At 71.9% G+C, this 55,350-nt stretch carries 49 protein-coding genes; 25 read left to right on the forward strand and 24 right to left on the reverse strand.

Features of this window, described 5'->3' with window-relative positions:
- A partial coding sequence (locus tag AC0IW9_RS23875) for a hydantoinase/oxoprolinase family protein (RefSeq protein ID WP_471650870.1) occupies positions 1-1,875 on the reverse strand: 1,875 nt, incomplete at its 3' end.
- Between the two features lie 2 nt (positions 1,876-1,877).
- Positions 1,878-2,840 carry a Bug family tripartite tricarboxylate transporter substrate binding protein gene (locus AC0IW9_RS23880; RefSeq protein WP_471650813.1) on the reverse strand — a complete coding sequence of 321 codons (963 nt, stop codon included), beginning with the start codon at positions 2,838-2,840 and terminating at the stop codon, positions 1,878-1,880.
- A 280-nt stretch (positions 2,841-3,120) separates the two neighbouring features.
- Between AC0IW9_RS23880 and AC0IW9_RS23885 the strand changes: the two genes are divergently transcribed.
- From AC0IW9_RS23885 to AC0IW9_RS23905, 5 genes are read left to right on the forward strand one after another with little or no spacing between them, the layout of a single operon-like run.
- Positions 3,121-4,194 carry a TRAP transporter substrate-binding protein gene (locus AC0IW9_RS23885; protein WP_471650814.1) on the forward strand — a complete coding sequence of 358 codons (1,074 nt, stop codon included), beginning with the start codon at positions 3,121-3,123 and terminating at the stop codon, positions 4,192-4,194.
- A complete protein-coding gene (locus AC0IW9_RS23890; RefSeq protein ID WP_471650815.1) occupies positions 4,191-4,802 on the forward strand; it encodes a TRAP transporter small permease subunit in 612 nt (203 codons plus the stop codon). The genes AC0IW9_RS23885 and AC0IW9_RS23890 overlap by 4 nt, the downstream gene beginning before the upstream one ends.
- Positions 4,799-6,163, forward strand: coding sequence for a TRAP transporter large permease (locus AC0IW9_RS23895; protein ID WP_471650816.1), 1,365 nt, complete (start codon positions 4,799-4,801; stop codon positions 6,161-6,163). Before AC0IW9_RS23890 ends, AC0IW9_RS23895 begins: the two co-directional genes overlap by 4 nt.
- Entirely contained in the window at positions 6,160-8,214 is a 2,055-nt protein-coding gene (locus tag AC0IW9_RS23900) for a hydantoinase/oxoprolinase family protein (protein WP_471650817.1), read from the forward strand. The genes AC0IW9_RS23895 and AC0IW9_RS23900 overlap by 4 nt, the downstream gene beginning before the upstream one ends.
- Positions 8,211-9,839: a hydantoinase B/oxoprolinase family protein gene (locus AC0IW9_RS23905; RefSeq protein WP_471650818.1), complete on the forward strand. Its 1,629-nt coding sequence runs from the start codon at positions 8,211-8,213 to the stop codon at positions 9,837-9,839. The genes AC0IW9_RS23900 and AC0IW9_RS23905 overlap by 4 nt, the downstream gene beginning before the upstream one ends.
- On the opposite strand, the gene AC0IW9_RS23910 is transcribed toward AC0IW9_RS23905, so the two are convergent.
- Both AC0IW9_RS23910 and AC0IW9_RS23915 read right to left on the reverse strand, forming a co-directional pair.
- Positions 9,836-10,804, reverse strand: coding sequence for a Bug family tripartite tricarboxylate transporter substrate binding protein (locus AC0IW9_RS23910; protein WP_471650819.1), 969 nt, complete (start codon positions 10,802-10,804; stop codon positions 9,836-9,838). The two genes, AC0IW9_RS23905 and AC0IW9_RS23910, sit on opposite strands and share 4 nt — an antisense overlap.
- 82 nt (positions 10,805-10,886) lie before the next feature.
- On the reverse strand, positions 10,887-11,345 hold the full coding sequence (locus AC0IW9_RS23915) for a hypothetical protein (RefSeq protein WP_471650820.1): 459 nt from the start codon (positions 11,343-11,345) through the stop codon (positions 10,887-10,889).
- A 69-nt stretch (positions 11,346-11,414) separates the two neighbouring features.
- Here AC0IW9_RS23915 and AC0IW9_RS23920 point away from each other — a divergent pair, with 69 nt between their 5' ends.
- Genes AC0IW9_RS23920 through AC0IW9_RS23930 form a run of 3 tightly spaced genes read left to right on the forward strand, consistent with a single transcriptional unit; the run spans position 11,415 to position 13,709 of the window.
- A complete protein-coding gene (locus tag AC0IW9_RS23920) occupies positions 11,415-11,942 on the forward strand; it encodes a carboxymuconolactone decarboxylase family protein (protein ID WP_471650821.1) in 528 nt (175 codons plus the stop codon).
- Between the two features lie 43 nt (positions 11,943-11,985).
- A complete protein-coding gene (locus tag AC0IW9_RS23925; protein ID WP_471650822.1) occupies positions 11,986-12,945 on the forward strand; it encodes a 3-hydroxyacyl-CoA dehydrogenase family protein in 960 nt (319 codons plus the stop codon).
- On the forward strand, positions 12,942-13,709 hold the full coding sequence (locus tag AC0IW9_RS23930) for an SDR family NAD(P)-dependent oxidoreductase (RefSeq protein ID WP_471650823.1): 768 nt from the start codon (positions 12,942-12,944) through the stop codon (positions 13,707-13,709). Before AC0IW9_RS23925 ends, AC0IW9_RS23930 begins: the two co-directional genes overlap by 4 nt.
- Here the strand turns inward: AC0IW9_RS23930 and AC0IW9_RS23935 are convergent.
- The 4 genes from AC0IW9_RS23935 to AC0IW9_RS23950 form a co-directional block, all read right to left on the reverse strand.
- Positions 13,699-14,706 carry an NADPH:quinone reductase gene (locus AC0IW9_RS23935; protein ID WP_471650824.1) on the reverse strand — a complete coding sequence of 336 codons (1,008 nt, stop codon included), beginning with the start codon at positions 14,704-14,706 and terminating at the stop codon, positions 13,699-13,701. The genes AC0IW9_RS23930 and AC0IW9_RS23935 overlap by 11 nt on opposite strands.
- Positions 14,685-15,074: a RidA family protein gene (locus AC0IW9_RS23940; RefSeq protein WP_471650825.1), complete on the reverse strand. Its 390-nt coding sequence runs from the start codon at positions 15,072-15,074 to the stop codon at positions 14,685-14,687. The genes AC0IW9_RS23935 and AC0IW9_RS23940 overlap by 22 nt, the downstream gene beginning before the upstream one ends.
- Positions 15,074-16,774 carry an N-acyl-D-amino-acid deacylase family protein gene (locus AC0IW9_RS23945; protein WP_471650826.1) on the reverse strand — a complete coding sequence of 567 codons (1,701 nt, stop codon included), beginning with the start codon at positions 16,772-16,774 and terminating at the stop codon, positions 15,074-15,076. The genes AC0IW9_RS23940 and AC0IW9_RS23945 overlap by 1 nt, the downstream gene beginning before the upstream one ends.
- A gap of 89 nt (positions 16,775-16,863) precedes the next feature.
- Positions 16,864-19,161 carry a DUF3141 domain-containing protein gene (locus AC0IW9_RS23950; RefSeq protein ID WP_471650827.1) on the reverse strand — a complete coding sequence of 766 codons (2,298 nt, stop codon included), beginning with the start codon at positions 19,159-19,161 and terminating at the stop codon, positions 16,864-16,866.
- Between the two features lie 135 nt (positions 19,162-19,296).
- On the opposite strand from AC0IW9_RS23950, the gene AC0IW9_RS23955 reads away from it, so the two are divergent.
- The 5 genes from AC0IW9_RS23955 to AC0IW9_RS23975 all read left to right on the forward strand — a co-directional run bounded on the left by AC0IW9_RS23955 (position 19,297) and on the right by AC0IW9_RS23975 (position 23,265).
- Entirely contained in the window at positions 19,297-19,593 is a 297-nt protein-coding gene (locus tag AC0IW9_RS23955) for a ribbon-helix-helix domain-containing protein (RefSeq protein WP_471650828.1), read from the forward strand.
- 63 nt (positions 19,594-19,656) lie between these two features.
- A complete protein-coding gene (locus AC0IW9_RS23960; protein WP_471650829.1) occupies positions 19,657-20,631 on the forward strand; it encodes a tripartite tricarboxylate transporter substrate-binding protein in 975 nt (324 codons plus the stop codon).
- On the forward strand, positions 20,628-21,158 hold the full coding sequence (gene greB, locus AC0IW9_RS23965; RefSeq protein ID WP_471650830.1) for a transcription elongation factor GreB: 531 nt from the start codon (positions 20,628-20,630) through the stop codon (positions 21,156-21,158). Before AC0IW9_RS23960 ends, greB begins: the two co-directional genes overlap by 4 nt.
- Positions 21,159-21,216: 58 nt before the next feature.
- Positions 21,217-22,296, forward strand: coding sequence for a hypothetical protein (locus AC0IW9_RS23970; RefSeq protein WP_471650831.1), 1,080 nt, complete (start codon positions 21,217-21,219; stop codon positions 22,294-22,296).
- A gap of 69 nt (positions 22,297-22,365) precedes the next feature.
- Positions 22,366-23,265 (forward strand): alpha/beta fold hydrolase, encoded by a 900-nt coding sequence (locus tag AC0IW9_RS23975; RefSeq protein WP_471650832.1) that lies wholly within the window; start codon positions 22,366-22,368, stop codon positions 23,263-23,265.
- A gap of 106 nt (positions 23,266-23,371) precedes the next feature.
- On the opposite strand, the gene AC0IW9_RS23980 is transcribed toward AC0IW9_RS23975, so the two are convergent.
- The gene (locus tag AC0IW9_RS23980; protein WP_471650833.1) at positions 23,372-24,238 is read right to left on the reverse strand and encodes an NAD-dependent epimerase/dehydratase family protein; all 867 of its coding nucleotides are present in this window, start codon (positions 24,236-24,238) and stop codon (positions 23,372-23,374) included.
- A 1-nt stretch (position 24,239) separates the two neighbouring features.
- On the reverse strand, positions 24,240-25,055 hold the full coding sequence (locus tag AC0IW9_RS23985; protein WP_471650834.1) for an alpha/beta fold hydrolase: 816 nt from the start codon (positions 25,053-25,055) through the stop codon (positions 24,240-24,242).
- 92 nt (positions 25,056-25,147) lie between these two features.
- Between AC0IW9_RS23985 and AC0IW9_RS23990 the strand changes: the two genes are divergently transcribed.
- Positions 25,148-25,837, forward strand: a complete 690-nt coding sequence (locus AC0IW9_RS23990; RefSeq protein ID WP_471650835.1) for a DUF1194 domain-containing protein — start codon at positions 25,148-25,150, stop codon at positions 25,835-25,837.
- 57 nt (positions 25,838-25,894) lie between these two features.
- Here AC0IW9_RS23990 and AC0IW9_RS23995 read toward each other — a convergent pair whose 3' ends face one another.
- The 6 genes from AC0IW9_RS23995 to AC0IW9_RS24020 form a co-directional block, all read right to left on the reverse strand.
- A complete protein-coding gene (locus AC0IW9_RS23995) occupies positions 25,895-26,857 on the reverse strand; it encodes a Bug family tripartite tricarboxylate transporter substrate binding protein (RefSeq protein WP_471650836.1) in 963 nt (320 codons plus the stop codon).
- 27 nt (positions 26,858-26,884) lie between these two features.
- Positions 26,885-28,492 carry an acyl-CoA synthetase gene (locus tag AC0IW9_RS24000; RefSeq protein ID WP_471650837.1) on the reverse strand — a complete coding sequence of 536 codons (1,608 nt, stop codon included), beginning with the start codon at positions 28,490-28,492 and terminating at the stop codon, positions 26,885-26,887.
- Positions 28,485-29,696, reverse strand: coding sequence for an acyl-CoA dehydrogenase family protein (locus tag AC0IW9_RS24005; RefSeq protein WP_471650838.1), 1,212 nt, complete (start codon positions 29,694-29,696; stop codon positions 28,485-28,487). Before AC0IW9_RS24005 ends, AC0IW9_RS24000 begins: the two co-directional genes overlap by 8 nt.
- Positions 29,697-29,705: 9 nt before the next feature.
- Positions 29,706-30,476 (reverse strand): SDR family NAD(P)-dependent oxidoreductase, encoded by a 771-nt coding sequence (locus tag AC0IW9_RS24010; RefSeq protein WP_471650839.1) that lies wholly within the window; start codon positions 30,474-30,476, stop codon positions 29,706-29,708.
- Positions 30,477-30,673: 197 nt separating this feature from the next.
- Positions 30,674-31,516 (reverse strand): PhzF family phenazine biosynthesis protein, encoded by an 843-nt coding sequence (locus AC0IW9_RS24015; RefSeq protein ID WP_471650840.1) that lies wholly within the window; start codon positions 31,514-31,516, stop codon positions 30,674-30,676.
- Between the two features lie 94 nt (positions 31,517-31,610).
- Complete coding sequence (locus tag AC0IW9_RS24020) at positions 31,611-32,567, reverse strand: Bug family tripartite tricarboxylate transporter substrate binding protein (protein ID WP_471650841.1); 957 nt, start codon at positions 32,565-32,567, stop codon at positions 31,611-31,613.
- A 60-nt stretch (positions 32,568-32,627) separates the two neighbouring features.
- Between AC0IW9_RS24020 and AC0IW9_RS24025 the strand changes: the two genes are divergently transcribed.
- From AC0IW9_RS24025 to AC0IW9_RS24045, 5 genes are all read left to right on the forward strand, one after another.
- Positions 32,628-33,539, forward strand: a complete 912-nt coding sequence (locus tag AC0IW9_RS24025; protein WP_471650842.1) for an ABC transporter substrate-binding protein — start codon at positions 32,628-32,630, stop codon at positions 33,537-33,539.
- Positions 33,540-33,710: 171 nt separating this feature from the next.
- The gene (locus AC0IW9_RS24030) at positions 33,711-34,559 is read left to right on the forward strand and encodes a DUF2061 domain-containing protein (protein ID WP_471650843.1); all 849 of its coding nucleotides are present in this window, start codon (positions 33,711-33,713) and stop codon (positions 34,557-34,559) included.
- Complete coding sequence (locus tag AC0IW9_RS24035; RefSeq protein ID WP_471650844.1) at positions 34,556-35,665, forward strand: DUF2061 domain-containing protein; 1,110 nt, start codon at positions 34,556-34,558, stop codon at positions 35,663-35,665. The genes AC0IW9_RS24030 and AC0IW9_RS24035 overlap by 4 nt, the downstream gene beginning before the upstream one ends.
- The gene (locus AC0IW9_RS24040) at positions 35,662-36,900 is read left to right on the forward strand and encodes a hypothetical protein (protein ID WP_471650845.1); all 1,239 of its coding nucleotides are present in this window, start codon (positions 35,662-35,664) and stop codon (positions 36,898-36,900) included. The genes AC0IW9_RS24035 and AC0IW9_RS24040 overlap by 4 nt, the downstream gene beginning before the upstream one ends.
- A gap of 68 nt (positions 36,901-36,968) precedes the next feature.
- Complete coding sequence (locus AC0IW9_RS24045) at positions 36,969-37,709, forward strand: MlaA family lipoprotein (RefSeq protein ID WP_471650846.1); 741 nt, start codon at positions 36,969-36,971, stop codon at positions 37,707-37,709.
- 4 nt (positions 37,710-37,713) lie between these two features.
- Here the strand turns inward: AC0IW9_RS24045 and AC0IW9_RS24050 are convergent, their stop codons facing one another.
- The gene (locus AC0IW9_RS24050) at positions 37,714-39,330 is read right to left on the reverse strand and encodes an ABC transporter substrate-binding protein (RefSeq protein WP_471650847.1); all 1,617 of its coding nucleotides are present in this window, start codon (positions 39,328-39,330) and stop codon (positions 37,714-37,716) included.
- 86 nt (positions 39,331-39,416) lie between these two features.
- On the opposite strand from AC0IW9_RS24050, the gene AC0IW9_RS24055 reads away from it, so the two are divergent.
- Entirely contained in the window at positions 39,417-40,475 is a 1,059-nt protein-coding gene (locus AC0IW9_RS24055; RefSeq protein WP_471650848.1) for a Gfo/Idh/MocA family protein, read from the forward strand.
- Positions 40,476-40,570: 95 nt separating this feature from the next.
- Entirely contained in the window at positions 40,571-42,007 is a 1,437-nt protein-coding gene (locus tag AC0IW9_RS24060) for an NAD-dependent succinate-semialdehyde dehydrogenase (RefSeq protein ID WP_471650849.1), read from the forward strand.
- Between the two features lie 40 nt (positions 42,008-42,047).
- Here AC0IW9_RS24060 and AC0IW9_RS24065 read toward each other — a convergent pair whose 3' ends face one another.
- Positions 42,048-42,755 (reverse strand): substrate-binding domain-containing protein, encoded by a 708-nt coding sequence (locus AC0IW9_RS24065; RefSeq protein WP_471650850.1) that lies wholly within the window; start codon positions 42,753-42,755, stop codon positions 42,048-42,050.
- A 117-nt stretch (positions 42,756-42,872) separates the two neighbouring features.
- On the opposite strand from AC0IW9_RS24065, the gene AC0IW9_RS24070 reads away from it, so the two are divergent.
- The gene (locus tag AC0IW9_RS24070) at positions 42,873-43,508 is read left to right on the forward strand and encodes a histidine phosphatase family protein (protein WP_471650851.1); all 636 of its coding nucleotides are present in this window, start codon (positions 42,873-42,875) and stop codon (positions 43,506-43,508) included.
- A 12-nt stretch (positions 43,509-43,520) separates the two neighbouring features.
- Here the strand turns inward: AC0IW9_RS24070 and AC0IW9_RS24075 are convergent, their stop codons facing one another.
- Positions 43,521-44,501, reverse strand: a complete 981-nt coding sequence (locus AC0IW9_RS24075) for a Bug family tripartite tricarboxylate transporter substrate binding protein (protein WP_471650852.1) — start codon at positions 44,499-44,501, stop codon at positions 43,521-43,523.
- A gap of 23 nt (positions 44,502-44,524) precedes the next feature.
- Positions 44,525-45,607 (reverse strand): TauD/TfdA family dioxygenase, encoded by a 1,083-nt coding sequence (locus tag AC0IW9_RS24080; RefSeq protein WP_471650853.1) that lies wholly within the window; start codon positions 45,605-45,607, stop codon positions 44,525-44,527.
- 144 nt (positions 45,608-45,751) lie between these two features.
- Between AC0IW9_RS24080 and AC0IW9_RS24085 the strand changes: the two genes are divergently transcribed.
- The 3 genes from AC0IW9_RS24085 to AC0IW9_RS24095 all read left to right on the forward strand — a co-directional run bounded on the left by AC0IW9_RS24085 (position 45,752) and on the right by AC0IW9_RS24095 (position 50,374).
- Complete coding sequence (locus tag AC0IW9_RS24085) at positions 45,752-47,002, forward strand: MFS transporter (protein WP_471650854.1); 1,251 nt, start codon at positions 45,752-45,754, stop codon at positions 47,000-47,002.
- 325 nt (positions 47,003-47,327) lie between these two features.
- Positions 47,328-49,226, forward strand: coding sequence for a serine/threonine protein kinase (locus tag AC0IW9_RS24090; RefSeq protein WP_471650855.1), 1,899 nt, complete (start codon positions 47,328-47,330; stop codon positions 49,224-49,226).
- Between the two features lie 377 nt (positions 49,227-49,603).
- Positions 49,604-50,374: an MORN repeat-containing protein gene (locus tag AC0IW9_RS24095; RefSeq protein ID WP_471650856.1), complete on the forward strand. Its 771-nt coding sequence runs from the start codon at positions 49,604-49,606 to the stop codon at positions 50,372-50,374.
- A 10-nt stretch (positions 50,375-50,384) separates the two neighbouring features.
- Here AC0IW9_RS24095 and AC0IW9_RS24100 read toward each other — a convergent pair whose 3' ends face one another.
- From AC0IW9_RS24100 to AC0IW9_RS24115, 4 genes are all read right to left on the reverse strand, one after another.
- A complete protein-coding gene (locus tag AC0IW9_RS24100) occupies positions 50,385-51,794 on the reverse strand; it encodes a protein kinase domain-containing protein (protein ID WP_471650857.1) in 1,410 nt (469 codons plus the stop codon).
- Positions 51,795-51,796: 2 nt separating this feature from the next.
- The gene (locus tag AC0IW9_RS24105; protein WP_471650858.1) at positions 51,797-52,537 is read right to left on the reverse strand and encodes a metallophosphoesterase family protein; all 741 of its coding nucleotides are present in this window, start codon (positions 52,535-52,537) and stop codon (positions 51,797-51,799) included.
- A gap of 63 nt (positions 52,538-52,600) precedes the next feature.
- Entirely contained in the window at positions 52,601-53,938 is a 1,338-nt protein-coding gene (locus AC0IW9_RS24110; protein WP_471650859.1) for an LLM class flavin-dependent oxidoreductase, read from the reverse strand.
- The gene (locus AC0IW9_RS24115) at positions 53,935-55,311 is read right to left on the reverse strand and encodes an NtaA/DmoA family FMN-dependent monooxygenase (RefSeq protein ID WP_471650860.1); all 1,377 of its coding nucleotides are present in this window, start codon (positions 55,309-55,311) and stop codon (positions 53,935-53,937) included. Before AC0IW9_RS24115 ends, AC0IW9_RS24110 begins: the two co-directional genes overlap by 4 nt.
- Between the last annotated feature and the right edge of the window lie 39 nt (positions 55,312-55,350).

A 55,350-nucleotide genomic window follows, 5' to 3' on the forward strand; every position in this document is an offset into this window, starting at 1 on the left:
GCCCCGCCGCCCGCCGCCTGGCGCCCGCTGCTGGACCCGGCGACCGGCCGGCGGGGCGGGTTGCGGCAGCGGGCGGCTGGTGGCGAGCGCCAGGGTCCAGGTCAGCGCCTCCACCTCCAGCCGGGGGATGGTGCGGCCGAACAGCGCGGCATAGGCGGTGTCGAAGCCGGCGCGGAGGGAGGCGGGGTCGAAGCCCTCGGCCGGAAGCGGCACGGCGATCTCGTGGCCCTGGCCGCGGTAGCGCATGAAGGCGGTGCGGGTCTCGACCAGCGTCTCGGCCGGGGCGCCGAGGCGGACGACGCCCTCGGCCTCGGCCCGCATGGCGGCGAAAAGCGCCTCCAGCAGCGCCGGATCGAAGCCGTCGAGCCGCATGTGGCGGGTGCGGACGACCTCATAGGCGATGGGGGCGCGGAGGAAGCCGTAGGCCGAGCCGACGCCGGCGCCGACCGGCACCACGACGCGGGCCATGCCGAGCTTCCGCGCCAGCCGCGCCGCATGCAGCGGCGCCGCGCCGCCGAAGGCGATCAGCGTGCGCTCGGCGGTATCCTTGCCGTTCTCCACGGCGTGGACGCGGGCGGCGCTGGCCATGGTCTCGTCCACGATCTCGGCGACGCCGGCCGCGGCCCCCGCGGCATCGCTGCCGAGGGCGGCGGCGATGCCGGCGAGTGCCCCCTCGGCCCGGTCGATGTGGAGCGGGATGGAGCCGCCGGCGAAGCGCGCGGGGTCGAGCCGGCCGAGCGCCGCATCGGCGTCGGTGACGGTGGGCTCGGTGCCGCCATTGCCGTAGCAGGCCGGGCCGGGGACGCTGCCGGCGCTGTCCGGGCCGACCTGGATGCGGCCCAGCGCGTCGAGCCGGGCGATGGAGCCGCCGCCGGCGCCGATCTCGACCAGCTCGATCACCGGGATGCGGACCGGGATGCCGCTGCCCTGGACGAAGCGATAGGCGCGCGCCACCTCGAACTGGCGGGAGCGCTGGAGCTCGAGGTCGTCGAGCAGGGTGAGCTTGGCGGTGGTGCCGCCCATGTCGAAGGCGACGCCGCGGGTGATGCCGCATTCGGCCGCGACCGCCTGGGCCAGGATGGCGCCGCCGGCCGGGCCGCTCTCGACCAGCCGCACGGGGAAGCGCCGGGCGGTCTCGACCGTGGTGACGCCGCCGGAGGACATCATCAGCAGCAGCGGGGCGGCGATCCCGGCGTCCCGCAGCCCGCTCTCCAGCCGGCCGATGTAGCCGGCCATCAGCGGCTGGACATAGGCATTGGCGATGGTGGTGGAGGCGCGCTCGTATTCGCGGATCTCGGGCGCCACCTCGCAGGAGAGGGAGACGGCGACGCCGGGCAGCTCCTCGGCGAGGATTTCGCCGGCGCGGCGCTCATGGGCTTCGTGGGTGAAGCTGTGCAGGAAGCAGACGGCGACCGCCTCGATGTTCGCGGCGCGGAAGTCGGCGGCGATGCCGCGCAGCGCCGCCTCGTCCAGCGGCAGCAGCACCGCGCCGTCGGCGGCGACGCGCTCCGGCACGCCGCGGCGCCAGGGGCGGGGCACCAGCGGCTCCGGCCGTTCCATGTGGATGTCGTATTGCTCGAAGCGGTGCTCCCAGGCGATCTCGATGGAATCGCGGAAGCCCTGCGTCGTCACCAGCGCGGTGCGGGCGCCCTTGCGCTCGATCAGCGCATTGGTCGCCAGCGTGGTGCCGTGGACGACCAGGCCGAGGTCACGCGGGGCACGCCCGGCCAGCGCCAGGATGCGCGCGGTGCCATCCAGCACCGCGGCCTCCGGCGCGGCCGGGGTGGTGAGCAGCTTGGTGGACCAGCTTCGCCCATCCTCCTCCAGCACCAGGTCGGTGAAGGTGCCGCCGATATCGACCGCCAGTCTGAGCATGTTCAATCGCTATCCACCCGGATGTTGCCGGCCCGCACGACGCGGCCCCAGGTCTCGGTATCCCGCCGCAGGAAGTCGCGGTAGGCGGCGATGGACAGGGTCGCCGGATGCAGCCCCGCCGCATCGAAGCGCGCCATGGTCGCCGGCTCCGCCATCACCTTCTGCACCGTCGCCGAGAGCAGGTCGAGCACCGGCGCCGGCGTGCCGGGCGGGGCGGCGAGGCCATACCAGTTCTCGGCGGCATAGCCCGGCACCGCCTCGGCCGCCGCCGGCGTCGCCGGCAGCAGCGGCCAGCGCTCCGGTGCCGTCACCGCCATGGCCCGGGCCTGGCCGCCGTTGATCAGGCTCAGCGTCGCCGGATCGCCGAAATAGGCGTCGACCACCCCGGCGGCGAGGTCGTTCAGGGCCGGCCCGGTACCGCGATAGGGCACGTGCACCATGGCGAGGCCGGACATCTGCCGGAACAGCTCCCCCGCCAGGTGCTGGCTGGTGCCGATCCCGCCCGAGGCCCAGCGGATCTCCCCGCTGCGGCCGAGCGCCATGAACTCCGCCAGGGTGCGGGCCGGCAGCCGATTGGCCACGGCGATGATGAAGGGCATCCGCACGAGGCGGGTGATATGGCCGAGGCCCATGGCATCATAGGGCAGCGGGCGGAGGTGCGGCCCGGCGGTGGTGGTGCCGGCGCCGGTCAGGCTCAGCACATGGCCATCGGGCTGGGCATGCGACATGGCCTCCACCCCGAGGATGCCGCCGGCGCCACCACGATTTTCGACCACCACCGTCTGGCCCAGCGCCTGGCCGAGCGGTTCCGCCAGCAGCCGCGCCGTCAGGTCCACGCCGCCGCCGGGCGGGAAGGGCACGATCAGCCGGATCGGCCGGGTGGGATAGGCCTGGGCCCCTGCCTGTCCCGCGAGGAGGCCGAGCCCCGCCGCCGGCAATGCCCGCCGCCGCAATCCACCCCGCATCCGCCCATCCCGATCCCGTCCGCGCCGAGGCTAGCACGCGGCCGCCGGCCGCCAAGGCCCCCGGCCGCCAGAACCCTCGCGCCGCCGGAACCCTCGCGCCACCAGAACCCTCGCGCCGCCGGGCCCGCCTGCCCAAGGGCTGGGCGCGGCTGACCCGGGCTTGTGCAGCGGCTGCCCCGCGGCACCGATTGCCGCCGCGCGGGCAGTGGACGGCCCTGGCGCGCGTGCCATGCTGCCGGCCGGGATCACCGGCACCATCGATTGGGGGAGAGGCTTCCGCATGATGAGACAATTGCTGCTCGGCGCCGCGGCGGCGCTCGGCCTTACGTGCCCGGCCATGGCGCAGATGCCGGCGAGCCTGCCCGCCGGGCCCAAGGTGAGCATCGTCGCCGTCACCCAGCCGCTGCCGACCCAGCCGCAGATGACCCGCGTCGACGTGCCCTACCTGCTGGAGCAGGTGGCGGCACGCAGCGGCGGGCGGATCGAGGTGCAGCTCTCCTCGCATGCCGAGCGCAACCTCAGCGGCACCGAGCTGGTGCGGCTGGTGCGCTCCGGTCAGGCGGATATCGGCGCCAGCACGCTGAGCACGCTCTCGGGCGACGTGCCGATCCTCGACGGCGTCGACCTCGCCGGCCTCGCGCCCGACATCGGCACCGCGAAGCGCATCGCCGAGGCCATGATGCCGGTGGTGAACCGCGACCTCGAGCGCTTCGGCGCCCGGCTGATGATCATCTATCCCTTCCCGGCGCAGGTGGTGTACTGCCGCGCGCCCTTCGCCAGCTTCGCCGACCTGCGCGGCCGCAAGATCCGCACCTTCGGCAACTCGCTGGTCGATTTCTTCGGGGCCTTCGGTGCCCAGCCGGTCTCGATCGGCTTCCCCGAGGTCTATTCGGCGCTGGAGCGCGGCGTGGTCGATTGCGCCATCACCGGCACCGGCAGCGGCGTTGCGGCGCGCTGGCCGGAGGTGACGACGCATATCTCCAACCTGCCGGTCTCCTGGGCGCTGGCGGGGTACATGGTGAATGTCGCCTGGTGGAACCGCCTGGACCCGGCGGTGCGCAGCTTCATGGAGGGCACTTTCCGCGAGATGAGCGACAAGCAGTGGGAGCTCGGCGATGCGGCGACGCGCGACGGGCTCGACTGCGCCATCGGCAATGCCGCGGCCTGCAGGATCCATACGTTGTCCACCCGGCCGATGACCGAGGTGCCGGCGACCCCGGCCGACCGCGCGGCGCTGCGCGAGATCCTGGAGAAGACGGTGCTGCCCGGCTTCGTCCGCCGCTGCGGCGCGCGCTGCGGAGAGGTGTTCAACCAGGTGATCGCGCCGATCGCCGGCGTGCGCGCCGGCGGGTGAGCGGGGCATTGCAGGCGGCGCGGAGCCTCCGCCAGCGGGTTGCCGCGGTCGCCGCCGTCATGGCCACTCTCGCCGGCTGGAACTACGTCGCCTGCGCCCTTTTCATCACCGCCGACATCATCGGCCGCAGCGTCTTCGGGGTCTCCTCCACCGCCACGGTGGAGGTCACCGGCTACATGCTGGCCGGCGGCATCGCCTGGGCGCTGGCGCATACCCTGGCGCGGCGGGCGCATATCCGCGTCGATGTCTGGGTCAACCGGCTGCCGCTGCGGCTGCGGGCCTGGCTGCACCTGCTGGCGCTGCTGCTGCTCGGCGGCTTCGCTGCCTTCTGCGCCTGGGCCGCCTGGGGGCTGGTGGATGAGAGCCTGCTGTTCGACGCGCATGACAACAGCGCGCTGCGGGTGCCGCTGGTGCTGCCGCAGGGGCTCTGGGCCTTCGGCATCATCGCCTTCTGCGGGATGATCGCGGTGCTGCTGCTGGAAGGTGCGCTTTCCCTGCTGGCCGGGCGGCCGGAGGAGCTGGACCGGTTGCTCGGCTCCCGCACCCTGGAGGACGAGACGGCGGAGGCGCTGGAAGCGGTCGAGATGGCGCGGAGCCCCGCGGCATGATCGCGGTTGTCTTCCTGCTGCTGCTGCTGGCGGGGGCGGTCTTCGCCGCGGCCAATGGCGGCCAGGCGGTGCCGGTGGTCGAGATATTGGCGCTGACCGGCGCCTTCCTCGTCTTCTTCGGCGCCGGCGTCTATATCGCCGCGGTGCTCGGGCTGCTCGGCGTGCTGATCGGGCTGACCTTCTCCGACCGGCCCTGGTGGGCCTTCGCCGGGCAGACGCTCTGGGGGCCGTCGTCGAACTTCGTGCTCGTCGCGGTGCCGCTGTTCCTGCTGATGGGGGAGATCCTGCTGCGGGCGGGGCTGTCCGACCGGCTGTACCGGGCGCTGAACGTCTGGCTGAACCGGCTGCCGGGCGGCCTGCTGCATACCAACATCGTCTCCTGCGCGGTCTTCTCCGCCATCTCCGGGTCTTCGGTCGCCACCGCGGCGACGATGGGATCCGTCGCGCTGCCCTATTTCAACAACAGCGCCTATAGCCAGCGGATGGTGCTGGGCTCGCTCGCCGCCGGCGGGGCGCTGGGCAACCTGATCCCGCCGGGGATCACCTTCATCATCTACGGGCTGATCACCGAGACCTCGGTCGGCGCGCTGTACATCGCGGCGCTGCTGCCGAGCATCCTGGTGACCGGGCTCTTCATCCTGGTGATCATGGCGCATGGGCTGCGGCATCCGCTGCCGAAGCCGGAGCGGCTGCCGCTGGTCCTGAAGCTGAAGGCGCTGGTCGACCTGGTGCCGACCCTGCTGCTGATGCTGCTGGTCCTCGGCTCGATCTATGCCGGCTTCGCCACCCCGACCGAGGCGGCGGCGCTCGGCGTCGTTGGCGCCGCCTTCTTCGCCGCGGTCGAGGGCAAGCTCAGCTTCCGCCTGCTGAATGCCAGCGCGGAGGCCACGGCGCGCAACACCGCGCTGCTCGGCCTGATCATCTTCGGCGCCTACCTGCTGAACTACCTGCTGACGGCGATCAACGTGCCGCAGGCCCTGGCCGGCTTCATCGGCGGGCTGCCGCTGCCGCCCTGGGCCATCATGGCCTGCATCCTGGCGCTCTACCTCGCGCTCGGCACCTTCATGGAGGGCTTCTCCATGATCATCACCACCGTGCCGGTGGTCTTCCCCGTCGTCACGGCGCTCGGCTACGATCCCATCTGGTTCGGGGTGATGGTGACCATGCTGGTCGAGATCGCCCAGATCAGCCCGCCGGATGGCACGGTGATGTACGTGCTGCAGGGCATGCGGCCCAAGCCAGGGCCGATCACGGATGTCTTCGCCGGGGTGATGCCCTTCCTCGGCGCCTATCTTTTCGCGGTGGTACTGATGATGATCTGGCCGGATATCGCATTGTGGCTGCCGCGGGTGATGCAATGACGGAGAAGCCCATCCGCATCGCCGTCGACATCGGCGGCACCTTCACCGACCTGCAGATCATGGATGCCCGCGACGGCGCGGTGCGCGCCTGGAAGACGCCGACGACGCCGGAGGACCCCTCCATCGGGTTGCTGCGCGGCGTCGGGGAGGCGGCCGGGCGCTTCGGCTTCGCGCTCGATCAGGTCGGGCTGCTGCTGCATGGCACCACCATCGCCACCAATGCGGTGCTCGAACGTAAACTCGCCCGCGGCGTGCTGCTGACGACGGCGGGCTTCGAGGATGTGCTGGAGATCACCCGGCATGTGCGGCGGGAGCTATATGCCGTCGACCCCGATCCGTTTCCCTGCCTGGTGGAGCGTGACCGCCGCCTCGGCGTGGCGGAGCGGATGCGGGCGGATGGCAGCGTCGAGACGGCGCTCGATGAGGCGGCGATGCCGGCGCTGCTGGAGCGGCTGGATGCTCTGGGGGCGGAGGCCGTCGCCGTCTGCCTGCTGCACAGCTACGTCAACCCGGCGCATGAGCAGCGGCTGAAGGCCCTGCTGAAGGCGGCGCGGCCGGGGCTGCCGGTCTCGCTCTCCTCCGAGGTCAGCCCGGAGATCCGGGAATACGAGCGGTCCAGCACCACGGTGCTGAACGCGCTGCTGGTGCCGGTGGTGAAGGCTTATCTGGACCGCCTGGAAGCACGGCTCGGCGAGGGTGGGTTCCGGCCGCTGGTCTTCCTGGTGCAGTCCAACGGCGGCGTGTGCAGCCTGCGGACGGCGGCGGAGCAGCCGGCGCGGCTGCTGCTCTCGGGGCCATCCGGCGGCGCCCTGGCCGCGGGGCGGATCGCGCAGTTGCTGGACCGGCCCAACCTCGTCGCGGTCGACATGGGCGGGACCAGCTTCGATGTCTCGGTCGTGCAGGGCGGCCGCGTCTCGGTCATCACCCAGGGCGAGATCGACCGGCTGCCGGTGCGCCTGCCCATGGTGGAGATGCGGACCATCGGCGCCGGCGGTGGGTCGATCGCCAGCGTCGACCATGGCGGGCGGCTGATGGTCGGGCCGCGCAGCGCCGGGGCCCGGCCCGGGCCGGTCGCCTATGGGCGCGGCGGGGTGGAGCCGACGGTGACGGATGCCAACCTGGCGCTCGGCCGGCTGGACCCCGACTACTTCCTCGGCGGGGCGATGAAGCTCGACATGCCGGCGACGCGGGCGGCGATCGCGGGCAAGGTCGGCGGGCCGCTGGGCCTCGGCGTCGAGCAGGCGGCGCAGGGCATGCTGACCGTCACCAACGCCAATCTCGGCGCCGCGGTGCGGCTCTCGCTCTTCGAGAAGGGGCTCGATCCGCGCGAATTCTCCATGCTCTCCTTCGGCGGGGCCGGCGGGTTGCATGCGACCGACGTGGCCGCCGAGATGGGCATCGCCGAGGTGATCTTCCCGCGTGAGCCGGGGACGCTCTCGGCCTACGGCATCCTCTACAGCGACCTGGTGCAGGATATCGCGCGGTCCCGTGTCATGCCGGCGGTGCCGGCAAGCCTGGCGGAAGTCGGCACGCTGCTGGCCGAGCTGCGCGCGACGGCGGATGCGCGGCTGGCCGCCGATGGCGTGGCGGCGGGGGCGCGGCAGATCGAGGTCGCGGTCGACATGCGCTACCACGGCCAGGCCTTCGAGCTGCTGGTGCCCTGGGGCGACGTGGCCACGCCGGACGCCGAGACGCTGGAGACCCTGCTCGGCCGCTTCCACGCGATGCACCAGCAGCGCTTCAGCTATTCCGACCCGCGCGAGGCGGTGGAGATCGTCACCCTCCGCGTCATCGCCACCGGCCTGCTGCCGAAGCCCGATGCGGCGGAGCCGATGCCGGCGGCGCGGCCGGCGCTGAAGGGCACCCGCCGGGTCTTCGAGGAGGGCGCCTGGCGCGACATCCCGGTCTGGGACCGGGAGGCGCTGCCGCCGGAGGATATCATCACCGGCCCCGCCATCGTCGAGGAGCCCTTCGCCACCCATTACATCAGCCGCGGCTGGACCGCCCGGCTGGGCGCCGCCGGCGCGCTGATCGCGAGGACCACGCCATGAGTTTGGGACCCATCGAGATCGAGGTCATCCGCAACGCGCTGACCGCCGCCGCCGCCGAGATGGACGTCACCGTCTGGCGCACCAGCCGCAGCACCATCGTGCGGGAGCTGCTGGACTACTCGACCGCCGTCTTCGATGCCGAGGGCAACAACCTCGCGCAATCCGCCCGCATCCCGAGCCACCTCAACAGCATGTCCCACTTCCTGCGGGAGCTGCTGGACAAGTGGGTGGATGTCGACGACTGGGGCCCGGATGACGTCGTCATCTCCAACGACCCCTATTGCGGCGGCCAGCACCTGCCGGACATCACCGCCTTCAAGCCGGTCTTCCACGAGGGGCGGCGGATCGCCTTCGTCGGCACCCTCTGCCACCACATCGACGTCGGCGGGCTGGTGGCCGGCAGCTATGCCGCCAAGGCGATCGAGATCTTCCAGGAGGGGTTGCGCATCCCCCCGGTGAAGCTGATCGAGAAGGGCGTCCGCAACGAGGGCGTCTGGGCGATGATCCGGCAGAACATCCGCAAGCCCGACCTGCTGCTGGGCGACCTGCAGAGCCAGATCGCGTCACTGGAGGTGGGTGCGGCGGCGCTGCGCCGGCTGGCGACGCGCTACGGTGCCGATGGCATGATCGAGGCGGGCGCCCGCATCCTCGACATGAGCGAGGCGGCGATGCGCGCGGCGATCGGGCGGATGCCGGATGGCACCTATGAGTTCACCGATTGGCTGGATGACGACGGGATCGACCTCGACAAGCCGATCAAGCTGCATGTCGCGGTCACCATCGCCGGCGATAGCATCAGCGTCGACATGTCCGGCTGCTCGCCGCAGGTGCAGGGCCCGACCAATGCGACGCTCGCCAGCAGCAATGCGGCGGTGATGTTCGCGGTGATGTGCGCCTGCGACGAGCCCTTCGCCGCCAATGCCGGCTGTTACCGGCCGATCTCCACCTTCGCGCCGGAAGGCTCCGTGGTGAATGCCCGGCATCCGGCGCCGGTGGTGCACCGGATCGCGGTGACGCACCGGCTGCTGAACGCCATGTTCGGCGCGCTGCACCAGGCGGTGCCGGACCGCATCCCCGCCGCCTACTACGGCAACAGCTATGTCTGCACCTTCCAGACCGTGGCCGCCGATGCCAAGCGGGAGGTCCTGGTCGAGATCGAAATCGGCGGCACCGGGGCGCATCCGAGGAAGGACGGCGTCAATGCGCTGTCGTCGGGCATGCACAACAACAGCAATATCCCGATCGAGATGATCGAGGCCCAGGCGCCGCTGACCATCACCCGCTACGAACTGCTGGCGGGCTCCGGCGGCGAGGGGATGCGGCGCGGCGGCCTCGGCCTGGCGCGGGAATGGCGGATCGACAGCCCGCGCTGCTTCTTCACTGCCAACATGGACCGCTTCGTCCATGCGCCCTACGGGCTGGCGGGCGGCGGTCCTGCCGCGGTGGGGCGGCTGGTGCTGGTCCGTGACGGCGCCGAAAGCCCGATGCCGCCGAAGTCGGACAACGTGCCGCTGCAGCAGGGCGACCGCATCCGGCTGGAGACCTCGGGCGGCGGCGGCTTCGGCGACCCGGCACGGCGGACGCCGGAAGCCGCCGCGCGCGACCGGCGGCTGGGCTACGTCTAGTCGGCCTGACGCAGGCCGGAGGCGCGGATCAGCGCCGCGTACTTCACCGTCTCGGCCTGGACATAGGCGGTGAAGTCGCGCCGGCCGAGGTAGCGGATGGGGTGGGAGGCGCGGGTCATGCCCTCCACCACCGAGGGTGTCCGCAGGGTGCGGCTGCAGACGCCGTCCAGCCGGTCCAGCGTCGCCTCCGGCGTGCCGGCGGGGGCAAACAGCCCGGTCCAGAGCGGGAAGACCAGGTCGTGGCCCTGCTCCCGCAGGGTGGGCGCATCGGGCGTATCCGGGCTGCGGCGCTCGGCGAAGACGGCGATGGCGTGCATGCCGTATTGCTGCACGAGGTTGGCTTCCGCCGTCAGCATCTGCACCGTGCCCTGCTGCATCGCCAGGATGCTGTCGCCGGAGCCGCGGAAGGGGATGTGGTTCATCTCGATCCCAAGCGCGCGGGTCAGCGCCGTCATCGCCAGATGGCCGAGCCCGCCGACGCCGCCGGAGGCATAGGGCACCTGGCCGGGGTTCGCCCGGGCGCGCGCCGCAATATCGGCGATGCTGCGGATGCCGCTGTCCTTCGGCGTCATCAGCGTCGCCGGCGCCTCGGCGATCAGGCAGACCGGGGCGAGCTGGCTGGCTTGGTAGGGCGCATTGGCGCGGAAGCTCGGCTGGATGGCGACGGCGGCCATCGAGGTCAGCAGCAGCGCCGTGCCATCCGGCCTGGAGCGGATCACCTCCGCCGTGCCGATGGTGCCGGTCGCGCCGCCGACGTTGCGGATGAGGAGCTGGCCGCCCAGCTCCTCCGCCATCACCGGCTGGATCAGGCGGCCGATGATGTCGGTGCCGCCGCCGGCGGGCCAGGGGATGACGAGCTGGATCTGGGCCCTGGCCGCCGGCATGCAGGCCAGCAGCAGCCCGGCCGCAATGGCGAGCACCAGCGCTGGCGCGCGGGCGGCCAGCCGCGGCATTCTCCGCTTCATGACGTTTCCTCTCCCACGGCCCCGCGTGTTGCCGCGGGTACCATGGGGGAGGCTAGCGAATGGCCGCGCCCGGCCGCAACGATTACCCGACCAGGCGGCGGACGTAGCGGCGGGAGGTGCGGAACATCGGCCGTACCCGCTCGGTCCAGGGGGTGCTGCGGGCGGTGATCCATCCCGGGGTCTCGTTCACCTCCGGCCGCTCGAAGCGGTAGGCGGCCAGCAGGTTCGGCGCGCCGCCGTCGAGCCGGCGGTAGCGGGTGCCACCGATGCAGCCGGGGCAGGAGGTGAGCATCGGCAGGTGCTCCTTCTCGTACCATTCGTAGATCGCCGGCAGGTCGGCCTCGGCGATGTCGAGCTCGACGGTATAGAGGAAGGGCGCCGGGCGGCTGACGTCGCCGAGCGAGGCGATGAAGGCATAGGGGATGCCATCCGTCGCATCGGCCGGCGGCTTCTCGAGCCAGTGCCAGGTATCCCCGGCGTCCTCGATGTTCTGGTACTTCGCCCCGGCGCCACGCCCGGGCTGGATCAGCAGATCGGCCATTCTGTTTCCTCCGTTCTCGCGGCAGTATCGCCACCGCAGCGCAGACCACAAGCGCGGGAGAGAAATTCCATGGCCCGAATCCCCTATGCCGATCCGGCGGCGCCCGAGCATGCGGAGGCGGCGGCGCATATCGTCGCCAGCCGCAAGAAGCTCGGCCACCTGCACCGGATGCTGCTGCATAGCCCGCCGGTGGCGATGGGCTGGATCGAGATGTACGACGCGGTGCGCTGGAAGACCGCGCTCTCCGGCAAGCTGCGGGAGATGGCGATGTGCCAGGTCGCGGCGATCAACGGCGCCGACTACGAATGGGCCGCGCATGCGCCGATCGCCCTGCAGGAAGGCGCGACCCAGGCGCAGCTTGATGCGCTACCGGACTGGTCCGCCTCGGATGCCTTCGATGCGACGGAGCGCGCGGCGCTGGCGCTCTGCGATGCGATGACCAAGCATGTGCATGTGCCGGAGGAGGTCTTCGCCGCCGCCCGCGCGGTGCTGCCGGAGCGCGAGCTGGTCGAGCTGGTGGTGACCATCGCCGGCTACAATTGCGTCTCCCGCGTGCTGGAGGCGCTGGGGATCAACGGCGCCGACAAGCTGGCGTGAGCGCCCCCCGCCGATGCCCGGCAGCACAGAGGAAGGATAAGCCATGTCACGCGTAGCGGTTATCGGCGCCGGCACCATGGGCCATGCCCTGGCCCTGGTCTTCGCCCTCGGCGGCCATCAGGTGCGGCTGACCGACAGCAACGAGGCGACGCTCGGCCGCGCCCAGGGGCTGATGGAGAAGGCCCTCGCCACGCTGGTCGCGGGCGGCGAGGCGCCGGCCGACTGGACCTCGGCGCATCTCGCGCAATCCGTGACACGCCATGCCGCGCTGGCCGAGGCGGTGGACGGGGCGGAGCTGATCGTCGAGGCGATCATCGAGACGTCGGAGGCCAAGCGTGCGCTGTTTGAGCAGCTCGATGCCCTGGCCCCGCCGGATGCGGTGATCGCCAGCAACACCAGCCACCTCGACGTCTTCCCGCTGATCCCGGAAGCGCGACAGGCCAAGGCGCTGATCGCCCATTGGTACACGCCGCCCTACCTGGTCGACCTGGTCGATGTCATCCCCGGCCCGCACTGCGAGCCGGCCGCCTTCGAGGGGGTGATGGGCATGCTGCGGGCCATGGGCAAGCAGCCGCTGGGCCTGAAGAAATTCGTCCCCGGCTATGTCGCCAACCGCATCCAGGCGGCGATCGGGCTCGAGGTGCAGTCGCTGCTGGACCAGGGGGTGGCGACGGCGCCCGAGATCGATGCCGCCATCATCCACGGGCTGGCGCTGCGGCTGCCGATCCTCGGCGTCTTCGCCAAGGCGGATTTCACCGGGCTGGCGCTGTCGCAGTCCATCCTCTCGAACAAGAGCTACGCGCCGCCGCCGGTGCGCGGCCGCAGCGACGTGCTGGACAAGTTGGTGGCGGAAGGCCGCACCGGCGTGCTGGCCGGCGCCGGCTACTACGACTGGCCGCAGGAGCCCGCGGCGCTCTTCGAGGCGCGCGACCGCCGGCTGATCGCGCTGAAGCAGGCGATGCGGGAGATCGGCACCATGGCCGGGCTGGAGCGCGCGGAATGATCCGCTACGACCTCGGCGGCAAGACCGCCCTCGTCACCGGCGGCGCCTCCGGCATCGGCCTGGCGCTGGTGACGCAACTCGCGCGCAATGGCGCCAGGGTGGCGATCAACCACCTGGCCGACGACCCGCGCGGTCCGGAGCAGGTGGCGAAGCTCTGCGGCGAGGGCTTCGACGTCATCGGCGCCCCCGGCAACGTCGGCGATGCCGAGGATTGCGTGCGCATGGTGGAGCAGGCCGTCGCCGACCTCGGCCGGCTCGACTTCCTGGCCAACAACGCCGGCACGCCGGGCAGCCGCAGCGCCATCCCGAGCCAGGACCTCCACCGCATCACCGAGGAGCTGTGGGAGACGCTGCTGCAGGTGAACCTGATCGGCGTCTTCCGCTGCACCAAGGCGGCCGCCGGGGCGCTGAAGGCATCGGGCGGCGCGGTGGTGAATACCGCCTCCATTGCCGGGCTGAATTCGCCGGGGTCCTCGATGGCCTATGGCGCGACCAAGGCGGGGGTGATCAGCCTGACCAAGAACCTGGCCCGGGCGCTCTCGCCCGAGGTGCGGGTGAATGCGGTGGCGCCGGGGGCGGTGGACAGCGCCTGGATGATCGAATGGACCAACGAGCAGCGGGCGAGCAGCATCGACAAGGCGCTGCTGCGGCGGCGCTGCACGCCGGACGACCTGGCGGAGGTGATGCTCTTCCTGCTGGCGGGGGCGGCGATGGTGACGGGGCAGACGGTGACCGTCGACGGCGGGCTGACGCTCAGCGGCTAGGCAGCACTACCACGGTGCCGCGCTTGCTGCCGGATTCGACGGCCTCATGCGCGGCGGCGGTCTCGGCCAGGGGGAAGGTCGCGGCGATGCGGTGCAGCCGCGGGGCCTGCCGCAGCCAGCGGGTGATGTCCATCATCGCCTGCCGCCGCGCCGCAGGCGGGGCGCTGTTCAGCACCACGCCGCGGAGGTTGACGTTCTTCCGCATCAAGGTGCCGGAGACGGGGATGGAGGGGGAGGGGCCGCCGCGGCTGGCATAGCCGATGACGCTGCCGTTCAGCGCGACGACCTCGGACCAGAGCGCGACATTGCCGGCGACATCCACCTCGACGATGCGGTCGATGCCGCCGCTCGCGGCCAGGATGCGCGCGGCGCAATCCGGGGCGCGGTAGTCGAAGACCGCCTCGGCCCCGGCCGCCGCGGCATCCTCGGATTTCCAGCCGCCGCTGGCCGTCGCGCCGACCCAGGCCGCGCCGCCCCAGCGCGCTAGCTGCACCGCGTAATTGCCGACCGCGCCGCCGCCGCCGGAGACCAGCACCCGCAGCCCGGCCAGCGGCCCATCGGCGAAGAGGCAGCGATGCGCCGTCATCGCGGGGATGCCGAGGCAGGCGCCGACCTCGTCGGAGATGCCCTCCGGCAGGTCGGCGACATATTCGACCGGGACGCAGGTGGTCTCGGCCGCGGTGCCGAAGGGGCGGCCGCGCTGGGCGTTGTAGAGCCAGACGCGACGGCCGAGCAGCGCCGCATCGACACCCTCGCCCAGCGCCTCGACCACGCCGGCGCCGTCGCTGTTCGGGATGATCAGCGGCCATTCGTTGGCGTAGCTGGTGCCGGCGCGGCGATAGGTATCGGCGGGATTGACGCCGGAGGCGGCGAGGCGGACACGGACCTCGCCCGCCGCCGGCTCCGGCAGCGGGCGTTCGCCGAATTGCAGCACCTCGCGGGCGGGGCCGGTGCGGTCGTACCAGACGGCCCGCATCAGGCGAGCGCTACCACGCATTCGATCTCCAGCAGGAAATCGGGCACCGGCAGCGCCGCGACCACGCAGGTGGTCCGCGCCGGCAGATGCGCCGCGGGGAAGGCCGCGGCATAGAGCCGGTTCATCTCCCGCACGTCGCCCGCCCGCGTCAGCAGCACGTTGGTCTTCACCACCTGGGTGATATCGGCCCCCGCCTCCGCCAGGATGGCGTGGAGGGACTTGATCACCTCGGCGAATTGGGCGGCGAAGTCGCCGGCAGCCAGCGTCCCGTCCGGCGCGAAGGGGCCGATGCCCGAGACGTAGAGCGTCGCTCCATGCCGCACCGCGACCGAGAGCGGCGGGAAGGGGCGGCCATCCTTCGGCGGGGCGAAGCGCTGGATATCCGGCATCAGGCGCTGCAGCGCACGAGCTTGCCGGGCAGGGCGCCGGTCGCCTCGCCATGGCGGTAGGTGACCTGGCCGGCGACGATGGTCGCGTCGTAGCCGCGGGCCCGCTGCATCAGGCGGCGGCCGCCGGCCGGCAGGTCGTACAGCATCCCCGGCCGGTCCAGCGCCAGCGCCTCGTAGTCGATGACATTGATGTCGGCGCGCATCCCAGGCTTCAAGGTGCCGCGGTCCGGCAGGCCGGCGGCATGGGCGGTGTCGCTGGTCTGGCGACGGATCAGCTCCTCCACCGGCAGGCCGCGCTGCTTGCCCCAGTAGCTCAGCAGGAAGGTCGGGAAGCTGCCGTCGGAGATGAAGCCGACATGGGCGCCGCCATCGGAGAGGCCGACGATGGTGTTGCGGTGCCGCAGCAGCTCGGCCGAGGCATCCAGGGTGAAGTCGGCGTAGTTGGTCAGCGGGCAAAACAGGAAGCCCTGGCCGTCGTTGGCCAGCAGCATGTCGTAGGCGACCTCCTCCGGGCTGCGGCCCTCGCGTGCGGCGGCGGCGGCGACGCTGGTCTCGCGGTGCGGCGCGTAGTCCGGCGGATCGCCGAAGGGGAACATCCGCTCGAAGGACAGCCGGGTGATCAGCGGGAAGTTGCTGCCGGAGATCCGGTCGTCGGCGAGGATGGCCGCCTTCGTCGCCGGGTCGCGCATCGCCGCCACCCGCTCCGGCACCGGCAGATGCGCGATCGCCTTGTAGCTCGGCGCGCCGCTGAAGGGGTTCTGGCTGCCGAGCAGGCCCATCAGGATGCCGATCGGCCGCGGCGGGAAGACCGGGCGGATGCGCAGCCCATCGGCGGCGGCCTGGTTCGACAGCGCCAGCAGCTCCTTCCAGACCTCGGTCCGATCGTGCCGCGCGGTGAGGGAGAAGACCATCGGCCGGCCGCAGGCCTCGGCGACGCGGCGCAGCATGGCGAATTCGGTGGCGGCATCGGGCAGGTTGAAGTCGGAGACGACCTCGAGGAAGCCGGCGCCGACCTCCTTCAGCCCCAGGGCGATGCCGGTCAGCTCATCCTCCTGCGCCCGCAGGGTCGGCGTGGAATCGCCCTTCAGGGTCTTGTGGCTGATGGTGCGGCTGGTGGAGAAGCCGAAGGCGCCGGCCTGCACCGCCTCGGCGACGATCTGCCGCATGGCGGCGATGTCGCCCTGGTTGGCCGGTTCCAGGTTCAGCGCCCGCTCGCCCATGACATAGACCCGGACGGCGGCATGCGGGACCAGGGCGCAGATGTCGATGTCGCGCGGCTTGCCGTCCAGCGCCGCCATGTATTCGGAGAAGCTTTCCCAGGTGAAGTTCAGCCCCTGGGAGAGGACGGGGGCGGGGATGTCCTCGACGCCCTCCATCAGCTCGATCAGCTTCATCTCCTCCCCGGGGTGGACCGGGGCGAAGCCGACGCCGCAATTGCCCATCACCGCCGTGGTGACGCCATGGATGGCGGAGGGGGCGAGGTGGCTGTCCCAGATCGCCTGGCCATCGTAATGGGTATGGATATCGACGAAGCCGGGGGTGACCAGACGGCCGGTGGCGTCGATCTCCTCGCGGCCTGGGGGCAGGCCGGGGCCGATGGCGCTGATCAGCCCGGCGGTGATTGCGAGGTCGGCGGGGTAGGGGGCGGCACCGGTGCCGTCGACGATGGTGCCGCCACGAATGACCAGATCGGCTGCCATGGAGCGCGCTTCCTTCCGTTCCCGTGAATTCTTGGAAGCGAGCCTAGGCCCAACTGCGGCCGGGAGGAAACCCTGGTCGGGATTTCCCCTCAGTCGGGCATCGCCGCCGCCTCGTAGCCGACCGCGACCGGGGCGCTGGGCTTGAGGGCCAGCGTCGTGCGGAGCTGCGCCAGCATGGCCTGCGCCGCCTCGCCCAGCTCCGCCTCCGGCCCGGCCACCGCCTCGACCGCGGCCAGGGCCTGGCGCCGCTCGGCGGCCTTGGGCAGCAGCTTCGGCAGGGCGGCCAGCGCCTCGTCCTGGGCCATGCTGGCGATGACGGTCTGCTCCCGGATCAATGCCTGCCGCGCCGCCGGGGTCATCGCCGCGAAGGGCGCCTCGGTGGTGAGCAGGGCATTGGAGCGGGCGAGGCGGGACCGCCGCACCCCGCCGCGGGCGCGGGCCAGCAGGATCATCATGCGGATGACCGCCTCGGCATAGCCGCCCTCGGCGATGCGGCCGAGGGCGGCGCGGACCTCGGGACCCTCCACCGCGGGAGGGGCCGGCGGGGCCTCCTCCGCCGTGTCGCCGCCGGCGACGCCCATGGTGCCCATCGCGCCATAGACCGCGTGGAAGGCATATTCGGTCCAGCCGTCCCGCATGTCCCGGTAGAGGTCGAAGCTCTTCTCGATTCCCTGCGCCCAGAGCCTTTCCCAGGCGAGGAAGGGATTGGTCGGCGCCGCCGGGCGGCGGTTGGCGCGGGCCGCCTCGGCCAGGGCCGGGATCGGCGCCATGGCAGGATTCTTGTCGCTCACCAGGGTACGGCGCAGCCGCATCGGGTTCATCTGCCGGCGCGCCTCCGCGGTCTCCTCGGTCGCCATGCGGCGGACCACCGGCGAGACGAAGAGGTCGTAGACCGACTGGTTCAGCGCCGAGATCCGGGCGACGGCGGGGAAGGCCTCGTTCTTCGCCTCACCGGAGCGAGCGCGGATATCGGCCATGGTCCGCTCCTTGAGCTCGACCTGCCATTCCTTGCGGCCGCCCTCGGTCGTGATCAGCATCTCGTAGAGGCCGGGCGCCACGCTATCGATGAGTTGGAGGGTCTCGGCGATCTCGGTATGCTCCTTCAGCGCCACGGCGCCGGAGACGAAGATGCCGAGATGCCCGATGTCCTCGTGCATCAGGTAGACGATGGTCTGGCCGAGGGTCTTGATTTCCCGCTCGTCGCGGTAGACGTCGGCGATCCAGCGCAGCGCCTGGCCGGGCGGGGTGATGTTGTCCCCGGCCGAGGCGAAGACGATCACCGGGCTGCGGACCGAGCGCATGTTGAAGGTGGCGCCGGCGCCGGAGCTGATCTCGCCGCGGGCGAATTTGTCGCCGATGAACAGGTTCTCGACGATCCAGCGGATCTCGTCGCGGTTCATCAGGAAGTAGCCGCCCCACCACTTCTCGAATTCGAGGAAGCGCGGCGTCTCCTTCTCCACGTTGGCAAACAGGTTGTAGTACTTCTTGAACCAGGTATTGGCCGGCGACAGGCTCTCGAAATTGGCGACGAGGTTGGCGCCGTCGAACTTGCCGTTGCCGAGGTCGGCCATCAGCGCCGCCGGCCAGGACCCGCCGGCGAGGCCGCCGAGGTAGCGCATCGGGTTGCGGCCGCGCTCGCCGGCCCAGTAGGACAGCGGCGCGCCGTTCAGCACGATGGCGCCGGTGAGCTCGGGCTGCGAGGCGCCGAGCATCATCACCGCCCAGCCGCCCTGGCAATTGCCGATGACGACCGATTTCGGCGCCTCGGGGTGCAGCTCGTGGATGCGCTCGAGGAAGAGGCCCTCGGCGCGGGTGATGTCGAGGATGGTCTGGCCCGGCTCCGGGTCGCGGAAGAAGATGACGAAGTAGACCGGGTGGCCGCGGCGCAGCGCCACGCCGACCTGGCTGTCGGACTTGAACCCGCCGATGCCGGCGCCGTGGCCGGCGCGCGGGTCGATGATGACGAAGGGGCGCAGCTTGGGGTCGAGCGGCGCGGCGCCTTCGGGGTGGCGGATGCGGACGAGCGCGTAATTGCAGGGCCGCGGCAGGGTGCGGCCATCGACCACCATGTCATAGTCGAAGAACAGCACCGGCGGGCAGCCGGCCGCTTCATGCTCGACGAAGATATTGCCGGCTTGGCGCATGGCATCGAGGAAGAGGATGCCGCGTTGCGTCGCATCCACCGCATAGGCGGCGGCATCCTGCAGCAGCGTCAGGGGATTGTCCGGCAGCGGCGGCGTGGCCGGGAGGGCCGCCGCGGGGGCGAGAATGGCGGCTTGGCGGCCGGCGACATCGGCAAGTGTGCGGGCTTGGTCGATGACGCGGGACATGGTTTCGGCGCCACGGGCAAGCAGCTCGCGGCCCGGGGGAGGGGCGACCACGGTCATTTGGCGTATCCTTGGTTTGCCCTGGATGCTGCACTGCACCATCCGGATTGTCCAGTGGAATGCCGGCGATGGCGAATTTGCGATGGCCGCATCGAATCTTTGGGCCTAGCCTCGCCCGCTGGGGAGAACAGTGCCGTGGCGCAAGCCGAGAAGCGAAGCGTGGCCCTGCCGCCTGACCAGGTGCGCTACATCGACGCTCTGGTGGCCTCGGGAGCCTATGAATCCAGCAACGCCGTGGTTCTCGCCGCCTTGCGTGCCTTCCAGGCGCGGGAGGATGCGATGGCGCGCTGGGTGAAGCTGCAGGTCGTGCCGGTCCTGGGTGCCCTGCAGCCGAACCGGGACTGGGCGGTGCCGGAGGAGGAACTCGTCTCCGCGGTGCGGCGGCAGCAGGCGGTCTGGGCGCCCGAGGCGGCCGAGGAACGCCAGGACTAGCCCGAGGCCCGCGGCTTGACCGCACCGGGGCCGGCGGCCAGCCTCCCGGCGGAGGAGACCGCCATGCCCATCACCACACGCCGGGCCGCGCTTGCGGCCGTGGCAGGCGCCGCCGCAGGGCCGGCGCTCGCCCAGCAAGCATCCTTTCCCAGCCGTCCGGTCCGCATCATCGCCCCCTTCACCCCGGGCGGCGGCACCGATACCACCGCGCGGGTGCTGGCGCCGGCGATGGGGGAATTCCTCGGCCAGACCGTGCTGGTGGAGAACCGGCCGGGGGCGGCGGGCTCGCTCGGCGCCGGGGCGGTGGCCGACAGCGCGCCGGATGGCCATACCCTGCTGGTCGATGCGCTGAACCACGTGGTGAACCCCTTCCTGCTGCAGGGGCTGCGCTTCGACTACGCGACGGCCTTCGCCCCAGTCAGCCTGCTGACGGTGCTGCCGCAGATCTTCGTGGTGCCGCCAAACCTGCCGGTCTCGACCATGGCGGAATTCGTCGATTGGGCGCGGGCCCGGCCGGGGCGGCTGGCCTTCGGCTCCTCCGGCAATGCCGGCGGGGCGCATCTCGGCGGCACGTTGTTCCTGCGGGAGACCGGGCTCGACATCAGCCACGTGCCCTATCGCGGCGGCTCCGCGGTGCTGCCGGACCTGATCGCGGGCAATGTCGTCTTCGCCTTCGCTACGGTGAATTCGGCGACCCAGCTCATCCTCGACGGAAGGCTGAAGGCGCTGGCCGTGGCCTCGGCGCAGCGGGTCGCCTCCCTGCCGGCGGTGCCGACCATGGCGGAGGCGGGCTATCCCGCGGTGGTGCTGGATGAATGGAATCTGCTGTGTGCCCCGGCCGGGACCCCGGCGGCGGTGCTGGGGCGCATCCATGCCGCCGTGCGCCATGCGCTGGTCCAGCCGATGGTGCGCGACCGCTTTGCCGCGATCGGCGCCACCACCGTCGGCAGCCCGCCGGAGGAGGCGGTGCGCTATGTCGCGGCCCAGCGGGAAAGGCTGGGCCGGCTGGTGGCGGATGCCGCCATCAGCATCGAATGAGCGACGAGGACGACGACGAGGCGGAAGGCCCGCCCGGCCTGCCGCCGGGGACCCCCTTCTACATGACCCCGCCCGGCCATGCGGCGCTGGTGGCCGAGCTGCAGCGGCTCTGGTCGGAGGAGCGGCCGAAGGTGGTCGAGGTGGTCTCCTGGGCGGCCGGCCTCGGCGACCGCTCGGAGAATGCCGACTACCAGTATGGCAAGCGCCGGCTGCGCGAGATCGACCGCCGCGTCCGCTTCCTCCGGAAGCGGCTCGAACGGGTGCAGGTGGTCGACCCCGCCCGGCAGACCCGGCGCGACAAGGTCTTCTTCGGCGCGACCGTGACCTATGCGCGGGAGGATGACCGGGAGGTGACCATCACCATCGTCGGCGTGGACGAGGCCGATAGCGGCGCCGGCCGCATCTCCTGGGTCTCGCCGGTGGCGCGGGCGCTGCTGGGGGCGGGGATCGGCGACCTGGTGCGGGTCAGGACGCCGCAGGGGATGGAAAGCCTGGAGGTCGTGGCGATCCGCTATCCGCCTGCTTGAGCCGAAACGACCGGAGGCACCATGCGTTGGCGCTGTTCCCATCCGGACAGCATCGCCCATGACGGTTCAGGTCGAACGACCCAATCCCCCCGGCTTCCCCGCCCATGGCGCCCCCGCCCTGCCTGCGGTGACCCTGGATGCGCTGAATGCGGAGCTGCGGACCCCGGAGGGATTCCTCGGCGACCAGGCCAGCAGCGGCGCCTTCCGGGAGATCCTCGATACCTGGCGGAAGACCCTGAAGAAGGTGGACGACGACCCCTTCGGCACCACCCCGACCAACGAGATCGGCCGGCACCAGCTCGACAAGCTGCTGGCGGAGGGCGATTCGGAGATCGCCGGGCTGGTGCATGGGGTGGTGGAGGAATTCGCCCAGGGGCTGACCACCGTGATCCGCCGGCTGCTGAAGACCAAGGGCTGGCAGGATACCCAGCGCATCGTCGTCGGCGGCGGGATGCGCGGCAGCCGCGTCGGCGAGCTGGCCATCGGCCGGGCCGGCATGCTGCTGAAGGGCGAGGACATCGCCATCGAGCTGGTGCCGATCCGCCACGACCCGGACGAGGCCGGGCTGATCGGTGCGACGCAGCTGGCGCCGCCCTGGATCTTCCTCGGCCATGACGCGCTGCTGGCGGTCGATATCGGCGGCTCCAATATCCGGGTCGGGCTGGTGCGGCCGCATCTGAAGAAGGCGGCGGACCTTTCGGAGGCCTGCCTCTGGGAGACCGAGATCTGGCGCCACCGCGACGACAAGCCGAAGCGCGAGGAAGCGATCGACCGGCTCTGCGACATGCTGCAGGACCTGGTGCGCAAGGCGGAGAAGCGCGGGCTGGCGCTGGCGCCCTTCATCGGCGTCGGCTGCCCGGGGCAGATCGAGCCGGACGGCAGCATCGCCAAGGGCGGGCAGAACCTGCCGGGGAATTGGGAAAGCAGCCGGTTCAACCTGCCGGAGCGGCTGCTGGAGGCGCTGCCGCGGATCGGCGGGCATGAGACCATCGTCGTCATGCACAACGACGCGGTGGTGCAGGGGCTGAGCCAGGTGCCCTGGATGGGCGACGTGGAGCGCTGGGGCGTGCTGACCATCGGCACCGGCCTGGGCAATGCCCGCTTCACCAACCGGCCGCGCAAGGCGAAGAAGGATTAGCGCCGGGTTGCCAGCCCGGCCCGCCGGGTCGATCCTCGGCGGCCGGATGCCTATGGGACAAGCAACGCGATGCATGATGTGTTGAGCCGGACGCCGGAAGCGCCCCCGGAAGCGCCCCCGGAAGCGCCCGAAGCCTTGCTGGCGCGGATCGATGGCGCGGCCCGGCGGATCGGCACCGCCTGCGGCGAGGGCGAGATGGCCTGGCGGGTCTGGGGGGCTGGCCTTCCGCTGGTGTTGCTGCATGGCGGCAGCGGCTCCTGGCGCCACTGGGCGCGGAACATCGAGGCCCTGGCGCGGGACAGGCTGGTGATCTGCCCCGACCTGCCCGGCCTCGGCGAAAGCGCCATGCCGCCGCCGGCCGAAAGCCCGGCCCCGGTCGCCGCCGTGGTGCGGGAGGGGCTGGCGGCGGTGCTGGCCCAGGTGGCCGCACCCGGCGCCGCCTATGACCTTTGCGGCTTCTCCTTCGGCGCGCTGCTCTCGGGCCATATCGCCGCCCAGGCGGGGCCGGAGCTGCGCAGCGTGACCCTGGTCGGCGCCGGGGCGCTCGGCCTGCCGCGGCAGATCACGCCGCTGGTCAAGGTCCGCAGCGAGGTGGGCGAGGCGCGGATCGCGGCGCATCGGCACAACCTCGCCAGCCTGATGTTCGCCGACCCGGCGCGGATCGACCCGCTGGCCCTGGCGATCCAGGAGGTAAACAGCGTCGCCGCCCGCTTCCGCAGCCGCGGCTTCGCCAGCACCACCAGCCTGAAGGATGCGATCGCCCGGACCCGCGCGCCGGTGGCGCTGCTCTACGGCGAGCGCGACGCGATCGCCTGGCCGGAAATCCCCTCCCGCTTCGCCGCCCTGCGGGAGGTGCAGCCGGAGGCCTGGACCGGGGTGATCCCCGGCGCCGGGCATTGGGTCGCCTATGAGGCGGCGGCGAGCTTCAACGCCATGCTGCTGGACATGCTGGCGCGCCGCCTCGGCTAGGCCCTGGACCGTGATCCGCGCTGACGGCAGCGCGGATCACGGCCTGGCCCATTGTCGTATCGCGCGATGCGCGTCTTTCGGTGATTCGACCTCGGACGATCGCGCTCTAACGCCAGCTGTGCCGCGGCGCGTAGCCCAGCACCCGCCGCGCCTTGTCGATGCTCAGCAGGGTGCCGTGCTCCGCCACCGCGCCCAGCGGCACGTCGGGGAAATGCGCCGCCATCAGCGCCGCGCTCGGCTTCGCCATCAGCGTATCGGCGGCGGCGATGGTGAAGACGTCGCAGCCCGGCACCGCGGCCTCCAGCGCCAGCCGGCAGGCGAGGCCGACGTCCCGGCTGTCCACCCAGCTCCAGAGGTTCCAGCGCCGCAGCGTCTCATCCGCCTGGAAGCCGGGGATCAGCGCGTAGTCGGCGTCCTCCAGGATGTTGGAGATGCGGAAGCCGACGAAGCGCGTCCCCGGGTTCCAGCGGTGCATCTCCTCCGCCATCCGCTCACACAGGACCTTGGCCAGGGCATAGCCACTCTCCGGCACCAGCGCGTGGTCCTCGGTCACCGGGGCGAAGGCGGGCGGGGACCGGGTCAGCGGCAGCCCATAGGTGGTCTCGGAGGAGGCCCAGACCACCCGCTCCAGCCCCAGCAGGGTCGCGGCGCTGAAGATGTTGTAGGTGGTCATCAGGTTGTTCTGGAAGGTGACGGCATCGGGGGCCAGCCCCGGCGCCGGGATGCCGGCCATATGCACCACCGCGAAGGGCTGCCCCAGCGGCTCCCGCCGCCGGTCCACCGTGCCCGCCGCCCGGCGCAGCGCATCCACCGCCTGGCCCAGGTCGTTGAGATCGGCCTTTAGGAAATGGCAGAGCGGCTCCGCCGGCGGCGCCAGGTCCACGTTCATCACGCTGTAGCCATGCGCCAGCAGCTCGCGGATCGCCGCCCGGCCGGCCTTGCCGCTGCCGCCGGTGACGACGACGCTGCGCATCTCAGCGCCCTTCCAGGAAGGCCAGCACGGCGGCATTGAAGGCGGCGGGGTTGTCGCTGCTCATGCCATGCGCCGCATCGGGGATGCTCACGCGCCCGGCGAAGCCCGGCATTGTCCGCTCCAGCGCATCGATGATGGCGATGAAGCTCGGCTGGGTATTGGCGCCATGCACCAGCAGGGTCGGCACCCGGATGCCCTCGGCCGCGGCGCGGGAGAAGGGGCGGCGCTGCTCATGGATCTGCCCGGCCAGGGTATGGGCATTGTCGCGGCCGATCGTCTTGCGGGTCTCGCTTCGCTTCTCCCAGGCGCCGGGGCCGCCGGTATGCTCGGCGAAGCGGCGCAGCCCGCCCTCGACGTCGCCCGCCTGCACCAGCGCCGCCGCCTCGGCGAAGGCCTGCGCCTGCCGCCCCGGTCCGGCCACCGGCTTGCCACCGAGGCTCTCGTCCAGCTCGCCGCCCGGCTCGGCCAGCACCAGCCGGCCGATCAGCCCAGGATGCCGCTCCGCCAGGCGGAAGGCGATATGCCCGCCGCGGGAATGGCCGATCAGCCGCACCGGCCCGGTACCCAGCGCGGCGATGAAGGCCGCCATGTCCGCCACATGCTGGTCGATGCGGAAGCCCTCGCCGCTGCCGTCCCAGCGTTCCGGCCAGTAGTGCCGCAGGCTCGGCGCCACCACCCGGTACTGCGCGCCGAATGGCTCCATCTGCGGCGCCCAGTAGCGGTAGTCGTTCAGCGAGCCATGGATCAGCACCACCGGCTCGCCCTGGCCGGCTTCCACGAATTCCATCTGATAGCCGTTCACGGTGCAGCGCGGCATGGCCATTCCCCCTGGTTGGGCCACAGGATGCGCGGGTGGGCGCCTCTCGCCAAGCGCCAGCGGCACACCATCTCTTGTGCGAGGAGCCCCGCATGCGCCGCCGCCCCCTGCTCGCCGCCCTGGCTCCCCTTGGGGCCGCCACCCCCGCCCTGGCCCAGCCGGCGGAGGTGGATGCGCTGCTGGTCCTCGCCGTCGATGCCTCCGGCTCGATCGACGCGGACGAGTTCCAGCTCCAGCGCGAGGGCTATGCCGAGGCGCTGTCCCACCCGGCCGTGCTGGCCGCCATTGCCGGCAAGCCGCGCGGCGCGATCGGCGTCGCCATGGTGGAATGGGGCTCGCCCGGCGGCGCGGCGACGGTGGTGGACTGGATGCGCGTCGCCGACGCCGCCGGCGCCCAGGCCCTGGCGGCGGCGGTGCTCGCCGCCCCGCGCAGCCCGCAGAGCTGGAACGCCATCGGCGATGCGCTGGCGCATTGCACCCGGCTGATCGCCGCCGCGCCCTTCCGCGCGGCGGAGCGGGTCATCGACCTTTCGGGCGACGGCCCCGACCTGCGGTCCCTGGTCGCGGCCGCCACGGCACGGGATGCCGCGGTCGCCGCTGGCATCACCATCAATGCGCTGGCCGTCGCCGCCGCCGGCCAGGTGACCCGCTTCGGCGAGCCGCTGGCCGAGACCTACCGGCGGGAGGTGATCGGAGGGTCCGGCGCCTTCGTCGTCAGCGCCGAGGACCGCCGCGACATCGCCCGGGCGCTGCGGGCCAAGCTGGTGCGGGAAATCGCCTGAGCGGCCCGATGGCTGGAGGGCATCGCCCGGAGGCCTGAATCGGCCCGCCCAAAGCCGCTATTCGAGCTTCAGCCCGGCGGCCTTGATCACCCCGCCCCATTTGGTCAGCTCGCTGCGGATCAGCGCGGCGAATTGCACCTGGTCCTGCGGCCAGACCGCCGCGCCGCCGCGACGGATCTTCTCCGCCGTCTCCGCCCCCTGCACGATGCCGATGATCGCCGCCGAGAGCCGGTCCCGCACCGGCTGCGGCATGGAGGCCGAGCCGATGAAGCCGAACCAGACATAGACCTCGTAATCCGGAAGTCCGGCCTCCGCGAAGGTCGGCACATCCGGCAGCGCCGGATCGCGCGCGGTGCCCGTCACCGCCAGCGCCCGCAGCCGGCCACCCTGAATATTCGGCAGCACGTTCGGCAGGTTATCCACGCCGAGGTCGACCCGGCCGCCGATCAGGTCGGCGATGGCGGGCGCGCTGCCGCGATAGGGCACATGCACCATCTCGAGCCCCGCCTTCACCCGGAAGAGCTCGGCCGCCAAGTGCGGGCTGCTGCCGGCGCCGGAGCTGTAGTAGCTGAGCCTGCCCGGCTGCGCCTTCACCCGCTCGATCAGCCCGGCGAGGCTGGAGATCCCGCTATCGCTGTTCACCACCAGGCAGTTCATCAGCCGCGCGGTGACGCAGAGCGGGGCGATGTCCCTGGTGGAATCATAGCCGGTATTGGCGAAGAGGAAGGGGTTCATCGTCAGGTTGGCGGTATTGGCCACCGCAATGGTGTGGTGGTCCGTCGCCTGGGCCGTCGCGGCGATGGCCAGCGACCCACTCGCCCCCGGCCGGTTCTCCACCACGCCGATCTGCCCGACGGCATCGCCCATCCGCTCGCCGACCAGCCGCGCCAGCGTGTCGTTGAAGGCGCCGGGGGTATAGGGGACGATGATGCGGATCGGCCGGTCCGGCCAGGACTGCGCCCGCACCGGGGCGGCCAGCAGGGCAGGAGCCGCCAGTACTAGCCGGCGCGTCGTCTTCATTGGAATGCCTCCCGTTTTGCGGGAAGGCTACACGGGCCGCAGCCGACCGCGCAGTTCAAACTTCTGGATCTTGCCGGTCGAGGTCTTGGGCAATGGCCCGAAGCTGACCCGCTTCGGGCATTTGAAATGCGCGAGCCGTCCGCGGCACCAGGCGATCACTTCCGCCTCGGTCGGCGGCGGGCTGCCCGGCTTGGGCGTGACGAAGGCATGCGGCACCTCGCCCCACTTGTCGTCCGGCTCGGCGACGACGGCGGCTTCCATGATGCCGGGATGGGCATAGAGCACCTCCTCGACCTCGAGCGTCGAGATGTTCTCCCCGCCGGAGATGACGATGTCCTTGGCGCGGTCCTTCACCTCGATATAGCCATCGGCGTGCATCACGCCGAGGTCGCCGGTGTGGAACCACCCGCCCGCGAAGGCGGCCGCATTAGCCTCCGGGTTGCGGAGGTAGCCCTTCATCACGGTATTGCCGCGCAGCATCACCTCGCCCAGCGTGCGGCCATCCATCGGCACCGGCGCCATGGTCACGGCATCCAGCACCGCGGCTTCCTCCAGCATCGGGTGGTTGACGCCCTGCCGCGCCATGAAGGCGGATTTCTGTTCCAGCGGCATCTCGTCCAGCCCCGGCTGCCAGAGGCATATGGTCGCCGGGCCGTAGCACTCGGTCAGGCCATAGAGGTGGGTAACGGAAAAGCCCATCGCTTCCATCTGGGCGATGACCGGGGAGGGGGGTGCGGCACCGCCGGTGGCGATGGCCACGGCATGGTCGAAGCGGCGCTTCTGCTCCTCCGGCGCATGGATCAGCAGAGTGAGGACGATCGGCGCCGCGCACATGTGGGTCACCCCATGCGCGGCGATGGCGGCGAAGATGGCGCCCGGCTCGACGCGGCGCAGGCAGACATGGGTGCCGCCCTGCAGGGTGACGGCCCAGGTATAGGTCCAGCCGTTGCAGTGGAACATCGGCAGGGTCCACAGGTACACGCTGCGCGGCGTGAGGGTAAAGGCCAGCGCATTGGCCGTCGCATTCAGGTAGGCGCCGCGATGATGCGCGACGACCCCCTTCGGATTGCCCGTGGTGCCCGAGGTATAGGAAAGGCCGATCGCCTCCCACTCATCCGCCGGCGTGTGGATCGGCGCCGCCGGATCGCCGCCGGCGAGGAAACCCTCGTAGTCCTGCGCGCCGAGCGGCTCGCCCGCCGGCGCCTCGCTATCGATGATGTCGACCACGGGCAAGCCTTCCGGCATCGCCCCACGCACCACCCTGGTGAACTCCCGATCCACCAGCAGGAATTTCGCCTCGGAATGCCGCAGGATGAAGCCGATCGCCGGCCCGTCGAGGCGGATGTTGATCGTCAGCAGCACCGCGCCGGCCATCGGCACGCCGTAATGCGCCTCCAACATCTCCGGCGTATTCGGCGCCATGATGGCGACGACATCGCCGGGCCGCACGCCGGCCTGCCTCAGCGCGGCGGCGAGCCGCCGGCTGCGCTCCGCCATCTGCGCGTAGGTGTATCGCCGCGCCCCATGCACCACCGCGGTGCGGTCCGGGTAGATCCGCGCCGCCCGCAGCAGGAAGGAGATCGGCGAGAGCGGCACATGATTGGCCGCCTGCCGCGGCAGGTCGCCATCATCCACGATTGCTGCCCCAGGCGAAGAAGTCCTTCCCCTGGCGGCGGAGGAAATTGGCCAGCACCATGCGGTGGACTTCACTGGCACCATCGACCAGCCGCGCCTGGCGGGCGTAGCGGTACATCCACTCGACCGGCGTATCCTTGGAATAGCCCTTGGCGCCGAGCAGCTGCAGCGAGGTATCGACCGCCTTCTGCAGCGCATCGGCGACCACGATCTTGGCCATCGAGACCTCCTTCCGCGCCAGGCTCCCCTGGTCCAGCAGCCAGGCCGCGCGCATGGTCAGCAGCCGGCCGATCTCCAGCTCCATCGCCGCCTGGCCGACCATCTGCTGCACCGCCTCCTTCTCGACCAGCCGGGTGCCGAAGGACCGCCGCTGCTCGATATGCGCCATGGCGATCTCGAGCGCGCGGCGCCCCATGCCGGTCCAGCGCATGCAATGCGTCAGCCGCGCCGGGCCGAGGCGGATCTGCGTGACGCGCAGCCCGTCGCCGACGCCCATGAGGATATTGTCGTCGGTTACCTCGAGCCCGTCGAACTCCAGCTCGCAATGCCCGCCATGCTCCTCCGGCCCCATGATCGGGATGCGGCGGACGATCTTCCAGCCGGGCTGGTCGGCATGGAACAGGAAGGCCGTCAGCCCCGTCCGGTCATCCTCCCCGGTGCGGGCCATCAGGATGAAATGCTTCGATTCCCCGGCGCCGGTGATGTAGTGCTTGCGGCCGCTGATGACCCAGCGGTCGTTGCCGCGCCGCTCGGCCTTGGTATAGGTCATCGAGGGATCGCTGCCGCAGCCGTCGGGCTCGGTCATGGCGAAGCTCGACTGCACCTCGCCGTCGATGATCGGCTGCAGCCAGCGCGTCTTCTGCGCCTCGGTGCCGACCATGTTGAGGACGCGCATGTTGCCGTCGTCAGGTGCGGCGCCATGGAAGACCACGGGGCCGAAGATGCTGCGGTTCATCTCCTCGTAGAAGGCGGCCAGCGCGGTCATCGGATAGCCGCCGCCGCCGCGCTCCTTGGGCATGCCCAGCGCCCAGAGCCCCTCGGCCTTGGCCTGGGCCCGCATGCGCTTCAGCAATTCGGGGGCGATGTTCTCATGTTCGTCGAAGCTTGCGGCGTCGCTTTCCAGCGGGATCAACCGCTGCTCGACGAAGTCGCGGATGCGGGCCCGGGTCGCCTCGACCTCGGGGGGAAGGCTGAAATCGATCATCTGTCTGTCCTAGAGCGCGTTCACGGAATGGCCGCCATCCACCACCAGCGCCGCGCCCGTCATATGGGCGCCGGCCGGCGAGGCCAGCAGCAGCAGGGGGCCGGTCAGGTCGGCGGGCTGGCCCAGGCGCCGCTGCGGCACCCGCTTGACCACGGCCTGCCCGGCGTCGGAGGCAAAGAATTCGGTATTGATCGGCGTCTCGACATAGCCGGGGCAGAGTGCATTCACCCGGATGCCATGGCGCGCCCATTCGACCGCGAGCTGCTTCGTCATCTGCACCAGCCCGGCCTTGGAGGCGGTGTAGCCGACCACGCCCTGCAGGATGCGCAACCCGCCGATGGAGGCGATGTTGATGACCACGCCGCCGCGCTTCGCCGCCACCAGCCGCCGCGCCGCCTCGGTCGCCACCAGGAAGCCGCCGCGCAGGTTGACGTCGAGCACCGCATCCCAATCCGCGGCGCTCTGCTGCAGGGCGGGCTTCGAGACGGCGATGCCGGCATTGTTCAGGATGATGTCGCAGGGGGCGCCGAAGGCCGCTTCCGCCGCATCGAAGGCCGCCGCCACGCTTTCCGGCCGCGCCACGTCCAGCGGCACCGCCGCAGCGCCCGTGCCCAGCTCCGCCGCCAGGGCTTCCAGCGCCTCGACCCGCCGCGCCGCCAGCACGACCCGCGCCCCCGCCGCATGCAGGACGCGTGCGAAGTGGGCGCCGAGCGCGCCCGAGGCGCCGGTCACCAGCGCGGTCGAGCCGGCCAGGCCGAACAAGCCATTGATATCGATCATGCAGCCCTCCCGTTGGGCGGCACTTGACCACCGGGGGTGGCGGGAAGGCAAGGCCGGGGGTCGCGGCACTGCCGCGACGGCAAGCCCCCCGGACTCCTCTTCCATGTCCGGGAGCTGGCGGGTCCGGGAGTTGGCGACCGTCGTGCGGAGAGCGACCGACCCCATGTCGGAATGGTGCAGGACGCGGTGCGCCCTCGTCAGACCAGCGGCCGGACGCGACCCGAGACGCGGATGCCGGCCCCGGGTTCCGGCGGGATCGCCGCCGAGATACGCGACGGCACGCCCATGTCCCAGCCCTGGAGGATCTCGATGACCCCATCGTGGGGCCAGAGGATGTCCCGCAGGTATCCCGCCAGCGCCGCCGCCGCGGCACCCGTCGCCGGGTCCTCGTACACGCCGCCCGCGGCGAAGGGATTGCGGGCGTGGAAGAGCCTCGGCCCTTCGGCATGGACAAGGCTGATCGTCGCAAAGCCCTGCGCCAGCATCAGCCTGCGTCCCTCGGCCTGGTCGTAGCGCATCGCCTGCAGCCGGCCACGATCCCGCAGCGCCAGGATCAGGTGGCGGGCACCTGCCTCCGCCACGGCGGGCGGGATGCGGAGATCGAGCCCCGCCCGGTCGTACCCGAACAATTCCAGGGCCGCCTCCACCAGGCCGGGCTCCGCCGGCCGGCTCCGCGTCGGCGGTGATTGCAGGGTGGCCGTGTAGCTGTCCCCGGTCCGCCGCCCCTCGACGGTGATCCGCGCGTCGTTCAGCTGCAGCCGAAAAGTGCCGTCCCCCTGGCGGCGGGCCAGCGCCGCGCCGAGCGCGATCGTCGCATGGCCACAGAACGGCACCTCGATCTCCGGCGCGAAGTAGCGTACCCGCCAGGCCTCACCGTCCGGCGCGGCGAAGGCCGTCTCCGAATAATTCACCTCGGCCGCGATGGCCTGCATCGTCGCCTCGTCCGGGAGGTGGTCATGGATCACGACGCCGGCCGGATTTCCGCCGGCGGAACCTTCCGAAAAGGCGGCCAGGCGTTCCACCGTCCATTCCTGCAGCATCCAGCAAAGCCCCAAAGAAAATCGGCGTGGGTTCGGACGCGGCCCGTCCAGGGAGAGCGCCGTCGCGGCAGTGCCGCGACCCCGGCGTTCCTGTCTAGGGCATGATGTTCATCGCCGCCACGATCGGCGACCAGCGCGCGATCTCGCTCGCCAGCAGCGCAGCCGCCGCCTGCGGGCCGGCATCCGGCCAGGTCTCGCAGCCCGCGACGGCCAGGCGCTGCTGCACCGCCGGCTCCGCCAGCGCCTTGGCCGCCGCCGCCTGCAGCACCGCCAGCGCCTCCGGCGGGGTGCCGACCCGGGCGAACAATATCTGCCAGACCGTCATGTCATAGCCCGCGACCCCCGCCTCCCGCAGGCTCGGCAGGCCGGGGACCAGGGCGGAGGCGGCATCGGTCGAGACCGCCAGACCGCGCAGCTGCCCGTCGCGCAGCAGCGGCAGGATCATGGTCGGGCTGTCGATGGTGAAGTCGAGCCGCCCGGCCACCACGTCCTGCACCGAGGCCGCCGCCGCCCGATAGGGCACGATGGTGAAGTCGACGCCGGCCTTCTGCTGCAGCAGCACGCCCGCCATGTGGTTGCTGCCGCCCGGATTGGCCGCGCCGTAGTTAGCGGCGTCGCGCTTCTGCCGCAGCCAGGCCAGCAGCTCCTGCACGCTGCGCACCGGCACCGCCGGGTTCACCACCAGCACGAAGGGCTGCCGCGCCACCAGGGCCAGCGGCTGGAAATCCGCCATCGGGTCGAAGGGAAGCTGCGGATAGATGGTCTTCATCACCGCCTGGTTGTTGGTGCCGAGGAACAGCGTGTGGCCATCCGCCGGCGTCCGCAGGAAGGCGCCGGCGCCCACCGAGCTGCCGGCGCCGGCGATATTCTCGACCACCACCGGCCGCCCGAGGATCGGTGCCATCGCATCGGCCAGCACCCGGCCGACGATGTCGGTGACGCCGGCGACCGCGACCGGGATGATCAGCCGCACCGGCCGGTTCGGAAACCGCTCCTGCGCGATGGCCGGGGTGGCGAGGAGCGGCAGGGCCAGCAGATGTCGGCGCAGCATGGGGCGATGATCCTTCGGGATGGCTTCCGGGGTTGCAAGAGATGCGCCACCCTGTCGCGCATGACCATGCACCCCATCACCATCCAGGAACCCTTCCGCGCGGTCTTCTACGCGCCCTTCTATGCGGCGCTGGCCCGCGGCGACTACGCGGCGGAAGGCGTCGAGGTCACGCTCCGCACCGGCACCATCCCGGCCGATGCCAAGGATGCGGTGCTGGCCGGCGTCGCCGACCTCGCCTGGGGCGGGCCGATGCGCATCCTGCTGGCGCATGAGGCGGATCCCGCCAGCCCGCTCCGGAATTTCGGCGCGGTGGTGATGCGGGATCCCTTCTTCCTGCTCGGCCGCGCCCCGCGCCCGGAATTCACGCTGGCCGACCTCGCCGGCCTCCGCCTCGGCACGGTCGCCGAGGTGCCGACCCCCTGGTGGACCCTGCAGGAGGATATCCGCCAGGCCGGGCTCGACCCCACCGGCCTCGACCGCGTCACCGACCGGAGCATGGCGGAGAACCTCGCCGCGCTGGCCGCCGGGGAGCTCGACGTGATCCAGGTCTTCGAGCCCTTCGTGACCCTGGCCGAGGAGACCGGTGCCGCCCATGTCTGGCACAGCGCCGCCCATCGCGGCGTCACCGGCTATACCAGCTTCACCAGCAGCACCGAGCGGATGCAGGCCCGCCGGGCCGAGTTCAAGGCGATGCTGCGCGGCCTGGCGAAGACGCTCGCCTGGTTCGCCGCCACCCCGGCCGAGGCCATTGCCGCCCTGCTGGCGGACTATTACCCGGATCTGCCCCCGGCGCGGCTGGCCCGCTGCATCGCCCGCTACAAGGCACTCGGCCTCTGGACCGAGACGCCCTTCTACCCGGAGGAAGCCTTCACCCGGCTGGAGACGGCGATGCTCTCGGCCGGCGCCATCACCCGGCGGCCCGGCTTCGCCGCCACCGCGGACAATGGGCTGCTGGCCGAAGCCATGGCCTGAACGGCGGCGCGTTAACCCGATCGTTCCGATTGCCGGGGCACCCTCCCGGCCTGCGGTTCGAGACGGGAAAAAATCATTCCACGGTCCTCTCCGGCGGCGCCTGCCGCCTTCCTCTCCTTCTGGCTCACCCTCTGGCTCACCCTGGGCGCCCTGCCGGCGCCCGCCGCCGGGGTGCCGCCGCCCGGCACCGCGGCGGAGGGTGCGATCGAGCTGCTCGGCCGCCGGATCGCGCTGCCGCCCGGCCCCTGGGTGGTTGCCGCCAGCGGGCTCGGCCAGGCGCGTGGCGCGGCGCCGCCCGGGCATGGCGGCATCCTCGGCCTGCTGCTGCTGCGCCCGCCGGGCAGCCCGGCCGATGGCTTCGTCGCCATCCATGCCAACCTGCTGCCCGCCCGGCCCGGCGGCTGGGGCCCGGCCGCCGATTGCACCGCGCCGGATGCGCTGCACCGCGCCACCGCCGAGCCGCGCGACGGCCACCTCGGCTGCAGCTGGCTGCGTGCCCAGGCGGTCACCGATCCCGGCCTCGCCCGGATGCCGGCCTTCGCCGCCGCCGGTGCCGCCGCGGCCGGCCTGCCGCCGCTGCTGGTCGCCGGCTTCCGCATCGCCGATCGCGCCGACCTGCTGGATCTCCGCTTCGGCATCCTGCCGCCCGGCCCCAGCGCCGATGCCGCGGCTATCACCCGCCTCGCCGGCTGGATCGAGCTGGCCCGCGCCCAGGCGGAGGCGCGGCTGCTGTCGGAGGCCGCCCCGGTGCTGCCGCTGCCGCCGCCGCTGGAGGGTGCGCCGCCCGTGGTGGCGGAACTGCCGGCCTGGCGCCTCGGCCTCTACAAGCTGGCCTCCTACCGCGTCGCCTCCACCACGCTGAATGTCGTGCTGGCGGCGGCGCTCTCGGGCAGCATCGCCACCGGCGTGGTGGTCGCCTTCTGGCAGAGCCTGACCCATAGCGCGGTCTTCTACGGCAACGAGCTGGCCTGGGAATGGCCGCGCCCGCTGCCCGTCACCGACCTGGTGGCGCTGCCATGATCCGCCGCCTCGCCCTGCTGGTGCTGCTGGCCGCCGGCCCGGCGCTGGCCGAGCCCGCGGTGCTGGCCGGCTCGGTCGTCAGCCTCGCCGGCAAGGCCGCCCCGCTGCCCGGCACCGGCTGGCGCATCCTGGCCGAGGCCGCGGCCGGGGAAGGGGGCATGCAGCTCGCCATCCTCGCCCGGACCTCACCCGGCGCCGTGCCCGGCGCGCTCACCGCCCTGGCCATCCTCCGCGCCAATGGCGCGCCGCGCCGCGCCATCCACCCGCTGGCCTGGGACTGCACCCGGCGGGACAGCTACTTCGCCACCATCCGCTACGACACGCCGGTCGATGGCTACTGCGAATTCGGCAACCTGGTGCTGCCGGACTGGCAGGCGACGGAGGGTGCCTGGGGCCGCGCCGCGACCGGCCTGCGGGCGGAAATGCCCAGCCTGCCGGAGGCCATGCTCGAGGTCGGCGCCCAGGCCCGCAACCTCGCCCATGCGATCGACATCCGCCTCTACTTCCCGGCATCCGGTCCAAGTGACGGGGCAGGTGCCGGGGCAGGTGGGGGGGCAGGTGGGGGCGACTGGTCCAGCCACCCGCTCTCCCCCAGGGCTGCCGGCACCCCGGCCGTGGTTCTCGCCGCCGCCCAGCTCGCCGCCTTTGCCGGAATGCTGCAGCCGGAGCTGGAAGCCGGGCTGCGCGGCCGCCTGCCGCCGGAGGCCCCGCCGCTGCCGGAACTCGGCGACCTCGCCGCCCTGGGCGAGCGCCGCCGCCTGCTGCTGGAGGGCCGCCTCGCCGCCGCCGGCCTGCCCGCGGCGGCGCGCGCCGCGCTGCTCGACGCGCCGGAGGCGCCGGAGGTCCAGGGCTGGTCGCTGCAGCAGCGCAGCCTCGCCAAGGTCGTCACCTATCGCCTGGCCAGCACCCTCGACACCCTGCTGGTCTCCTGGCTCGTCACCGGCAGCGCGGCGCAGACCTTCGGCTTCGCCGGCGCCAATGCGGTGCTGAAGCCGATGCTGGCCTATGTGAACGAGCTGGCCTGGGCCTCCTCCGGCGTCGGCCGCCCGCGCGCCGCCCTGGTGCCGGTCGAGCTCGGCGCCATCGGCCAGGACCGCGCGCGATGAGGGCGCTGCTGCTCGTCCTGCTGCTGCTGGCGGCGGGGGCCGCCCAGGCGCAGCCCGGGGTCGTCTCCGGCCGGGTCCACCAGCCGCCGGATGACCCGGCCGACGGCATCCCGGATTTCATGGCCCTGAGCGGCAGCCTGACCAGCCTGCTGCAGCTGGACCGGCTGGGCCGCACCCAGGCCGGCCCGCCAGCCACCCATCTCAGCAGCGAATCCGCGCTCTATGCCCGCATCTGGCTGCCGCAGGGCCTCGCCGTCACCGGCTTCTTCCGGCTGGAACCGGCGCCCCGCACCGATCCCGGCGACCGCATCCTGACGGACCATACCGGCTGGGTGGATGCGCTCTATGCCCGCTGGTCGCTCGGCACCGTCTCCGTCTTCGGCGGCAAGATCCATCCGCGCTTCGGCATCGCCTGGGCCAATGCCCCCGGCCTCTACGGCAACGACATCGCCGCCGACTACGAGCTGCGGGAGAAGCTGGGCGCCGGCATGCGGCTCTGGCTCTCGGATATGCTGGGCGGCACTTTCGGCCAGCACAGCCTGCAGGCGGAGGTCTTCACCAGCGATACCTCGGCGCTGAGCAGCGGCATCCTGGCCCGCCGCTTCGCCACGCCGGTCACCGTGACGGACCCCGCCACCGGCTCGCCCACCGTCGTCTATCGCCGCCACTTCACCGGCAGCCACGCGGTCGGCGGGGCGGACAACGTGGATGGCATGGGCGGGGTGGTCGTCTCCCTCGCCGGGGTGCATGTGCCGCTGCCCGGGCCAGGGGGGGAGCTCGGCTATACCCTGGCCTGGTCCTCCCGCCGCCCCGGCACCGATGCCGCCGCCGCCGGGCGTTCGCATGCCGAGGCAGGATTTGCCGCCGGGCTCTTCCACAGCCTGCCGCTCGGTCCGGACCTGCAGCTCCTCTCGCTGGTCGATTACGTCCGGCACCGCAATTCCGGCGGCTTCCGGGCCGCCGATGCCGCCTGGCTGACCGCCAGCACCACGCTCCAGGCCGGGCCCTATACCGCCTCCCTCACCAGCCTCCACCGCCGCCGCGACGACCCCGGCAGCCTCCGGCCCATCACCCTGCGGGAGCAGGTCGTCAGCCTCTCGGCCGATCTCGGGGAGATCTCGGGGATTCCGCTGCTGGAGAACCTGGCCCTGGCGGCGGATTGGCGGCGGATCGACGATGCCGGCCGCATCACCCAGGGGATCGGCGCCGGATTGATCTGGAGCACGCGCTTCTGACAAACCGCGACAGGTGCAATGCCGTCTCAATGTGTTAAGGAAATCTCAATTTTTGGGATTTCCGCATCATGCTCCTCCGGCCCCTGCTCCTGCTGCTCGCCGCCCTGCTGGCCGCCCCCGCCGCCGCCCGGGCCGAGATGCCGCGCCCGGGCGATTGGCTCGACCGCGCCAATCGCTGGGTCCATGGGCTGAACGAGGACGGCGCCCGCAGCCTCGCCGCCGGCTGGGACCGGCTGGGCCTGAGCGACTCCGCCGCGGCGCCCCTGGTCGCCCCCGTGGTCGCTCCGGTGGCGGAGGCGCTGGGCCGCATGCTCTTCAACCTGGTGAACGAGCCGGTGGGCATGGTCAGCCATGCCGTCGCCGGCGACATGCGCCGCCTCGGCGATACCGCCGCCCGCTTCGCCATCAACTCCACCCTGGGGATCGGCGGCCTCTTCGACCGCGCCCAGGACTATGGCTTCGCGCCCAGCGGCGCCGATCTCGGCCTCGCGCTCTGCCGCCACGGCGTCCCGGCCGGGCCCTTCGTGGTCGTGCCGGTGCTCGGACCGCGCATGCTGCGGGATGCGGTCTCCGACGTGGTGCTGAGCAACCTCGTCATCCTCGCCCTGCTCAGCCCGCTGGCCGGCCCGGTGCTGAGCCCAGGCGCGGTGCTCGCCATCGCCGTGCTGGACGAGGTGGCGGTGCTGGCCGTCGCCCGTCGCCTCGACCCGGAGGCGGCGGCGCTGTCCGGGCTCGACTACGACTCCCTGCGCCTCGCCCATACCGCCCGGCGCGCCCTGCGCTGCGCCGAGCCGCCGGGCCAGGGCTGAGCGGTCAGCCCGGCTTCGCCATCCCGATCTCGAGCTGCCAGCCCGCCGCGGTCAGCGGGAATTCCTTCACCGCCTGCCGCACCGCGATCTGGTAGATCGGCTGGAACAGGATGAAGTGGTTGGCCTGGTCCACCATGGCCCGCTGCCATTCCACCCAGAGCGCGGCCGCCTTGGCCTTGTCCGGCTCCTCCGCCGCGCGCTTGACCAGCGCCGTCATCTCCGGCGGCACCGGCCAATGGACGCGCCGCGCCACGCGCTCCACCACCGCCGCGGCCCAGAGCTCGTTCTCCACCGCCGGCGGGTTCCAGAAGGTCAGCACCCCGCCCTGCGACTTGCCGGTGGTGAAGGTGGTGCGCAGGTTCACTTGGTCCATCGGCGCCAGCTTCGCCCGGATGCCGACGCGGGCGACATCCGCCTGGATCTTCTGCGCCAGCAGCTGGTAGGAAACCCCGGCGACGGCCGCGTTGCCATAGGCGATCTCGAATTCGAAGCCCTCGGCGAAGCCGCCCTCCTGCAGCAGCTGCTTCGCCTTCTCCAGGTCCTGCCTGTAGCCGATCTCGCGTGCCACCGTCTCGGTGCTGCCATTCACCCCGATCGGCAGGAAATGCGCCGGCCGCAGCGCCGCGCCGCCCAGCATGCTGTTGACGATGCCGTCGTAGTCGATCGCATGGCCGATCGCCTGGCGGCAGGCCTTCTGCCCCAGCGCCTTGTTGAACTCGGCATTCTGCGTCAGCGCCATGTAGACGAAGTCGAGGCTCGGCAGCCGCTCCGCCCGTACCTGCGGCTCGTCCCGCAGGGTGGCGATCTGCTCCGGGATCAGGTTGAAGGCGGCCTGGATATCGCCACGGCGGATCGCCAGCAGTTGCGCCGCGCTGTCGCTGAAGTGCCGGATCACCACGCGTTCGTAGGCCGGCGCGCCGCGCCAGTGGTTCGGGTTGCGCACCAGCTGGATCTGCTGGTTCCGCTCCCAGCGTACGAGGCGATACGGCCCGGTGCCGGCGCTGTTCTGGTTCAGCCAGTCGGTCGCCTTGTCGGTGTCCTTGGCATCCGCCGCCATGCTGCCGCCGTGCTGCATCACCAGCTTCTTCTCGGTGATGCCGAAGGTCGGCGCGCAGAGGATGTTCAGCAGCGGCGCCGCCGGGTCGTTCATGATGAGGTCGATGGTCTTCGCATCGACGATCTCGCAGCGGTCCACCGCCTTCACGTATGCTTGGGTCTGCTCCTTCATCGCCAACAGCCGCTGGAAGGTGAACTGCACGTCCTCCGCGGTCATCACCGCGCCGGAGGCGAATCTCACCCCCTCCCGCAGGGTGAAGCGCCAGCCCTTGCCATCCGGCGTCCGCGCCCAGGCGGTGGCGAGCGACGGCTTCGGCTCGACGTAGTCGCCCGGCGCCAGGGTCATCAGCGCGTCATAGGTGGCGGCCAGCGTCATCGGCGGCGTGTATTGCGCCTGCTTCACCGGATCGAGGGTGATGGTGTCGCTGATGTCGATGCCGATCACCAGGGTCGCGCCGCGCGCCTGGGCCCAGGCCGGGCCGGCGGGCAGCATCGCTGCAGCCCCTGCGCCCAGCAGCGCCAGCAATTCGCGCCGGGCTATCGGCTGCATCGTCTCGGTGACCATCGCGGACCCCTCCCAGGGTGGCCCCGCGGTTTGCCCGCGGCGGCCGATGCGGCACGATAGGAGCCGGAACGGGGGAATGGGAAGCCATGGCAAGGGTCTTCGGCATCGGGCTGGTCGGGCTCGGCATGGCCGTCGCGCCGCATATGCTGGCGCTGCGCGACCTCGAGGCGGCGGGCCGCGCCCGGCTGATCGGCGGCTTCAGCCCCTCGGCGGATCGCCGTGCCGCCTTCGCCGCGCGCTGGGGCGGACCAGGATCGGAAGCGAGGGCATTCGAGAGCCTGGAGGCGCTGCTCGCCGCCCCCGGCCTCGACCTCGTGCTGGTGCTGACGCCACCCGCCGCGCATCTGCCGGTGGCCCGGGCCGCGGCGGCGGCCGGCAAGCACCTGCTGGTAGAGAAGCCGCTGGAATTCGACGCCGCCCGCGCCGCCGCCCTGGTCGAGACGGCCGAGGCCGCCGGCGTCACCCTCGGCGTGGTCTTCCAGCACCGCTTCCGCCCGGCGGCGCTGCGGCTGAAGGCGGCGCTGACGGCCGGGGAGCTGGGCCAGCCGCTCTCGGCCTCCGCCACCATCCGCTGGTGGCGCGATGCCGGCTACTTCGCCCCACCCGGAGGAGGCATGCCAGGCCGCGGCATGAAGGCGCGGGACGGCGGCGGCGTCCTGCTCACCCAGGCGATCCATACGCTGGACCTGCTGCTGCACCTCATGGGCCCGGTGGCCGCGGCCGCCGCCTTCGCCCGCACCAGCCCGCTGCGATCCATCGACACCGAGGATATCGTCGCCGCCTGCCTTCGATTCGGGAATGGCGCCATCGGCACGCTGGATGCGACGACGGTCGCCCGCCCCGGCTTCCCCGAGCGCATCGAGATCGCCGGGACCCGGGGCAGCGCCATGCTGGTCGCCGAGCGGCTGGAGCTGCACCGCGAGGGCCTGCCGCCCGAGATCGTCGCGGGGGCGAGCGCCGGCGGCGGCGGCGCCGATCCCATGGCCTTCGACCACGGCCCGCACCGCGCCATGCTGGCGGAGCTGCTGGAGGCCATCGAGCAGGGCCGCCCGCCGATGAATGCCGGGGCCAGCGGCCTCGCCGTCCAGCGGCTGATCGAGGCGCTGCTGCGGGGCGCGGGGCGCGGCGAATTCGTCACGCTATAATCCATGGATGATAGCGCACGGGTTGCCGCCGGGCGGGTGCGGGCCCAAACTAGGATCAATCCCGGCGGACCATCCGCCCAATCGAGGAGAGCCCCATGGCCTATCCGAATGTCCAGTTGCACATCAACGGCGAGTGGCGCGCCGCCCGCGGCGGCAAGTCGCTGCCCGTCATCAACCCGGCGACCGAGGAAGTCATCGGCGAGGTCGCCCATGCCTCCACCGCCGACCTGGACGAGGCGCTCGACGCCGCCGCGAAGGGCTTCGCCGCCTGGAAGAAGGTCTCCGCCTTCGACCGCTCCAAGCTCATGCGCAAGGCCGCCGACCTGCTGCGCTCGCGCGCCGACATGATCGCCGCGCTGATGACCGCCGAGCAGGGCAAGCCGCTGGGCGAGGCGAAGATGGAGACGCTGGCCGGCGCCGACATCATCGACTGGTTCGCCGAGGAAGCCCGCCGCGCCTATGGCCGCGTCATCCCGGCCCGCGCCGAGGGCGTCTACCAGCTGGTGATCAAGGAGCCGATCGGCCCGGTCGCCGCCTTCACCCCCTGGAACTTCCCGATCAACCAGGTGGTCCGCAAGCTGAGTGCCGCGGTCGCCACCGGCTGCTCGATCATCGTCAAGGCGCCGGAGGAGACCCCGGCCAGCCCGGCCGAGCTGGTCCGCTGCTTCGTCGATGCCGGCCTGCCGGCCGGCGTGGTCGGCCTGGTCTACGGCATCCCCTCCGAGATCAGCGAATACCTCATCCCGCACCCGGTCATCCGCAAGGTGACCTTCACCGGCTCGACCCCGGTGGGCAAGATGCTCTCGGCGCTGGCCGGCAAGCACATGAAGCGGGTCACGATGGAGCTGGGCGGCCATGCCCCGGCGATCGTCTTCGCCGATGCCGACCTCGACCTCGCGGCCAAGACCCTGGCGGGCGCCAAGTTCCGCAACGCCGGCCAGGTCTGCGTCAGCCCGACCCGCTTCCTGGTCCAGGAATCGCTCTACGAGCCCTTCGTCGAGAAGTTCACCGCCGCGGCCAAGGCGCTCAAGGTCGGCAACGGCACCGAGGAAGGCGTCCAGATGGGCCCGCTGGTGCATGACCGCCGCATCCCCTGGATCGACGGCCTCATGGCGGATGCCCGGCAGCGCGGCGCCGAGGTCCATACCGGCGGCGAGCGGATCGGCAACAAGGGCTATTTCTATGCCCCGACCGTGCTGACCGGCGTGACGAAGGAAGCCCGGATGATGAACGAGGAGCCCTTCGGCCCGCTCGCCATGATCTCCTCCTTCAAGGACTTCGACGAGGTGGTCGATGAGGCCAACCGGCTGCCCTACGGCCTCGCCTCCTATGCCTTCACCCGCTCGGCCAAGACGGCGAATGCCATCGCCTCCAAGGTCGAATCGGGGATGATGACGATCAACCACCTTGGCCTGGCCCTGCCGGAAGTGCCCTTCGGCGGCATGAAGGACAGCGGCTACGGCTCCGAGGGCGGGTCGGAGGCGATCGAGGCCTACCTGAACACGAAGTTCGTGTCCCAGGCCGGTCTCTGACCGGCAGCAGGGCAGGGGCCGCGGCCCCTGCCCATCCCGCTCAGCGCGGCGGCTCGATCCCCGCCGCGTCGAAGGTCGCCCGCGCCTCGCTGCCGGACAGCCAGCGCAGCAGCGCCTCGGCCGCCGCCGGCCCATCCGGCAGCAGCGCCGCCGCATAGGTCGTGTAGGATTGCAGCTCCGCCGGCAGCGGCCCGACGTAGCGCAGCTCCCGCACCATGCGGATTTCGGTGATGGCGCCGAAGCCCAGCTCGTCGCCCGAGCCGCGCAGCAGGTGGTCCATCACATCCGCCCCGGTCGCATAGCGCCGCACCTTGCCGGCCACCGCCGCGGCGACGCCGATCTGCTCCAGCAGCCGGTCGACGTAGAGCCCGGTCGAGGCCCGGTTGAAGACCAGCGTCTGCGCCTGGGTCACCGCCCGGCGCAGCCCTTCCGCATCCTCCACCACCGGCACCGTTGCCCCCGGCCGCACCGCCATGCCGACGCCGACCCGGCCCAGCGGCACGGTCTGGCCCACCAGCTTGCCCTCGGACTTCAGCTCCGCCAGCAGGGCAGGGGGGGCGATCAGCACATCCGGCACGTCGACGCCGGACAGCACCTCCCGCAGCCGCGGCGCCGTCGCATAGCGGATGCGGACTCCCTGGGAGGAGGCGCTGCGGAAGGCCTGGACCGCCGCTTCCAATCCCGGCTCCATGGCCCCGGCACTGAGGATCTGGAGCTCGGCGGCATGGGAGGCATTGCAGGCAGCCAAAAGCAGAAATCCAAAGACCCGCAACAATCGCCGCATTCCATGGCTCCACAACGCAGGGTAGTATCGACCCAAGGGGTCTACACTGTTGCTGTCATGCCTGCCTGCTAAATCTCAGTCATGTACCCTCTCGAATCCAGCATTCGTCTAGAACGCCGTACCCTGCTGGGGGTGCTCGTCCTCGCCCCCGACGCCCGGGCGGCAGCGCCAGAGGCCACGCTGGAGCGCCTCCGTGCCGGCGGCCTGGTGCTGTTCTTCCGCCATGCCGATACCCGCGGGGAGCCCTGCGACCGCAGCTTCCGAATCGGCGACCGCCCCGGCCAGCGCAACCTCTCGCCCGCCGGGCGGGACCAGGCCGCGCGCCTCGGGGCCGCGCTGGCGGCGGCCGGCATCCCCATCGCCCTGCCGGTCCTGGCCGGCCCGGTCTTCCGCGCCCGGGACACGGCGGAACTGGCCTTCGGGGCGGATCGCGTCGCCGTCACCGATGGCCTGCTGGCGGATGACTATGCCGGGGACCGCCTCGCCTGGGTGCTCGCCGAGCACCGCCGCCTCTTCGCCGCGCCGGTGCCGGCGGGCACCAACCGGGTGCTGGTCGGCCATCGCACCCCGGCCATCATGCTGCTCGGCGAGGCGGTCTCCGGTGCCGCCTTCCCGGAGGGCGCCGCCCTGGTGCTGCAGCCCGGGCCCGCCCCGCTGCTGCTCGGCATCCTCGCCCTGGCCCCGGTGCCGGGCGGCGGCTTCCACGGCTGCGGCTAGTTCGCCCCAGATCTAATTGGCGACCGTGATCAGCCCCGCCGCCGCCGCCTCCGCCCAGCGCCTGTTGTCGCGCTCCAGGTAGGGCGCGAATTCCGCCGGGCCGAGGGTCGCCAGATCCGCCCCCAGCTCCTGCAGCCGCTGGCCGATCGCCGGCTTGGCGAGCGAGGCCTGCACCGCCGCGAAGATCCGCTGGACCACCGGCGCCGGCACGCTCGGCGGGCCATACATGCCGTACCAGCCGTTGTACTCGTAGTCCGGCAGCCCCGCCTCGGCCATGGTCGGCACCTGCGGCAGCAGCGCGGACCGCTTCGTGGAGGTCACCGCCAGCACCTTCACCGTCCCGGCCGCCACATGCTGCAGCACCGCGACCGTGCTGGTCACGCCGAGCGGCACATGCCCCGCCAGCAGGTCGTTGAGCTGCGGCCCGCTGCCGCGATAGGGCACCTCGATCAGCGAGATGCCCGCCTGCCGGGCGAAGGAATTGCCGGCATAGCTGGTGGCCGCCTCGGTGGAGCTGAAGGTGATGGTCCCCGGCCGCGCCTTGGCCGCGGCGATCAGCCCGGCGATATCGCCGTAGGGCAGCCGGGCATTGGCCGCGAGCACCAGCGGGAAGCCGGAGAGCATGGAGACCGGGGTGAAATCCTTCACCGGGTCGAAGGGGATGCTCGGCATGGAGTACCGGTTGATGACATGCGCGCCGGTCGCCACCATCAGCATGTGCCCATCAGGCGGCGAGCGCTGGACGAATTCGGCGCCGACCACGCCATTGGCCCCGGCCCGGTTCTCCACCACCACGGTCTGGCCGATCGCCTCCCGCATGCCCTCGGCCAGGGCGCGGGCGAAGATGTCAGTGCCGCCGCCGGGGGCATAGGGCACCACGATGGTGACCGGCCGGTTGGGCCAGATGGGCTGGCCCCCGGGCTGGGCCTTCGCCCGCGTGGCGACCGCCGCCGCCGCGATCGCCCCGAATGCCGCGCGCCTTGTGCTGGCCATTCTTCTTGCCTCCCCAGATCGGATCAGTAGGGCGTATCGCGCATCCCGAGCGAGGCCGCCGCCCGCGCCTGCCAGGCCGTCATCTCGGGCGTCACGCCCTGGCCCTTGAAGCCGCCGCGCACGCTGCCCGGCGCCGCGGATTTGTAGACCCCGGCGAGGCCCGCGCAGAGCGGCCGCCCCTGCGGCACCGCCAGCCAGAGCCGCAGCAGGTGGCGCTTCCGCTCCGGCTCCTCGAAATCCTCGTAATGGGTGCGGGAATGGATGGCGACGTGGTTGTTCACCAGCTGCAGGTCGCCCGGCTCCAGCCACATCGAGAAGCAGAACTCCTCCGAGCTCGCCATCTCCTGGATCGCGTCCAGCGCCGCATGCTGGCGCTCGGTCAGCCGCGGCTCGCCCTCGATGAGCTGGGTCGAGCGGATGTGGTTGCGGATGTAGCGGCTGGCGAAATGCCCCTCGGCCAGGCTGTATACCGGGGCGAGGTAGGTCGGCGTCTCGTCCGCCGCCTCCTCCTTCTGCCGGCTATGCGGGAACAGGCCGTAGAGCGTCTCGACCAGCTCCGGCCGCGTCGCCAGCAGCGCGTTGTGGATGGCGACGGAACTCGCCAGCCGGCTCAGCCCGCCGCTGCGCGCCGTCTTGAGGCAGAGCAGCCCGACGATGTCGCTGCCGTCGGTATGGAAGTCGAGCTCGGCATTGGTGTTGTAGCCGCGCCCGCCGGCACCGCGGTAGCTGCCGCCGGCGTCGCGCACGTCGGACATCAGCTGGCTCGCCTTGCCCTGCGGCCGCGCCACGCCGAGATGCGTGCCGATCGCCCAGAACAGCAGCCGCGCATCCTCGACGGAATATTCATTCACCGGCAGGCCGCGCAGGGTGCGGATGCCGCTTCCCGTTTCCAGCTCCTCGGCCGCCTCGGCCAGCACGGCGGCGAAGGCGCCCAGCGGCATGTCGTCCCGGGTGATCTCGAGCATCGGCTTGCCGCCGGCCTTGAGCCGGGCGAAGCCCGCCTGCAGGTCGGCGATCTCCGCCGCGGTCAGCCGCCGCAGCCAGCGCCCTGAGGCCTCGAGATCGCGGGCGCGCCAATCGGCCGCGGTGGCGACGGGTTGGATCATGCGTGCTTCCTCCTGAGCGGAGGATGGCGGCCCCGGCCGGGCTTGTCGAGGCAGGTTGGACAGCCGATTGACCACCCGCCGCCGCGCCCGCAGCATGGCCGCATGGCATCATCCAGCAGCGGGCCTTCCCCAGGGCAAGCGTCCATGGGGCAATCGCAGAAGCCCTCCCGCCCAGGACCTTCGCGCCAGGCCTGGCTGATGCTCGGCGGCGCCTTCCTGGCCTTCACGGTCGGCGCCAGCCTGATGCATTCCTACACCGTCTTCCTGCTGGCCTTCGTCGCCGACTTCGGCTGGACCCGCGCGGAATCCTCGCTCGCCTATTCGGTCGGCCAGCTCGTCGGCGGCGCCAGCTCGCCGCTCATCGGCAGCCTGGTGGACCGCATCGGCGCCCGGCGCTGCGTGCTGCTCGGCGGCAGCCTGCTGGCCATCGGCCTGTTCGGCAGCGCCTATGCCGATGCGCTGTGGCAGGTCGTCTTCCTGTACGGCGTGGTGATGACCATCGGCGCCAATTGCCTCGGCCTGCTGGTCTTCGTGCCGCTGATCTCCCGCCTCTTCGTCCGCCAGCGCGGCATGGCGATCTCGGTGCTGCAATCGGCCAATGCCTTCGGCCGCGCCGTCTCGGCGCCCACCAGCCAGATGCTCATCACCGGCTTCGGCTGGCGCAGCGCCTACCTGTTCGAGGGCGCGCTGATGGCGGTGCTGATCCTGCCCCTGGCCGGCTTCTTCCGCCGCACCCCGGCCGCCCCGGCGCCCGCGCCCGGCGCCGCCGCGGTGCGCCACTGGACGCTCGCCGAGGCCATCCGCACCCGGCAGTTCTGGCTGCTGTTCATCGTCTACATGTTCACCAGCATCGGCAGCTTCCTGGTCTCGCTCCACCAGATCGCCTTCGCCGTCGATGTCGGCTTCGACCCGCTCTATGCCGCCGGCGTGCTCGGCATGGGCAGCTTCCTGGCGCTGCCCGGGGTCATCCTCACCGGCACTCTCTCGGATCATATCGGGCGGGAGAATTCGGCGCTGCTTGCCTATGGCATCTCCATCATCGGCGTCATCTGCGCGCTGCTCATCACCGGGCCGGAGCATCACCTGCTGCTCTGGTTGCATGGCTGCTTCTTCGGCCTGACCTGGGGCGCCCGCGGCCCGGCCATCACCGCCAAGACGGCCGACCTGTTTCCCGGTCCGCGGCTCGGCACCATCCTCGGCGTCATCACCATCGGCTCGGGGCTGGGGGCGGCCATCGGCTCCTGGGCGGCGGGGCTGATCTTCGACATCTCCGGCAGCTACCGGGTCGCCTTCCTCTGCTCCATCGCCGCCTATGTCGCCGGGTCCTTCGCCTTCTGGCTGCTGCGGAAGGAAAGCCGGCCGCCCGCCGGCACGGTGGCCGAGGCACCCGCCTGATCTTTCGTTGATCGATTCCAACGAAGGACTGTCTTACCAACCAAAATCGCAATACGGCCGGGTCAATGTTCCAGCCCAAGTCGTTTTCGCCGGCGAATACGGCGGCGCTTCTGCGCGGTGCGGCACCGGTTCAGTAACACTTGCAGCAGTTCCAGCGGAAACGGCGCCGCAGGCTTGCCGGGACTTTGGCCAGCGGGCAGGCTGCTTCCGTATTGAACCGGCACACCATGACGCACCGACGCAGCCCGCCCGACCCGACGCGACCCGCCCGGCCGCTGCCCGCCACCCACCGCGCCGCAGGCCCGCACCTGCGCGGCAAGGCGGCATGAGCGGTCAGGTCGAGATCGCCGGGCGCTACCAGCGCCGGGGCACCCTCGGCACCGGCGCCGGCACCATCGTCTACGAGGCCTTCGACCAGCTCATCGAGCGCCGCGTCGCGGTCAAGGTCGTCACCCTGCCGCCGGCCGACGACCCGGAAACCGCCGAGGCCATCGCCCGCTTCCGCCGCGGCGCCCGCGCCGCCGGCGGCCTCGGCCACCCCAATATCGTGGCGGTCTTCGACTATGGCGAGAATGCCCAGGAGGCATGGATCGTCATGGAGCTCGTCGATGGCGGCTCGCTGAAGAACCGGCTCGACGGCGGCGAGCGCCTGCCGATCGGCCAGATCGTGTCGATCATGACGCAGCTGCTCGAAGGCCTCGGCTATTCCCATGCCAAGGGCGTCGTCCACCGCGACATCAAGCCGGCGAACATCATGCTGACCCCGAGCGGCGTGGTGAAGATCGCCGATTTCGGCATCGCCCGGCTCGAGAATTCCTCGATGACCCATGTCGGCACCATGATCGGCACGCCGGCCTACATGGCGCCCGAGCAATTGCGCGGCGAGGTCGTCGACCAGCGCGCCGACATCTGGGCCGCGGGCGTGGTGCTCTACCAGTTGCTGACCGGGGAGAAGCCCTTCGGCGGCGGCATCACCTCGATCATGCAGAAGGCGCTCTATACCGAGCCGATGCCGCCCTCGCGGATGCGGTCCGGGGCCGGCATGGCCACCGGGATGGTCGCCTTCGATGCCGTCGTCGCCCGGGCGATGGCCAAGCTGCCCGTGGATCGCTTCGCCTCGGCCGCGGATTTCGCCGCGGCCCTGCGCCAGGCGGCGGATGGCCCCGGCCCGGTCGTGGCGGAAGCCGCCCGCAGCCCCGCCGCCGCGGGCGGCCCGCGCCTGACGGCCGATGACGGCACCGTGGTCCATGCGCGGCCGCCGCGAAGCCGGCCCGCCAGGCCCCGCAGCCGGCTGCCGCTCCTCGCCGGTGCCGGGGCCGTCCTCGCCCTGGCCGTGGTGGGCGGCATCCTGCTGACGCGCGACCCGCGCCCCGATGCCGGCCGGGTCGCCGAGGCCAGGCCGCCCGCCGCGGCGGTCCCGCCGGCGCCGCCCGGCCTCCCGCAGGCTGCGCCGCCGCCCGCCGCCCCACCTCTCGCCATCCCACCTCCCGCCGCGCCGCAGCCCGCCCCGGCCCCGCCGCCGGCGGCCGAGCTGCAGCCGGCGCCGCCGCCCGTCGCGCCGCGTCCCGCGGCACCTCCCGCCGCGCCACCCGACCTCGCCGCCCTCGCCACGGATCTCCGCGCCTTGCCCTGCAGCCTGCTCCAGGTCGGCCAGTCCGGCCGCCTGCTGACCGTCTCCGGCCTCGCCCTCGCCAGCGAGGCCGAGGCACTGCAGCGCGGCATCGCGGCCCGTGGCGTCCCGCCGGCCGCGGTGCGGCTCTCGGTGGACAGCTTCACCGCGCCCTATTGCGAGACCCTGGACCTCATCCGCCCGGTGGCGGCCCTCGGCGACGAGGCGCCCGGCTTCGCCTTCACCAGTCCCAATCCGCTGCGCGGCGGCCAGCCGCTGCGCTTCACCATCGCCACCCCCGCCTGGGCGGCCCGGCTCCACGTCGCCTATGTCACCGCCACGGGGGAGGTCGGGCACCTCGTCCAGGCCGGCGCGCCCCTGCAGCCCGGCACCAGCGCACCCTTCGGCGAGGCCGGGCGCTGGGTGGCGACGGCCCCCTTCGGCGTCGACATGCTGATCATCGTCGCCTCGGAGGCGCCGCTCTTCCCGCAACGCCGCCGCAGCGAAAGGCTGGAGGAATTCAACATCGCCCTGCATGGCGCCCTGCGCGATGCCCGGGCCGGCGGCCGCGTCGCGGCGCGGGCCGTGCTGGTCCATACGGTGGCCGGCCCATGAGGCGGCACCCGCCGGCGGCGGCCCTTGCCCTGGGCCTCTGCCTGCTTCTCCCGATGGCGGGCGCCCCGGCCCGGGCCGCGGTGACCCTCGACGACGATGCGCCGGCCCCCCCGGCGCCGCCCGCCCGCCGCCCGGCGCCACGGCCGCCCGCGGATGCAGCCCCACGGCCGCCGGCAGATACGGTCCCACGGCCTCCGGCCGATGGAATCCCACGGCCTCCGGCCGACACAGCCGCACGGCCTCCGGCCGATGCCGCCCCGCGCTCCCCGCTACCCGGCGAAACGCCGCGCGGCGCGTCCCGCGCGTCGTCCCAGCGGCCCCCCGCAGCCGCCCCCGCGACCGAGGAAGCCCCGGCCGAGCCGCCCGCCCGCGGCCTGGTGGCCGATGCGCGGTCGCGCTGCAGCGTCTGGGCCCCGGACCTCCGCCCCAACGAGACGGTCGAGTGGACCGGCGCCTGCCGCAACGGCATGGCGAGCGGCCAGGGCGAGCTGCTGCGCCGGATCGGGCCCGATGTGGTCAGCCTGACCCAGGGCCGCTTCGCCGACGGCAAGGTCGAGGGCCCGGCCACCATCGCCCTGGCCGGCGGCGCCTATCTGACCGCCGACTTCACCGCCGGGCAGGCCAGCACCGGCACCATCCGCTACGGCGACGCCAGCACCTATACCGGGGCGCTGCGCAATACCCTGCCGCATGGCCGCGGCACCCGCACCTGGCCGCGCGGCCCGGACTATGACGGCAATTGGGTGAATGGCCAGCGTTCCGGCGAGGGCCGCCAGCAGGACGGCTTCGGCGTCTACAGCGGCCAGTGGCGCAACGACAAGCGCAACGGCCAGGGCACCCAGATCTACCTGGGCGGCGACCGCTACGAGGGCGAGTGGCGGGACGACCAGCGCAGCGGCCGCGGCACCATGCATTGGTCCGGCGGCCTGTACGAGGGCGAATGGCGCAACGACAAGCGCAACGGCGAGGGCTCCGAGACCTACCGGACCGGCAGCCGCTACATCGGCCAATTCGCCGACGACCTGCCAAGCGGCTACGGCACCATGATCCCGCCCGGCGCCAAGCCGCAGGAGGGCCGGGTGGTCGGCGGCTGCTTCATCACCGAGGGCCGCACCTATCGCGTTCTGCCCGGGCCGGGACCCTGCTGAACGGCGGGCGCTATCCCGGCACGCCGCGCTGCCCCGCCCTGACCACCGTCACCGTGCAGGGCGCCTTCTCCGCCACCTCCGCCGAGACGCTGCCCAGCAGCTTCCGCCGCAGCGTCTTCCCCCGCGCGCCCAGCACCACATGGTCCACCGGATTCTGCCGGACGTAGTCGAGCAGCGCCTCCGCCGGCCCGATCGCCTCCAGCACGTGGAAGGTCACCCGCTCCGGCGGCAGGTCGAGCGGCGCCGCCCAGTGCCGCAGCTCCGCCAGCCGCTGCACGTGCTTGTTGTGCCCCTCGGCATCCAGGCTCTGGTCCAGCACGATGCGGTTCTGCCGCAGCACGTTCAGACACGCGAGCCGCGCCCCCGGCACCGTCGCCAGCACATGCCCGACCGTCACCCGCAGCGCCTCCGCCAGCGCCGCCGGCTGCGCCGCCACGTCGACGGCGACCGCGATGATCGGCGCCGCCGCCAGCGCCTCGGCCGGGCCGGGCCGGCGGAGCTGCGGCCGGAAGGCGGGGTTGAAGCGCCGCCGCAGCACCGCGCCCCAGCCGTCCCGCGTCAGCTTCGCCGCCCGCGCCGTCAGCGCGACCTGCCCCGGGTGGCGCAGGTCGAAGGCGAGCTGCGCCGCGCTCGCCGGCCGCCGGCCCGGCTCGACCTCGAGGCAGCGCAGGATCACCTCCTGCAGCCAGGGCGGGCAGTCCGGCCGCAGCGCGCGCGGCGGCACCGGGTCCCGCCAGAGCCGCCGCCGCAGGCCCGACAGCCGCTGCGGATCGCCGAAGGGCCGCACGCCGGTGGTGAAGAAGGCCAGCATCGCGCCGAGGGCAAACAGGTCGCTCGCCGGCTCGTCGCGGATCCGCTCCACCTGCTCCGGCGCCATGTAGGGCGCGGTGCCGTAGGGCAGGCGGAACTCCTCCTCCATCAGATCCGGTAGCTGGGCATGGCGGGAGAGGCCGAAATCGACCAGCACCGCGACGCCGTCCGGCCGCAGGATGATGTTGGAGGGCTTGAGGTCCAGATGCACCACATGCTGGCGGTGCAGCGCATCCAGCGCCTCCGCCACCGCGATGCCGATCGCCACCACCTCCTCGACCGGAAGCGGCAGCGAGGCCAGCCGGCCATAGAGCGACGCCCCCGGCACCCGCTCCATGACGATATAGGGCTGGCCGGTGAAGTCGCCGAGCGCGACGACCTTTGGTACATGCGGCCCGGTCAGCCGCGGCAGGATCATCTGCTCCATCTCGAAGCTGACGATGGCGGCGGGGTCCTCGCCCTCGAAGAGCCGCGGCAGCTTCATCAGGAGCGGGCCGGGATGGTCGGGATGCGTCACCGACCACAGCAGGGCCATGCTGCCGTGGTGCACGACCTCGCCCAGGATGAAGCCGTCCAGCGTGCTGCCGGCATCGAGCCGCGGCCGCACCATGCTCAGCGCCCGCCGTAGAGCCGCGTCGCCAGCATGTCCGGCAGCCCGGCGGCGCGGATCGCCCCCGCCGCCGCCTCCACGTCGTAGGGCACCCGCTGCCAGGACATCTCCTGGCTCCCGGTGTCGAAGATGCCGTAGCAGGCGGCCGGGTTGCCGTCCCGCGGCTGCCCCACCGCGCCCAGCACCGCCAGCCAGTGGCGCGGCCGCCGCAGCGGCACCGGCACCCCGGCCACCGGCTGGAAGGACATCAGCTTGGAGGCGGCGGTGATCCCGAACAGGCGAGGCAGGTGGGTATGGCCGCAGAAGGTCAGCCGCTGCGTCGTCGCCTCCAGGCTGCGCAGCGCCGCATCCGCATCCAGCACGTAGTGCCAGGCATCGGGCGCCGAGGCATCGGCATGGACATAGAGCCGGTCCTCCTCCTCGGCCACCAGGGGCAGGCCGCGCAGGAAGGCCAGCGCCGCCGCATCCAGCCGCCCGCGGGTCCAGTCGACCGCCGCCGCCGCCGCCCGGTTCAGGTCGCCGCCGCCGGTCAGCACCGCTTCGTCATGGTTGCCGAGCAGGGCGAGCGCCCCGCGCCCGACCTCCGCCGCCACCCGCTCCACTACCCATTCGGGGTCCGCGCCATAGCCGACCAGGTCGCCCAGGAAGACCAGCCGCTCCGCCGCCTGACCCGCCGCATGGGCGAGGCAGGCCTCCAGCGCCTGGCGGTTGCCGTGGATGTCGCTCAACAGCGCGATGCGCATCGCCTCATCCTCCCGCTTTGCCGGGAGTTGAGCATGGAATGCCCGCCGATGCCTTGCGCCGGATCAGGCCTGCCGGTAGCGGCTCGGCGCCGGCGGCAGCCCCAGGCGGGTGCGGAGGTCGGAGCCGTCGTAGCCCGCCGGCCGCAGCCCGCGCCGCCGCAGCTCCGGGATCACCAGCGCGACGAAATCCTCGGTATCGACCGGGATGCAGGGGCCCTGGATGTTGAAGCCATCCGCCGCGCCGGTGGTGAACCATTCCTCCATCACGTCGACGACCATCGCCGGCGTCCCGACCACGCCCAGGTGCCAGAAGCCGCCCGAGACCGCCTCGTACAACTGCCGGATGGTCATCCCCTCCCGCCGGACCTTGTCCATCAGCGGGCCGGAGAAGAAGCTCTTGCGCCCCGGCGTCGGGGCGATATCCGGCACCGGCCCGTCGAGGTCATGGCCGCGGTAGTCGGGGAAGTTGTTCACCGCCAGCAGGCCGAGCCCGAGCTTCGGCTCGATCAGCGCCTGCATCCGGTCGAACTTGTCCTGCGCCTCCTGCTTCGTGCGGCCGACGAAGGGCATGATCCCCGGCATCATCTTCACCTGGTCCGGCGTGCGGCCGTATTTCGCCAGCCGCCCCTTGATGGCGCTGTAATAGGCCCGCGCGCCCTCGATATCCGGCTGGCCGCCATAGACCACGTCGCCGCAGCGGGCCGAGAATTCCATCGCGTTGTCGCTGTCGCCCGCGGTGAAGATCGGCAGGTGCCCCTGCGGCGGCCGCGCCACGTCGAGCGGCCCGCGGATCTTGAAGTGCTTCCCGACGTGGTTGAGGTAGTGCAGCTTCGCCCGGTCCCAGAACTGCCCCGTCGCCTTGTCGCGCGGGAAGGCGTCGTCGTCCCAGCTATCCTCGAGGCCCTTCATGACCTCGACGAATTCGATCGCCCGCTCATGCCGGTGGTCGGAGCCGAGCACCGCGTCCAGGCCGAAATTCCGCGCCTCGTCGATCGAGAAGCCGGTGACGAGGTTGGCCCCCGCCCGGCCGCCGCTCATGTGGTCGAGCGTGGCCAGCCAGCGCGTCAGGTTGAAGGGGTCGTTGTAGGTGGCGGACACGGTGGGCACGAGGCCCACATTCTTCGTCACCGCGCTGAGCGCCGCCAGCAGTGCCACCGGCTCGTGCTTGACGATCTGGTGCTCCATCTCCCGGGCGATGGCGGGGTTGTCGAGGTCGCGCACCGCGGCGCTGTCGGCCAGGAAGATGGCATCGAAGCCGCCCTGCTCGGCGAGCTTCGCGCAATGGACGTAGTGGCGGAAATCCATGTTGCCGCCGGCCGGCATGTCCGGGTGCCGCCAGGCGGCGTAGTGGTAGCCGAGGTTGGCGATCGAGAGCCCGAGGCTCATCGTCCCCCGGCTCATGCCGCGGCTCCCTGGTAGCGTCCTGCCGGCCGGCCGATGCCGAGGTGGCCGCGCAAGGTGGTCGCCTCGTATTCGGTGCGGAACAGCCCGCGTCGCTGCAATTCCGGGATCACCAAGTCGACGAAATCCTCCGCCGCGCCGGGCATATAGGGCGGCTGCACCATGAACCCGTCGGCGGCGCCCTCGTGGAACCACTGCTCCATCATGTCGGCGATGGACTTCGGCGTGCCGATGACGCCGAGGCTCCAGAAGCCGCACATCGCCACGTCGAACAACTGGCGGAGCGTCAGCTTCTCCTCCCGCGCCCGATTCATCAGCGCGATGGTCATCTCCGGCTCCCGCCCCGCCAGCCGGGCGGAGCCGAGGTTGTCGGTCCGCATCATCAGCTCCGGCACCGGTTCGTCCAAGGGGTAGCCGGTCAGGTCGGGGAAATGGTTGAGGAGGAGCTGGCCGATGCCGACCTCGATGTTCATCACATCCTGGATCGCGTCGAATTTCGCCTGCGCCTCGCGCTGGGTCTCGCCGATGTAGCACATGATGCCCGGCATCATCAGCAGGTCGGCCTCGGTCCGGCCGAACTTGCCCAGCCGCCCCTTGACCGAGGCATAGTAGCGCCGCGCCATCTCGAAGCTCGGCTGCCCGCCGTAGCAGATATCCGCCGACCGCGCCGCCAGGTCCTGCGCATTGGACGAGGCGCCGGCGGTGATGATCGGCAGCCAGCCCTGCGGGGGCCGCGCCGTGTCGAGCGGGCCGCGCACCTTGAAATGCTCGCCGGCATGGTCGAGCCAGTGGAATTTCTCGCGGTCGAAATACTGCCCGCTCGCCTTGTCGCGGAGGAAGGCGTCGTCGTCCCAGCTGTCCCAGAGCCCGCGCAGGACCTCCACGAATTCGGCGGCGCGGGAATGCCGCGTGTCGCTGTCGATCGGCCCGTCGAGGCCGAAGTTCATGGCTTCGTCGATATTGGTGCTGGTCACCATGTTCCAGCCCATGCGGCCATTGCTGATATGGTCGATGCTGGCCATGCGCCGGGCGAAATTATAGGGGTGGTTGTAGGTGGTCGATGCCGTCGGGACCAAGCCCACATGCGTCGTCACCGCCGCGACCGCGGCGCAGGCCAGCACCGGGTCCAGCTTGACCTGGGCATGTTCCTTGTCGCGGGCGATGCGCGTATCGGTGACGTTCATCACCGAGGCCCAGTCGGCCATGAAGACGAAGTCCATCTTGCCGCGCTCGGCGATGGCCGCGCCCTTGATGTGGTGGTTGATGTCCATGCCGCTCAGCGCCGAGACATCCGGCAGCCGCCAGGCGGAATAGTGGTAACCCGCGCTGGCGATGGAAAGGCCGAGCTTCATCTGGGGCCGGGGATTCGTCATGGCGGGCCGCCTTCTGTCACCCGCGGACTATGCCCCCGC

The sequence above is a fragment of the Belnapia sp. AC561 genome, assembly GCF_979252845.1.

What these genes read in the sequence shown, in the direction of transcription:
- AC0IW9_RS23980 (WP_471650833.1), bottom strand. Translation starts at nt 24,238, where the DNA reads ATGCGCAGCGTCGTCGTCACCGGCGGCAGCGGCAAGGCCGGCCGGGCG.
- AC0IW9_RS23995 (WP_471650836.1), bottom strand. Translation starts at nt 26,857, where the DNA reads ATGAAGACGACGCGCCGGCTAGTACTGGCGGCTCCTGCCCTGCTGGCC.
- AC0IW9_RS23920 (WP_471650821.1), top strand. Translation starts at nt 11,415, where the DNA reads ATGGCCCGAATCCCCTATGCCGATCCGGCGGCGCCCGAGCATGCGGAG.
- AC0IW9_RS24085 (WP_471650854.1), top strand. Translation starts at nt 45,752, where the DNA reads ATGGGGCAATCGCAGAAGCCCTCCCGCCCAGGACCTTCGCGCCAGGCC.
- AC0IW9_RS24100 (WP_471650857.1), bottom strand. Translation starts at nt 51,794, where the DNA reads ATGGTGCGGCCGCGGCTCGATGCCGGCAGCACGCTGGACGGCTTCATC.
- greB (WP_471650830.1), top strand. Translation starts at nt 20,628, where the DNA reads ATGAGCGACGAGGACGACGACGAGGCGGAAGGCCCGCCCGGCCTGCCG.
- AC0IW9_RS23985 (WP_471650834.1), bottom strand. Translation starts at nt 25,055, where the DNA reads ATGCCGCGCTGCACCGTGAACGGCTATCAGATGGAATTCGTGGAAGCC.
- AC0IW9_RS24050 (WP_471650847.1), bottom strand. Translation starts at nt 39,330, where the DNA reads ATGGTCACCGAGACGATGCAGCCGATAGCCCGGCGCGAATTGCTGGCG.
- AC0IW9_RS24075 (WP_471650852.1), bottom strand. Translation starts at nt 44,501, where the DNA reads ATGGCCAGCACAAGGCGCGCGGCATTCGGGGCGATCGCGGCGGCGGCG.
- AC0IW9_RS24110 (WP_471650859.1), bottom strand. Translation starts at nt 53,938, where the DNA reads ATGAGCCGGGGGACGATGAGCCTCGGGCTCTCGATCGCCAACCTCGGC.
- AC0IW9_RS23940 (WP_471650825.1), bottom strand. Translation starts at nt 15,074, where the DNA reads ATGCCGGATATCCAGCGCTTCGCCCCGCCGAAGGATGGCCGCCCCTTC.
- AC0IW9_RS23945 (WP_471650826.1), bottom strand. Translation starts at nt 16,774, where the DNA reads ATGGCAGCCGATCTGGTCATTCGTGGCGGCACCATCGTCGACGGCACC.
- AC0IW9_RS23930 (WP_471650823.1), top strand. Translation starts at nt 12,942, where the DNA reads ATGATCCGCTACGACCTCGGCGGCAAGACCGCCCTCGTCACCGGCGGC.
- AC0IW9_RS24070 (WP_471650851.1), top strand. Translation starts at nt 42,873, where the DNA reads ATGTACCCTCTCGAATCCAGCATTCGTCTAGAACGCCGTACCCTGCTG.
- AC0IW9_RS23990 (WP_471650835.1), top strand. Translation starts at nt 25,148, where the DNA reads ATGCGCCGCCGCCCCCTGCTCGCCGCCCTGGCTCCCCTTGGGGCCGCC.
- AC0IW9_RS23905 (WP_471650818.1), top strand. Translation starts at nt 8,211, where the DNA reads ATGAGTTTGGGACCCATCGAGATCGAGGTCATCCGCAACGCGCTGACC.
- AC0IW9_RS23935 (WP_471650824.1), bottom strand. Translation starts at nt 14,706, where the DNA reads ATGCGTGGTAGCGCTCGCCTGATGCGGGCCGTCTGGTACGACCGCACC.
- AC0IW9_RS23895 (WP_471650816.1), top strand. Translation starts at nt 4,799, where the DNA reads ATGATCGCGGTTGTCTTCCTGCTGCTGCTGCTGGCGGGGGCGGTCTTC.
- AC0IW9_RS24105 (WP_471650858.1), bottom strand. Translation starts at nt 52,537, where the DNA reads ATGCGCATCGCGCTGTTGAGCGACATCCACGGCAACCGCCAGGCGCTG.
- AC0IW9_RS24015 (WP_471650840.1), bottom strand. Translation starts at nt 31,516, where the DNA reads ATGCTGCAGGAATGGACGGTGGAACGCCTGGCCGCCTTTTCGGAAGGT.
- AC0IW9_RS24080 (WP_471650853.1), bottom strand. Translation starts at nt 45,607, where the DNA reads ATGATCCAACCCGTCGCCACCGCGGCCGATTGGCGCGCCCGCGATCTC.
- AC0IW9_RS24035 (WP_471650844.1), top strand. Translation starts at nt 34,556, where the DNA reads ATGATCCGCCGCCTCGCCCTGCTGGTGCTGCTGGCCGCCGGCCCGGCG.
- AC0IW9_RS24040 (WP_471650845.1), top strand. Translation starts at nt 35,662, where the DNA reads ATGAGGGCGCTGCTGCTCGTCCTGCTGCTGCTGGCGGCGGGGGCCGCC.
- AC0IW9_RS24115 (WP_471650860.1), bottom strand. Translation starts at nt 55,311, where the DNA reads ATGACGAATCCCCGGCCCCAGATGAAGCTCGGCCTTTCCATCGCCAGC.
- AC0IW9_RS23885 (WP_471650814.1), top strand. Translation starts at nt 3,121, where the DNA reads ATGATGAGACAATTGCTGCTCGGCGCCGCGGCGGCGCTCGGCCTTACG.
- AC0IW9_RS23970 (WP_471650831.1), top strand. Translation starts at nt 21,217, where the DNA reads ATGACGGTTCAGGTCGAACGACCCAATCCCCCCGGCTTCCCCGCCCAT.
- AC0IW9_RS23915 (WP_471650820.1), bottom strand. Translation starts at nt 11,345, where the DNA reads ATGGCCGATCTGCTGATCCAGCCCGGGCGTGGCGCCGGGGCGAAGTAC.
- AC0IW9_RS23910 (WP_471650819.1), bottom strand. Translation starts at nt 10,804, where the DNA reads ATGAAGCGGAGAATGCCGCGGCTGGCCGCCCGCGCGCCAGCGCTGGTG.
- AC0IW9_RS24090 (WP_471650855.1), top strand. Translation starts at nt 47,328, where the DNA reads ATGAGCGGTCAGGTCGAGATCGCCGGGCGCTACCAGCGCCGGGGCACC.
- AC0IW9_RS23960 (WP_471650829.1), top strand. Translation starts at nt 19,657, where the DNA reads ATGCCCATCACCACACGCCGGGCCGCGCTTGCGGCCGTGGCAGGCGCC.
- AC0IW9_RS24025 (WP_471650842.1), top strand. Translation starts at nt 32,628, where the DNA reads ATGACCATGCACCCCATCACCATCCAGGAACCCTTCCGCGCGGTCTTC.
- AC0IW9_RS24045 (WP_471650846.1), top strand. Translation starts at nt 36,969, where the DNA reads ATGCTCCTCCGGCCCCTGCTCCTGCTGCTCGCCGCCCTGCTGGCCGCC.
- AC0IW9_RS23950 (WP_471650827.1), bottom strand. Translation starts at nt 19,161, where the DNA reads ATGACCGTGGTCGCCCCTCCCCCGGGCCGCGAGCTGCTTGCCCGTGGC.
- AC0IW9_RS23880 (WP_471650813.1), bottom strand. Translation starts at nt 2,840, where the DNA reads ATGCGGGGTGGATTGCGGCGGCGGGCATTGCCGGCGGCGGGGCTCGGC.
- AC0IW9_RS23900 (WP_471650817.1), top strand. Translation starts at nt 6,160, where the DNA reads ATGACGGAGAAGCCCATCCGCATCGCCGTCGACATCGGCGGCACCTTC.
- AC0IW9_RS23975 (WP_471650832.1), top strand. Translation starts at nt 22,366, where the DNA reads ATGCATGATGTGTTGAGCCGGACGCCGGAAGCGCCCCCGGAAGCGCCC.
- AC0IW9_RS24010 (WP_471650839.1), bottom strand. Translation starts at nt 30,476, where the DNA reads ATGATCGATATCAATGGCTTGTTCGGCCTGGCCGGCTCGACCGCGCTG.
- AC0IW9_RS24055 (WP_471650848.1), top strand. Translation starts at nt 39,417, where the DNA reads ATGGCAAGGGTCTTCGGCATCGGGCTGGTCGGGCTCGGCATGGCCGTC.
- AC0IW9_RS23925 (WP_471650822.1), top strand. Translation starts at nt 11,986, where the DNA reads ATGTCACGCGTAGCGGTTATCGGCGCCGGCACCATGGGCCATGCCCTG.
- AC0IW9_RS24020 (WP_471650841.1), bottom strand. Translation starts at nt 32,567, where the DNA reads ATGCTGCGCCGACATCTGCTGGCCCTGCCGCTCCTCGCCACCCCGGCC.
- AC0IW9_RS24005 (WP_471650838.1), bottom strand. Translation starts at nt 29,696, where the DNA reads ATGATCGATTTCAGCCTTCCCCCCGAGGTCGAGGCGACCCGGGCCCGC.
- AC0IW9_RS24060 (WP_471650849.1), top strand. Translation starts at nt 40,571, where the DNA reads ATGGCCTATCCGAATGTCCAGTTGCACATCAACGGCGAGTGGCGCGCC.